40 protein-coding genes, 2 tRNA genes and 1 other RNA gene (1 of these 43 cut by a window edge) are annotated in these 42,648 nt (G+C 27.9%); 8 read left to right on the top strand and 35 right to left on the bottom strand.

Translation table 11 applies throughout. From position 1 onward, the window contains the following. From ACTT9R_RS03685 to ACTT9R_RS03595, 19 genes are all read right to left on the bottom strand, one after another. Positions 1 to 814 (bottom strand): outer membrane protein assembly factor BamD (locus tag ACTT9R_RS03685; protein ID WP_440926704.1); only part of this gene is annotated, 814 nt, incomplete at its 3' end. Between the two features lie 47 nt (positions 815 to 861). Beyond that, positions 862 to 1,782 carry a UDP-3-O-acyl-N-acetylglucosamine deacetylase gene (gene lpxC / locus ACTT9R_RS03680; RefSeq protein ID WP_440926703.1) on the bottom strand — a complete coding sequence of 307 codons (921 nt, stop codon included), beginning with the start codon at positions 1,780 to 1,782 and terminating at the stop codon, positions 862 to 864. Between the two features lie 64 nt (positions 1,783 to 1,846). Further along, positions 1,847 to 2,545, bottom strand: coding sequence for a hypothetical protein (locus ACTT9R_RS03675; protein WP_440926702.1), 699 nt, complete (start codon positions 2,543 to 2,545; stop codon positions 1,847 to 1,849). After that, the gene (locus tag ACTT9R_RS03670; protein WP_440926701.1) at positions 2,538 to 3,158 is read right to left on the bottom strand and encodes a cell division protein FtsQ/DivIB; all 621 of its coding nucleotides are present in this window, start codon (positions 3,156 to 3,158) and stop codon (positions 2,538 to 2,540) included. Before ACTT9R_RS03670 ends, ACTT9R_RS03675 begins: the two co-directional genes overlap by 8 nt. Positions 3,159 to 3,189: 31 nt before the next feature. Next, positions 3,190 to 4,104, bottom strand: a complete 915-nt coding sequence (locus tag ACTT9R_RS03665) for a D-alanine--D-alanine ligase (RefSeq protein WP_440926700.1) — start codon at positions 4,102 to 4,104, stop codon at positions 3,190 to 3,192. A gap of 1 nt (position 4,105) precedes the next feature. Next, positions 4,106 to 5,011, bottom strand: a complete 906-nt coding sequence (gene murB / locus ACTT9R_RS03660) for a UDP-N-acetylmuramate dehydrogenase (protein WP_440926699.1) — start codon at positions 5,009 to 5,011, stop codon at positions 4,106 to 4,108. Then, a complete protein-coding gene (murC, locus tag ACTT9R_RS03655; protein ID WP_440926698.1) occupies positions 5,008 to 6,405 on the bottom strand; it encodes a UDP-N-acetylmuramate--L-alanine ligase in 1,398 nt (465 codons plus the stop codon). The genes murB and murC overlap by 4 nt, the downstream gene beginning before the upstream one ends. Continuing rightward, positions 6,395 to 7,459, bottom strand: a complete 1,065-nt coding sequence (locus ACTT9R_RS03650) for a UDP-N-acetylglucosamine--N-acetylmuramyl-(pentapeptide) pyrophosphoryl-undecaprenol N-acetylglucosamine transferase (RefSeq protein WP_440926697.1) — start codon at positions 7,457 to 7,459, stop codon at positions 6,395 to 6,397. Before ACTT9R_RS03650 ends, murC begins: the two co-directional genes overlap by 11 nt. Positions 7,460 to 7,462: 3 nt before the next feature. Continuing rightward, positions 7,463 to 8,584, bottom strand: a complete 1,122-nt coding sequence (locus ACTT9R_RS03645; RefSeq protein WP_440926696.1) for an FtsW/RodA/SpoVE family cell cycle protein — start codon at positions 8,582 to 8,584, stop codon at positions 7,463 to 7,465. Further along, a complete protein-coding gene (gene murD, locus ACTT9R_RS03640) occupies positions 8,571 to 9,869 on the bottom strand; it encodes a UDP-N-acetylmuramoyl-L-alanine--D-glutamate ligase (protein ID WP_440926695.1) in 1,299 nt (432 codons plus the stop codon). The genes ACTT9R_RS03645 and murD overlap by 14 nt, the downstream gene beginning before the upstream one ends. Then, the gene (gene mraY, locus ACTT9R_RS03635) at positions 9,869 to 10,954 is read right to left on the bottom strand and encodes a phospho-N-acetylmuramoyl-pentapeptide-transferase (RefSeq protein WP_440926694.1); all 1,086 of its coding nucleotides are present in this window, start codon (positions 10,952 to 10,954) and stop codon (positions 9,869 to 9,871) included. Before mraY ends, murD begins: the two co-directional genes overlap by 1 nt. After that, positions 10,955 to 13,798: a UDP-N-acetylmuramoyl-L-alanyl-D-glutamate--2,6-diaminopimelate ligase gene (locus tag ACTT9R_RS03630; RefSeq protein WP_440926693.1), complete on the bottom strand. Its 2,844-nt coding sequence runs from the start codon at positions 13,796 to 13,798 to the stop codon at positions 10,955 to 10,957. A gap of 2 nt (positions 13,799 to 13,800) precedes the next feature. Continuing rightward, positions 13,801 to 15,492, bottom strand: a complete 1,692-nt coding sequence (locus ACTT9R_RS03625; protein ID WP_440926692.1) for a peptidoglycan D,D-transpeptidase FtsI family protein — start codon at positions 15,490 to 15,492, stop codon at positions 13,801 to 13,803. Further along, a complete protein-coding gene (locus ACTT9R_RS03620) occupies positions 15,492 to 15,797 on the bottom strand; it encodes a cell division protein FtsL (protein ID WP_440926691.1) in 306 nt (101 codons plus the stop codon). The genes ACTT9R_RS03625 and ACTT9R_RS03620 overlap by 1 nt, the downstream gene beginning before the upstream one ends. Continuing rightward, the gene (rsmH, locus tag ACTT9R_RS03615) at positions 15,794 to 16,804 is read right to left on the bottom strand and encodes a 16S rRNA (cytosine(1402)-N(4))-methyltransferase RsmH (protein ID WP_440926690.1); all 1,011 of its coding nucleotides are present in this window, start codon (positions 16,802 to 16,804) and stop codon (positions 15,794 to 15,796) included. Before rsmH ends, ACTT9R_RS03620 begins: the two co-directional genes overlap by 4 nt. A gap of 18 nt (positions 16,805 to 16,822) precedes the next feature. Continuing rightward, positions 16,823 to 18,304, bottom strand: coding sequence for a cell division protein FtsZ (gene ftsZ / locus ACTT9R_RS03610; RefSeq protein WP_440926689.1), 1,482 nt, complete (start codon positions 18,302 to 18,304; stop codon positions 16,823 to 16,825). Positions 18,305 to 18,314: 10 nt separating this feature from the next. Next, the gene (mraZ, locus tag ACTT9R_RS03605; RefSeq protein WP_440926688.1) at positions 18,315 to 18,773 is read right to left on the bottom strand and encodes a division/cell wall cluster transcriptional repressor MraZ; all 459 of its coding nucleotides are present in this window, start codon (positions 18,771 to 18,773) and stop codon (positions 18,315 to 18,317) included. A gap of 179 nt (positions 18,774 to 18,952) precedes the next feature. Then, an RNA gene (gene rnpB / locus ACTT9R_RS03600) (RNase P RNA component class A) lies at positions 18,953 to 19,309 on the bottom strand. Positions 19,310 to 19,350: 41 nt separating this feature from the next. After that, the gene (locus ACTT9R_RS03595) at positions 19,351 to 20,094 is read right to left on the bottom strand and encodes an N-acetylmuramoyl-L-alanine amidase (protein WP_440926687.1); all 744 of its coding nucleotides are present in this window, start codon (positions 20,092 to 20,094) and stop codon (positions 19,351 to 19,353) included. Positions 20,095 to 20,196: 102 nt separating this feature from the next. Here ACTT9R_RS03595 and ACTT9R_RS03590 point away from each other — a divergent pair, with 102 nt between their 5' ends. Further along, positions 20,197 to 20,988: an MlaA family lipoprotein gene (locus tag ACTT9R_RS03590; RefSeq protein WP_440926686.1), complete on the top strand. Its 792-nt coding sequence runs from the start codon at positions 20,197 to 20,199 to the stop codon at positions 20,986 to 20,988. Positions 20,989 to 21,000: 12 nt separating this feature from the next. Further along, entirely contained in the window at positions 21,001 to 21,594 is a 594-nt protein-coding gene (locus ACTT9R_RS03585) for an MlaC/ttg2D family ABC transporter substrate-binding protein (RefSeq protein ID WP_440926685.1), read from the top strand. Positions 21,595 to 21,607: 13 nt separating this feature from the next. On the opposite strand, the gene ACTT9R_RS03580 is transcribed toward ACTT9R_RS03585, so the two are convergent. The 7 genes from ACTT9R_RS03580 to ACTT9R_RS03550 all read right to left on the bottom strand — a co-directional run bounded on the left by ACTT9R_RS03580 (position 21,608) and on the right by ACTT9R_RS03550 (position 27,306). Continuing rightward, positions 21,608 to 21,684 (bottom strand) — tRNA-Ile (locus ACTT9R_RS03580). A 182-nt stretch (positions 21,685 to 21,866) separates the two neighbouring features. Continuing rightward, positions 21,867 to 22,010 (bottom strand): hypothetical protein, encoded by a 144-nt coding sequence (locus ACTT9R_RS03575; protein WP_440926684.1) that lies wholly within the window; start codon positions 22,008 to 22,010, stop codon positions 21,867 to 21,869. 118 nt (positions 22,011 to 22,128) lie between these two features. Beyond that, entirely contained in the window at positions 22,129 to 23,319 is a 1,191-nt protein-coding gene (locus ACTT9R_RS03570) for a hypothetical protein (RefSeq protein ID WP_440926683.1), read from the bottom strand. Continuing rightward, positions 23,320 to 24,657, bottom strand: coding sequence for a flavin monoamine oxidase family protein (locus tag ACTT9R_RS03565; RefSeq protein WP_440926682.1), 1,338 nt, complete (start codon positions 24,655 to 24,657; stop codon positions 23,320 to 23,322). Next, positions 24,658 to 26,175 (bottom strand): hypothetical protein, encoded by a 1,518-nt coding sequence (locus ACTT9R_RS03560; RefSeq protein WP_440926681.1) that lies wholly within the window; start codon positions 26,173 to 26,175, stop codon positions 24,658 to 24,660. Then, on the bottom strand, positions 26,159 to 26,845 hold the full coding sequence (locus ACTT9R_RS03555; RefSeq protein WP_440926680.1) for a PrsW family intramembrane metalloprotease: 687 nt from the start codon (positions 26,843 to 26,845) through the stop codon (positions 26,159 to 26,161). Before ACTT9R_RS03555 ends, ACTT9R_RS03560 begins: the two co-directional genes overlap by 17 nt. Further along, on the bottom strand, positions 26,845 to 27,306 hold the full coding sequence (locus tag ACTT9R_RS03550) for a phage regulatory CII family protein (protein WP_440926679.1): 462 nt from the start codon (positions 27,304 to 27,306) through the stop codon (positions 26,845 to 26,847). The genes ACTT9R_RS03555 and ACTT9R_RS03550 overlap by 1 nt, the downstream gene beginning before the upstream one ends. A gap of 142 nt (positions 27,307 to 27,448) precedes the next feature. Here ACTT9R_RS03550 and ACTT9R_RS03545 point away from each other — a divergent pair, with 142 nt between their 5' ends. Next, on the top strand, positions 27,449 to 27,574 hold the full coding sequence (locus ACTT9R_RS03545; protein WP_440925625.1) for a hypothetical protein: 126 nt from the start codon (positions 27,449 to 27,451) through the stop codon (positions 27,572 to 27,574). A 53-nt stretch (positions 27,575 to 27,627) separates the two neighbouring features. Further along, a complete protein-coding gene (locus ACTT9R_RS03540; RefSeq protein ID WP_440926678.1) occupies positions 27,628 to 27,999 on the top strand; it encodes a hypothetical protein in 372 nt (123 codons plus the stop codon). Here the strand turns inward: ACTT9R_RS03540 and ACTT9R_RS03535 are convergent. From ACTT9R_RS03535 to ACTT9R_RS03515, 5 genes are all read right to left on the bottom strand, one after another. Continuing rightward, positions 27,996 to 28,319: a hypothetical protein gene (locus tag ACTT9R_RS03535; protein ID WP_440926677.1), complete on the bottom strand. Its 324-nt coding sequence runs from the start codon at positions 28,317 to 28,319 to the stop codon at positions 27,996 to 27,998. The genes ACTT9R_RS03540 and ACTT9R_RS03535 overlap by 4 nt on opposite strands. Positions 28,320 to 28,556: 237 nt before the next feature. After that, positions 28,557 to 28,631: transfer RNA gene (locus ACTT9R_RS03530), tRNA-Val, on the bottom strand. A gap of 5 nt (positions 28,632 to 28,636) precedes the next feature. After that, positions 28,637 to 30,460: an RNA polymerase sigma factor RpoD gene (rpoD, locus tag ACTT9R_RS03525; protein WP_440926676.1), complete on the bottom strand. Its 1,824-nt coding sequence runs from the start codon at positions 30,458 to 30,460 to the stop codon at positions 28,637 to 28,639. Positions 30,461 to 30,526: 66 nt separating this feature from the next. After that, positions 30,527 to 32,302 carry a DNA primase gene (gene dnaG / locus ACTT9R_RS03520; protein WP_440926675.1) on the bottom strand — a complete coding sequence of 592 codons (1,776 nt, stop codon included), beginning with the start codon at positions 32,300 to 32,302 and terminating at the stop codon, positions 30,527 to 30,529. Continuing rightward, a complete protein-coding gene (locus tag ACTT9R_RS03515; protein WP_440926674.1) occupies positions 32,302 to 32,763 on the bottom strand; it encodes a GatB/YqeY domain-containing protein in 462 nt (153 codons plus the stop codon). Before ACTT9R_RS03515 ends, dnaG begins: the two co-directional genes overlap by 1 nt. A 126-nt stretch (positions 32,764 to 32,889) precedes the next feature. Here ACTT9R_RS03515 and carA point away from each other — a divergent pair, with 126 nt between their 5' ends. Both carA and carB read left to right on the top strand, forming a co-directional pair. Next, positions 32,890 to 34,086, top strand: coding sequence for a glutamine-hydrolyzing carbamoyl-phosphate synthase small subunit (carA, locus tag ACTT9R_RS03510; RefSeq protein ID WP_440926673.1), 1,197 nt, complete (start codon positions 32,890 to 32,892; stop codon positions 34,084 to 34,086). Then, positions 34,064 to 37,288 (top strand): carbamoyl-phosphate synthase large subunit, encoded by a 3,225-nt coding sequence (gene carB / locus ACTT9R_RS03505; RefSeq protein ID WP_440926672.1) that lies wholly within the window; start codon positions 34,064 to 34,066, stop codon positions 37,286 to 37,288. Before carA ends, carB begins: the two co-directional genes overlap by 23 nt. Here the strand turns inward: carB and ACTT9R_RS03500 are convergent. After that, the gene (locus ACTT9R_RS03500) at positions 37,285 to 37,950 is read right to left on the bottom strand and encodes a hypothetical protein (RefSeq protein WP_440926671.1); all 666 of its coding nucleotides are present in this window, start codon (positions 37,948 to 37,950) and stop codon (positions 37,285 to 37,287) included. The two genes, carB and ACTT9R_RS03500, sit on opposite strands and share 4 nt — an antisense overlap. Then, on the bottom strand, positions 37,950 to 38,894 hold the full coding sequence (locus ACTT9R_RS03495) for a mitochondrial fission ELM1 family protein (protein ID WP_440926670.1): 945 nt from the start codon (positions 38,892 to 38,894) through the stop codon (positions 37,950 to 37,952). The genes ACTT9R_RS03500 and ACTT9R_RS03495 overlap by 1 nt, the downstream gene beginning before the upstream one ends. A gap of 21 nt (positions 38,895 to 38,915) precedes the next feature. Between ACTT9R_RS03495 and trxB the strand changes: the two genes are divergently transcribed. Together trxB and ACTT9R_RS03485 are read left to right on the top strand one after the other, a co-directional pair. Continuing rightward, complete coding sequence (gene trxB, locus ACTT9R_RS03490; protein ID WP_440926669.1) at positions 38,916 to 39,863, top strand: thioredoxin-disulfide reductase; 948 nt, start codon at positions 38,916 to 38,918, stop codon at positions 39,861 to 39,863. Beyond that, positions 39,864 to 40,886 (top strand): NAD-dependent epimerase/dehydratase family protein, encoded by a 1,023-nt coding sequence (locus ACTT9R_RS03485; RefSeq protein ID WP_440926668.1) that lies wholly within the window; start codon positions 39,864 to 39,866, stop codon positions 40,884 to 40,886. Here the strand turns inward: ACTT9R_RS03485 and ACTT9R_RS03480 are convergent, their stop codons facing one another. Further along, complete coding sequence (locus ACTT9R_RS03480) at positions 40,887 to 41,534, bottom strand: NAD(P)H-binding protein (protein ID WP_440926667.1); 648 nt, start codon at positions 41,532 to 41,534, stop codon at positions 40,887 to 40,889. It lies immediately after the preceding gene. Further along, positions 41,534 to 42,648 carry the 3' portion of a pyridoxal phosphate-dependent aminotransferase gene (locus ACTT9R_RS03475; protein ID WP_440926666.1) on the bottom strand. Its footprint extends 85 nt past the window's final position, so 1,115 of the gene's 1,200 nt are visible here — the last part of the coding sequence; the start codon falls outside the window, past its right edge — the gene reads right to left on this strand; the stop codon is at positions 41,534 to 41,536. Before ACTT9R_RS03475 ends, ACTT9R_RS03480 begins: the two co-directional genes overlap by 1 nt.

Raw genomic sequence — 42,648 nt, 5'->3', positions numbered from 1 at the left:
CTAATACACCTTTCTTATTTTTATCAATTTTTTTTGATGTAATTTCTTTATAGTCTTTATTAAAAACCTTATAAGATTTTTTATACCACTCACTTGATTTATAATTATAACCTAATACTTTAGCATATTTTTTTGATTCATCTATTAAGCCAATTTGATAGTTAATTTCTACAAGTCGGTGTAATGCTTCTTCTACAAAAATCGTTGTATCATATTTTTCAACAACATTTTTATATCTATTTAAAGCTGCAATCCACTTATTCTTCTTTTGATAATGTCTTGCTAAATACATTTCTTTTGAAGCCAACAAATCTTTTAATAAATCTAATTTAAATTTTGCATCAAGTGCAAAATCTGTGTTTGGATAATCTCTTGTAATTAGTTCAAACTTTTCTTTTGCGTTTATGATGGGTTGAGTGTCTCTTTTTTCATCCTCAATCATTTCATAGTAACAAATTCCAACCAAATAATGTGCATAAGCTATATTCTTGTCTTGTGGATATGTTTTTAAATACCTGTTTAAATTGGTCAATGCTTCTGAATAATAATTTTGCATATAATAAGAATATGAAGCCATAAGAGCTGATTTAGGGGCCCAAATAGATTGTGGAAACAAAAGTTCGGCTTCTAAAAATTTTTGTGCTGCATTATAAGTATCATATTTTCTAAGCTTTTCTAAACCTTCTTCGTATGCAAGGGTCATTTCTAATTCTTGACTTTTCTTTTTAATATTTTGAGTATTTGGTTCTTCTTTTGAACATGAAACTATGAAAATTAGAATGATTAATATTGATGATAATTTTGCGCTAATCATAAAATATATATATAGTTTTCGAAGATAATTTTAAAGTTCTATATAATCTAAGCTATAGATTTTAATAAACTTTTGTTAATTAAAGTATGAGGTAAATTACGTTCTTTAATTTCTATTATTGAAAAATTTTGACTATTCTTAAATACTTTTTTAAGTAATTCATTAGTAAGATAATGTCCACCTTTAGAACAAACAACACTTCCAATTATTCTATAACCTGAAGTAAATAAATCACCAATACAATCCAGGATTTTATGATTTACAAATTCTTTTGAATTTCTTAAACCACCTTCATTTAAAATTTTATTATCTTTAACAACTATAGCGTTATCTAAACTCCCGCCCTTGGCCAAACCAACTTTCTTAATTGCTTCTATATCTTCAAATAAACAAAAAGTTCTTGAATTAAAAATATCCTCTAGATTATCTTCGTAAACATTTATTTTATTATTTTGTTTTCCAATAATTGGATTTTCATAATTTAATTCAAAATTAATATCTAAGCTTAGTTTTGATGGCTCAATAGATATTGATCTATTTTCATGTTTGAATTCAACTTTTTTATTTATTTTAATTATTTTTATAGGAGCTTCTGAAATTTCAAACCCTGCTGGGATAATTTTTTCTATAAACTCCTTCGCTGATCCATCTAAAATCGGTACTTCTTCATTATCTAATTCTATGATCACATTGTCGATTCCAAGTCCAAATAGGGCTCCCATTAAATGTTCTATTGTTGAAACTTTAACACCAAATTCATTTGATATAGTTGTATTCAGCGAGGTGCTAGTCACATTTAAAAAATTTGGATAAACAATATTATTATTATGTAAATCTACTCTTTTAAATATAATTCCAGTATCTGGATTTGCAGGTTTTATTGAAACATTTATATTAACTCCAGTATGCAATCCAATACCGCTAAATGATATTGAGTTTTTAATTGTTTTTTGATTTAGATAAGACACGATAAAAATATAGATGAACTTTAACGTTTAATGAAAACAACAAATGTTACGGTAAAAAACAATACTAACTAAATAGTTGAAAAAATTTCTCAAAAAAACCTTTATTTTTTTGAATTTTTGGAACTAATTGCACTTCATTTAAATTTGAACCTTCCAAAATTTTACAAATCATTAATGGAAATTCAATTGTTTGGCCTTTAAAGAAATTCATAACATATTTCTTATGTAGATATTTATTTATCTTTACTTGATATTTTTCTAATACTTTTTCCAAATGATATGACAAACTATCTGGGATTGAAGTGAAGTTTATAATTAAACTTAATTCCTCTGCTAAAATTTCTTTTTCAAAATGATCAAAATTTCTTCCATCAATTAAATAATTGTTAATAATCATATGAATTATTTTTTGATCTTTATGGCTTTTTTGAAATAATTCTTTTGCTTCCATTAGCAAACTTTTAATAGCTTTATAATTTATATTTTGATTATAACTTTTTTTTTTAATTCCAATTTGTGTTTGGAATATTTTTTCATTTTCTATTATTATGGATATATTTTTAATAAATTTACCATTTAACTTTTCTATTTTAATAATATTTTCGTCAAGAAAACTACCTAAACTTACACGATCTAAAGAATTACAATTTATTGAAATTTCATTACTAAATAACTTTTTTAATTTATCTTTATCAAATAAATAAATTTCATATTTATTTTCTGAAATACATAGATAGGTTTCGGTGATATTTTCTTCACTCATTCAAAATAATTTGATTTTTAATTCTAGCATCGATAATTTTTATATTTGAAAACTTTTTATCGTTTAAAAATTCAAATAGATAGTCTAGTGAAATATCTACAGATCTCTCAGGTAATTTTAGTATTTTATTATTCTTAAATTCTATATCCCATCTTTTTGATGGAAAATAATATAAGTTTTTTACTTGGTCATACTCAAATTTAGATTTATCAAAAATTTTTTTGAATTCCAAAAACTCATCTACATTTGGTTTTCCAAAAATAAATGGCAGTTCATCACTGCCTAGATAGTTATCTAAAAGTTTTCCATTTGATCCAATAATAAAAGTATTTCCATCTATGTTAATTTTTGCAAGAAATTTTGTTTTAACAATATAAATTTTTATAGACGATGGATAATTTTTAAAAACATCATATTTGTCAACCAGAGGATTACTATCCAATATTTTTTTAATTTTTTTGCTATCTAGAAAAAATATATTATCTAATTTTAGATCAGAGATCTTTTCAATAATAATTATATTTTCTTTATTTTCGAAACCATCGACATTAATTGACTTAATTTTATTTATCTCAATATTTCTAAGATTTATATTGTTAATCGATCCAAACATAATAAGTAAAAAAAAATAAAAAATACTTTTTTTACCTTTTCTTAAATGCATCTTTTAAAATCCACTCAATTAATTTTATAAAACTTATTCCTTGATATAATGCTATTTCAGGAACGAGAGATAATTTGGTCATTCCAGGTTGAGTATTTATTTCTAGTAAATAAAATTTTCCATTATAAAATTTAAAATCTGATCTTGTTACTCCACTGCAGCCAATAACTTTATGAGCTTTTAAAGCTATATTGAGAACATCCTTTAATTGTTTTTTTGGTAAATCAACTGGAATTAAATGCTGCGTTTTTGCTTTTGAATTGTATTTTGCTTGATAATCATAAAATTTTCTTTTTGGCTTTAATTCTATTGCACCTAATTTTTTATTTCCCATAATTGCAACTTGAATTTCTCTCCCACCTATAAACTGTTCAATCATTATTTTCTTGTAATTTTTAATTGAATTTAAAGTTTTAATTAAATTGGTTTTATTGCAAATATAAACGTTTACACTTGAGCCTTCGTTAAAAGGTTTTACGACGACTGGAAACTTTAACTTACGATTTATTTTATTTATTAATTCTGAATTTTTTAAGTTATATGAATAAGAAAAAAACTTTGGAGTGTTAATTTTATTTTTAATGAACAGTTTTTTTGAAATTTCTTTGTCCATAGCTATAGCTGATGGAATTACTCCTGAATGAGTATAAGGAATATTAAATTTTTCTAGGATCGTTTGGATATAGCCGTCTTCACCAAATTGACCATGTAATGCATTAAAAATTACATTTGGTTTAAAATTTTTTATATTTATTTCTAGATTTTTATCTGGTTCAGATATTTTCACATTATAATCATTTTTTTTTAATTCTTTAGCTACCTGTAACCCTGTATCAAGACTAATTAATCTCTCTTTTGAAATTCCTCCAGATAATATAAGTATTTTTTTTTTCAATTTATTCTAATATTTTTATTTCTGTTTCTAATTTAATACCTGTTTTTTTAAATACACTATCTGAAACAAAATCAATTAATTTTTTCATATCCTCAAACTTAGCATTACCTTTATTAACAAAAAAATTACAGTGTTTTTCAGAGATACATGCATCTCCAAATGATTTATCTAGTGAAACTGAGTCTTTGATTAATTGCCAAACTTTTTTATCTGACTGTTCTATTGGGTTTTTAAAAGTACTTCCGCTCGTTTTTATTTTAGTTGGTTGAGTTTTTTCTTTTTTCTCTTTAAGTAACTTTATTTCATTTTTTATAATATCTTTTTTTTTTTTAAATCCTTTAAATGATGCACTTAAAAAAATAAGATCATCTGCTAAGTTGCTACCCCTATATTTAAAATTTATATCTTTAGAAGGTATTGTAATCACTTGTCCTGACTTACTAAGAGCCTGAATAGAAATTAAAATATCTTTAAACTCTCTATTAAAACACCCTGCATTCATTTTTATTCCACCACCAACTGAACCAGGAATACAAGATAGAAATTCAAAACCACCTAGGCTATTTTCCATTGCAAATTCTGACAGTAATTTATCTTTAACTGCACTACCTGCTATAATTATTTCATCATTTAGTAATGAAATATTATTAAAATTATTTGTGAGTTTGATGACAACTCCATTGAATTGTTTATCCGAAATTAAAGTATTGGAGCCAGCTCCTAGTACAAATATTTTTTCATCACGCGGAATTTTTTTTAGAAATTTAATTAATTCTTTTAAGTTATTTGCATTATAGTAAGCTTTTGTTTTACCTCCTATATTAAACCAGTTTTTTTTTTTCAAATCATAATCTAGCTTTAAATTATTGCTAAATTCCTGAATTAAATCTTTTACATCAATTTTCATGATAATAATTTAGGCATTTCTCGCATCCAACTCGAAATAGTCCCCGCGCCCATTCCTATAACAATTTTTTTTCCATATATATTTGCTTTAATAAATTTTGCTAGTTGAAATCTGTCATCTACTAAAAATAACTGAACTCTTGAGTTTTTAATTATTTCTTTCGCAAAATTTATATAATTAAATCCAAGTTTTAACTTTTCTCCAGCAGTATAAATTGGAAACAAGATAACTTTATCTGCATTTTTAAAAGCGTAAGTAAATTCTTTTTTTAAGTCTTTTAATCTTGATATTCTATGTGGTTGAAAAATACATATTGTTTCATAATCTTTATAAACATTTTTTACACCATCTAGTACTTCTTTGATTTCTGTAGGATGATGGGCATAATCATCATAAAAATCTACATTATTAAAATTAAAAATTTTATTAAATCTTCTTTGAACCCCTTTAAAATTATTAAGTCCTTTTTTTATATTATTTATTGGGAGACCGACAGTTAAAGCTAATGCAGCTGCAGCTACTGAATTTTTAATATTATGAATTCCTAATAAAGGAATTTTGAATTTTTTAATTAATTGATTTTTTTTATTTGGTAATTTTATATTTAAGTCAAACTCAGAGTACTCTTTTAATTGTTTTATATTTTTAATGCAAAAATTAGATTTGATATCCATGCCATATGTATAGAAATTTTTATTTTTAATTTTTTTAATTAAATTTTTGTTATTTTTGTCATCTAAACAAATAAATGATTTTCCAAACGAGGGGACTTTATTAACAAAATTTTCAAAATATTTATTTAATTTATCCATAGTGCCATAATAATCCATATGTTCTCGATCTATGTTGGTGATGATTGAGTATGTTGGGGGTATGTAAACAAAACTTCCATCAGACTCGTCTGCTTCTAATATGGACCAATCACTTTTTCCAAGCTTTGCGGAATTATTAATCGAATTTATTACTCCACCATTGATGATTGTGGGATCAATTTTTGTCTCTTGAAATATAGAAGCTATCAATGATGTTGTTGTAGTTTTACCGTGCGAACCAACGACTACAATATTTTTTGTTAAAGAGACAATGTTGGCTAACATTTCGCCTCTTTTATATATGGGTAATTGTTTTTTTTTGGCCGCAAGAAGCTCTGGATTATTTTTTTTAATAGCAGAAGACACAACTAGGATTGTCCCCTTTTCTATATTTTGTTTCTTATGTCCAATGAAAACTTTTATTTTTTCTTTTCTTAATCTTTCAATATTTTTATTATTTGCAATATCGCTACCTTGAATTTTAAAACCTTTACCTTTCATTATAAGTGCTAAGCCACTCATACCTATTCCACCTATTCCTACAAAGTGTATAAGTTCTGTTTTTGCTAATTTAATTTTCATTAATAATTTTTAATATTTTTTGATTAACATTATTCCATGTATTTTGATAATTTAATTTCTGTAAATTATTTTTTTTTGTCATGTAATCCTGACTTTTATTTGTCAATTTTAATAAAAATTTCTCAAATTTTTGTTCGTCAAAATTTATTTGATCAATTATCCAACAACAATCCTGATCCTCATAATATTTTGCGTTTTCATACTGATGATTATCTTTTGATGACGGAAGTGGTATTGCTACAAATGGAATATTTAAAAAAGATAGTTCAGCTAAACTTGAGGCACCTGCTCTCGTTATGCATAAATCTCCCTGTTTTAAAACTTCATTAAGATTATGATCAAAACTGAAGACTCTACTTTCAATATTATTTTGAGAATAAAAATTTTTTAAAAAATTTATATTTTTCTCATTTGTTTGATGAATAATTTTTATAGAAACTTGTTTTGATATACTCACAAAAGATTTATTTAAAAGGTTATCAAAAATTTTTGCACCCTGACTACCCCCTATTATTATAATCGTGAATAAATTATCATATTTTTTATACGCACTAGTCTCATAATATTCTTTTCTTATCAAAGGTTTAATAGTAGTTAATTTGTGATTAATTCCAGACGGTAAATTAATTAAATTCTTTGAATAACAAATTAATTTTCTTGAAAAGTTTAAAAAAAATTTATTTGCTCTTCCAAGAACCATATTTGGTTCAATTAAATAAATCTTTATGCCCAATATTTTTGCTGCTAAACATATTGGCAAAGACATATAACCACCTGTAGAAATTAAAATTGAAATATTATTATTTTTTAAAAGAAAAAATGATTTAACAGTTAGAAAAAGTATTTTTAAAAATGAAAATGGAAGTAAAAAATAATTATTTAATTTTGGAGTATTAATTACGAACACTTTGTAATTCCTCTCTAAATATGCAAGACCTCTTATATCAGTAGAAATCAAAGTTTCATGCGTATGCTTTAAATGATTATAAATTGTAATTGCTGGTACCACATGACCCCCAGATCCACCAGTAGAAATTAAAACTTTTTTTTTCATTTATTAAGTTATTTTTCTTTTTGTTAAATTTAAAATTATCCCAGCTAATATTGATGTACTGATTGTCGATGAACCACCATAACTAAGGAAAGGTAATGTCATTCCAGTAGTTGGAAATAATCTTATATTTACTCCGACATGAATAGTTGCCTGCATTAATATTAAACTAATAGATCCGATTAAAATAAGTTTAACTTTATCATTTGTTTCAAAACTTATTTTTTTAAAAACCATATAGATTAAGATCAAAAACAATAATAATATTAACATTATGGCAACAACACCAAACTCTTCGGAAATTACTGAAATAATATAATCAGTATGAGCTTCGGGAACTCTATTTTTGAGAACTCCTTCACCTATGCCTTTTCCAAAAAAACCTCCGCTCGAAATTGACTCTATTGCTTTATCAGATTGAAAATTATGAGTGCCTGTTTCTCTATTAAAAAATGAAAAAATACGTCCTTGAATATAATCAAACTTAGGAACAAAAATAATAAGATAAGCCAGCAAAGATGCACCAGCAATAAATATTGCTAAAAGAATATATATATTAATTCCTGATGTGAAAATTAGAACTGCCCAACAAAATACCACTAATAAAGTTTGGCCGATATCTGGTTGAGCGATTAACAGTAAAGAAATGACAGATATCACAAAAATAGATATCAAATACTTAAAAAAAATATTTGATTTAATATCACATAGAATAGTTGCTAAAATTATTATCAAAAATGGTTTTAGGACTTCTATGGGCTGAAATCTTGGTAAGAAAAATAAGTCTATCCATCTTTTAGAACCTTTAACTTCAACACCAATTAATGGAACTAAAAATAAAGCAATAAGTGAAATAAAAAATAGAATAATAGAGTATTTATATAATTGATCTGAATTTAATAAGGAAAATATATAAATAAGAAATATTCCAATCAACACATAAATCAAATGTTTAAAAAAGAAGAAATAACTGTTGGTATCTAACTTATCAGAAGCTATTAGAGAAGTTGAAACTAAAGAAAAAAATAATCCAATAATAAATAATAAACTTATTAGTAAAAAAATAGATTTATCTATGTTTTTCCACCACAGATAATAAAATTTGTAAACAATACTATCGCTTTGCATTTATATACTTTTTAATTATCTTATTAAAATAATGTCCTCTATCTTCAAAATTTTTGAAACTATCAAATGAAGCTCCAGCTGGACTGAAAAAAATAATATTTTTTTTAGATTGTTGAATATTAATTTCTGAAAAAATAACTTTAAGAGTTTCTTGTAAATTTTTAAAATTTTTAATTTTTAATCTATTCTTTAAAATTCTTATAAATTTTCTATGATGTGATCCAAAAATATAAGCTTTGATATTTTTATTCTTTATTTTTGATAGTTTAAATTTATCTCCTTTTTTTGGAATTCCTCCTAAGATCCAATATGTATCATTTAAATTTTTTAATATATTTTGCGAGGAAGCAAAGCTTGTAGATTTAGAATCGTTAATTATTGTGAGATTTTTTTTATCAAATATAATTTGTTGTCTGAAATCTAGACCTTTAAATTTATTAATAGTTTGAATTAATTTTTTGGAATTAAGTTTAAATTTTGGAGCAATTTTAAATATAAATGATAAATTTTCTTTATTACCATCAGATAAAAAATATTTATTGGTAATTTTATTAAACTTTTTATCTATACTTGAAGTCTGTACTCTGTAGATTTTTGAACTATATTTATTTTTAGTTAATTTTTTAGTTATTAGTTCATCTTCTTTTTTTACGTATGCAAAAGATCCTCTTATTTGAGATTTTAATAATTTAAATTTTGCATTTACATAATTTTTTAAACTTTTATGTCTCTCTATGTGGTCTGCAGTTATGTTTAAAATTACAGCATATTTTGATCTAAATACGCTACTGTAATCTAGTTGATAAGAAGAAGCCTCTATTACAAAGATTGTTTTTTTTGTAATATTCTTTTCTGATAATGCTGGATTGCCAATATTCCCAATAAGTCTTGAGTCTCTTTTTTGATCAATTAAAGAGTCATGTAAAATTTTAGCAGTTGTAGATTTACCGTTAGTTCCAGTAATCGTAATACTTTCATTGTTATAAAATGAAAACAAAACATCAAGATCGGTATGAATTTTTTTAGAATTTTTCTTTAAAAAATTCGATAATTTACATTTTGAAATATCAATTCCGGGACTAATAATAATTCTATCAAAATTTATTTTTTGAATTTGCTCGAACTTAATTATTTTTTTTTTAAGTTTTAATTTAATCTTTTGATTGTCATCAAACAAATATACATCAGACTTATTTTTTAAAAACTTATAAGATGAAATACCACTCTTTCCTAAACCATAAATTAATATTTTTTTTTCTAAAAAAATATTATTAAATAATTTCATTATCTTAATTTTAAGGTAGCTAAACCAATCATTGCCAGGATGATAGAGATAATCCAAAACCTAATTACAACTGTAGACTCTGGCCATCCTTTTTTCTCAAAATGATGGTGAATAGGTGCCATTTTAAAAATTCTTTTTCCTGTAAGTTTAAAAGATATTACTTGAACCATTACTGAAACTGCCTCTAATACAAAAAGTCCGCCGGTAATTGCCAAAACAATTTCATGCTTTGTAATAATTCCTACAGCGCCTAAAGATCCTCCTAAAGATAATGATCCTGTATCACCCATAAAAATTTTAGCAGGTGGAGCATTAAACCATAGGAAACCTAAACAAGAGCCAATAATTGCACCACAAAAAATTGATACTTCACCAGTTCCTTCTATGTAGGGAATTTGTAAATAATTCGAAAATACGATGTTTCCAGTAACATAACTTATAAAAGCAAAACATGCTGCAACTAATATTACAGGCACAGTTGCTAGACCATCTAATCCATCCGTAAGGTTAACAGCATTTGACGAACCGATAATTACGAATATTGCAAATGGTATAAAAAACCATCCAAGGTTTATCATTAAATTTTTAAAGAATGGAAAATATAAATTATTTAAATCTTGATATTCGTTTAAATAAACAAAAAAACTTACACCAATAATTGCTAATATTATTTGTGAAGTTATTTTAAACTTGGAAGATATTCCTGATGAGTTGCTATATTTAATTTTCTTAAAGTCATCATATGCTCCCAATAAACCAAAAGTAATTGCTATATAGATACAAAATAAAATATTAATATTTGATAAATCTGCCCAAAATATTACCGATACCAATAAGCCAAATAAAATTATCAAACCTCCCATTGTTGGTGTACCAATTTTTTTAACTATATGATCTTCAGGTCCATCGTCCCGAATTGGATTTAAAATTTTTTGTTTTGAAAAAAATTTAATAAAAGGACCTCCGATAATCAGTACAATAACTAATGAAGTGAAAAAGGATAAACCTGTTCTAAACGTTAAATATTTAAATACATTTAAAAAACTAAAAGTATCAACAAAATTTAATAAAAATTGATAAAGCATTTAATTGAATCCTTTCAGATCTTTTACTATGTCGTTAAATCCTGTCGCAAGTGAGGCCTTAATCATTAAATAATCATTATTATTTAAGTCTTTTCTAATCAATTCAATAATTTGAGATTTGTTAAATAAAATCCTGCCTTTTTTGGCTTTTGAGATGCCTGCAAATATTATAGATGCCATTTTACCTTTAACAAATACCTTATCTATCTTAGTTTGATTAATTATTGGAGCAATAGATTGATGAAGTTTTTTAGAATGTCTACCGAGCTCCAACATATCACCAATTAGTAGATATTTATTTGATTTTTTTGAGCTTATTTTATCAAAATTTTTTATTGCTGATTTTAATGATAGAGGATTTGAATTATAACTTTGATCAATTAAATTAATTTTTTTATTATCAATTTTTACTAGAGAATGGTCTCCTCTTCCTGCAGGAATTTTAAAATTGAGAAAAATATTTTCATTAAGTTTAAATATATTTTTATAAATACTGATAACTGCTAAAGCAGAAAGTGTGTTGGATATATTGTTTTGAAAATCGTTAGATAATACAAAATACTTTTTTTTATTATTTAATCTAATATTAATTCTAAAATTTTTTCCAAAGCGCTGTATGTTATTTAATTTAATGTCTGATTTCTGACTTTTAATACCAAAAGAAACCACTTTAATTTTATTTTTTTTGGCAATTCTTTTATGTAATTGAAAAAAACTGTCATCAGCATTTAATACAGCATAACCATTAGGCTTTATGTTGTTAATAATTTCAGATTTTGCCAAAGCGATTTGTTTAATATTTTTAAAATTTTTAGCATGTGCATAATTTATATTTGTTATCACACCAACATCTGGTTTTATAATTTTAGACAAATAGTCAATTTCTCCTTTTTTATCCATTCCAATTTCTAAAACTCCAAATTCATCATTTTGTTTTAAATTAAAAAGACTTAAAGGAACCCCAAATTTATTGTTATAAGATTTTGGAGAAATACTTACTTTTGAAATTTTACTTAATACATTACCCAACAATTCTTTAAGTGTAGTTTTGCCACAACTGCCTGTGATAGCTATAATATTTGTATCAATACTTTTTCTAAAATTTTTTGAAATACTTATTAAGAAATTCAGAGTATTTTTTACTTTAATCTGTCGATTTATATTAGATTTTTTTTGAATTTTATTCACTACAGCTAATGATGCTTTTTTTTTGAATGATTGTGAAACAAATTTATTACCGTCATTTTTTTTTCCCTTAATAGCAAAAAAAATATCATTTTTAGTAACTTCTTGAGAATTAATTCTTGCTGTTTTTAAAGGTATGGAAGCAGATAATTTTTTAATTTTAGCTGACTCTTTAACAACATTTAATTTTAAATTATCTGATAAATTATTATTTTTATGCTTAATAGCATTGAGAATTACCTTTCTGTCTGAAAAGAAAATTTTCTTATTTCCAATATCTTGTGTTTTCTCATGGCCTTTCCCAGCAACTAACAAAATATCCCCTGAGTTCAAATTATGAATGGCTTGTGTTATTGCTATTGCTCTATTAGATATTTCAATAATTCTCTTTTTTTTAATTCCCTTTTTTATATCTCTTCTTATTTTTTGAGGATTTTCAAATCTAGGATTATCATTTGTAAGAATGATACTATCTGCAAAATCACTAGCTACTTTCCCCATTTTTGATCTTTTATTTTGATCCCTATTTCCCCCACAACCGAATAACACTTTGATTGTTTTATTAGGAAATTGTTCTCTAAGATTTAAAAGACAAGTTTTTAGAGCATCAGGCGTATGAGCGTAATCAAGAATTACTTTTGATTGATTTTTAATTTTACCAATTTTTTCAAACCTTCCCTCAACAGTTTTTAATTTTGGAATTTTATTTAAAATTTTATTTATACTAATACCGCTATATTTTGCTGCAATTATTGCCATCAAAACATTTTTTAATTGTATTTTTCCAATTAAATTTAAATTTATATTCCTTATTGAGCTATTTAATTTAATTTTAAGAAATTGACCCTCTCCTTTAAAATTATGAGATAAAATCTCTAGATTGTTTTTCCCATCATTAAGTGTATGCAATTTTAATTTCTTATTAATTGCAATTTTTCTTATGTTTTTAAACTCAGGTATTAATTGATCTGTAATTACATTTCCTCTTTTTGAGATTAGGTTTTCAAATAAATAAAGTTTTGCATTTAAATAGTTTTTTAAATTTTTATGATAATCAAGATGATCCTGAGATAGATTAGTAAATATACCTGAATTAAACTTTAAACCATCTAATCTATTTTGCTTTAAACCATGGCTTGAGGCTTCCATAATTACATTCTCTATTTTTTGATTTTTCAACTTGCTTAATATTTTAGCCAATTTGATTGGATCCATTGTTGTATTAGATAAATTCAAATTAATACTTTTTGATTTAACACCTAATGTACCAATTGAAGCACCTTTTTTATTATTTAATTTTAATATTTGATAATAAAAATCTGCAACCGATGATTTTCCGTTAGTACCAGTAACTGCAATTAAATTTTTTGGTTTTTTATTATAAATTTTAAAAGCAGTTTCAGCTAATAATTTTCTTACATTCTTTGTATGAATATACAAAATTCCATTTTGAATTTGATTTGTTTTTCTTTCAGTAACAATAATTTTTGATCCTTTTTTAATTGCTTTAGTAATAAATTTATTACCATCAATAGAATTTCCTTTGATTGCAAAAAAAATATTATTTTTTTTAATACTCTTCGTATTAAATGAAATTCCTGAAAAGGAAAAATTCCTATAATTTTTATTTATGTTATGAAAGTAGTTCCCTAGAAGCATAATTAATTAACCTCTATATATTTTGTGGCTAAAATAGGCCCGATTTTATCTATGACTTTTCCAGCTACCTCTACTGAAGTCCAGCCAGCAGTATTATAAAGTGTACCCTTCCAGCCTCCTTTTCGGTGTCTATACTTATAATAATAATCTTTAGATTTTTTTGGAGTATCTAACATTACGACAAAAACAAATTGTGGATTTGAAGTGGGAAAAATGGAGGCAAAAGTATTTATTTTTGCTTCAGAATATGCTCCTCCCTCAGGTTGATCAGCAGTTCCTGTTTTTCCAGCAACTTCATAATTTTGAACATCTGCAAATTTAGCTGTGCCTTCCTCAGTATTTACAATTTTTCTTAAAGCCTTAACAACTTGTTCCGAAATACCTCTGTTTAATATTCTCTCGTTTTTTTGCTTAAAATTATTTTCTTTAAAAATTAATGTTGGCTTAATTTCATAACCACCATTTGATAAAACTGCATAACCTTTTGCCAATTGAAGAATTGTAGTCGCTATTCCATGTCCAAAAGAAGCTGTAGCTAATCTGCATTTCCCAAATTCATAATTTTTTTGAGGAGCAACTTCTTCAATATCAAAATCAATATCACTTAACACGCCAACTTTTTCTAAAAATAATTTAAATTTTTCTGGGCCAATTTTTTGAGCAATTCTGACAGATCCTATATTTCCAGATCTAACTAAAATTTGCTCTGCAGTTAAATCTGACGGTATTTCATTGTCATACTCACCTATTCTGTATTTGTCACATTTAATTGATTTAGGTAATTCTAAAAATTCAGTCTCTGGTTTAATTACCTTTTCATTTAAGGCGCTAGCAAAAGTAAATGCTTTAAATACAGAACCGAGTTCATATGTTCCTTTAGTTACCCTGTTAATATAATTTACATCTGTAATATTTTGTCTTTCATTTGGATTAAAATCTGGCAAAGAAACTAGTGATAAAATATTACCATTATTAACATCCATTAAAATGGCGGCACTACCTTTGCTTTTAAAAATTTCCTGATATTTAATTAATTCTTTTCTTATTAAAAACTGAATATCTTTATCTAGAGTAAGTCTTATGGGTTTTTTTGATTGTCTAAGTTCGTCATTCAATGATTTTTCCAATCCAGAAATACCGTTATTGTCATCATCTATCTGACCCAAAACATGACTAAAAAGATTTTTTTGTGGGTACATTCTTAAAACTCTTTCTTCTGGGACTAGAGATTTATCCCCTAATTTCATTATTTTTTCATAATTTTCCTCTGAAATTTTCTTCTCTAAATAAAAAAATTTCTTAGTTTTTATTTTTTTTTTAAATTCATTAAAATTTTTATCAGGAAAAATAATATTTAAACTTAGAAGTAATTTTTTTTCATTAATTATATCTGAAGTTTTTAAACCAATATCAATAGATTTAACTGTCTTAGCTAAATAATTTCCATTTATATCTGTAATGTCTGCTCTATAGAGTTTATTTGAAGTCACAGATAAATTGCTTCTTTGTTCTAAATTATCTTTTCGTGACCCTAGATGTATTAAGTGAATTGTGTAAATTAAATAGATAATAAAAAAAATGAAAAAAATAAAAGCTACACGATTAAATTGAATATTTAATCCATTCTCTTTTTTCTTAAATATAAAATCACTTTTGTAGTCTTCTATAGTTAATTTCGATTTATTATCAGCCATTACTCTTTTATAATTTTAAAATTTTGGATCTTATTTATATCGTCTGAAATATTGTAAATTTTAAAGTCATTTATATTTTTTTGAATTAACTCATCCTCAAAATACTGTGATTGATATTCAAGTAATCTTTCTGCAGAACTTAAATAATCATACTCTAAAGATACTTTTTCAAATTCAGACTTTAAAACTCGAATACTCTCTTTTGCTGTAAATATTTCATCTTCAATTTGTTTAGTCGAATTTTTTATTATTGCAGTTGATAAGACTAAAAAAAAAATCACTAATGCTAAAACAAACTTTTTCACAGTTTGTCTCCATATTTTTCGATTTCAATATAATTTCTGAATTTCTCCTCTATATCGGTATCGAAATTATAAAAATCAGTTTTTTTTATTGCATATCTAAATTTAGCAGATCTAGACGGTGGATTTTCACTTAACTCTTCTTCTGAGGGAGTTATTGGTTTTTTTTGTATTAAATTAAATAATGTATCAGCTTGTTTTACAAGAGGGCTATATCGTGAAATACTTTTATCTTCAGAAAGGCTTTTAAAAAAATATTTTACTATTTTATCCTCTAAAGAATGGAAAGTGACTACCCCTAGAATGCCTCCTTTTTTTAAAACTTTAGTGGCATTAATAAGCCCATAAATTAATTCGCTTATTTCTTTATTTACAAAAATTCTAAGTGCTTGAAAAACTTTGGTTGCATTATGAATTTTAAAATTTTTTCTTTTTTTTGATTTGTCAATAATTTCAACTAAAGATTTAGTATCAATTTCATTTTTAGACCTCTCTTTATTGATATTTCGTGCAATGTATTTTGCTTCTTTTTCGTCACCAAAAAATTTAAAAATCTTTTCTAATTCTTTTTCATCAAGTTTATTTATTGCATCCTCTGCAGAATAGTTATTTAAACCTAGCTGCATATTTAATTTACCATTTGCTTCAAATGAAAGTCCTTTTTCTGAATCTTTTATCTGAGTATAAGAATAACCGAGATCAAAAATTACTCCTCTTATATTTTCGTTTTTAAGCTTTAAATTATTTAATTGACTAAATTTAATATTTTTAAAAATAAATCTATCTTTAAAACTTTCTTTTAATTGGTTAGCAATTTTTGCACTCTCTATATCTCTATCTAGAGCTATTACGTTTGTATTTTCAAAGTCTAAAATTTTTTTGGTATAACCACCTTGACCAAACGTGCAATCAATAAATGTGCCACCATGTTGAGGGGAAATAACGCTAATAATTTCTTTTAGCAGTACCGGATAATGCTTTTGCATTTTCGGTACTATGGTGGCGTCCATTTATCTCTTGGAAGACCATTAATTTTTTTGTCTTCTTAAGAATGCTGGTATCTCAAGATCGTCATCTTCCTCTTCATCTGAGGTCAATAAATCTTCAGGGCTTGAATTGTCAGAATCTGAACTAAATAAATCTGGTGCATCTGAGTCAACTCCGAATTCTTTTAAATCATTAGAGTTTTCTTCTTCGTTGTTAATATCTTGATGCTCTTCATGAGTAGTTTCCATAGCCTCTTGAGCAAAAGATTTTTCCATTTCATTGACCGAATTATCCTCAACTATACTTTCACTATCCATGGTAGTATTTTGGACAACTTCTTCACTCATCATGTGATTATGAGACTTTTCAGTTTGTTGTTCTTGAATAATCTCATTTTCAAGCTTTAAAGCATTTGCACCATGTGTAATGGGGTTTGATGCTGTTGTGTTTGAAAAATTGAAAGATTGAGAGGATCCCATATTTGAAAAATCAGAATAACCAGGATTACGATTTTGAATTCTATGAACCATATTTACAACAGATTTTGATTCTGGCTGTTGCCCATCTAAAGAGGTAGCAACAATTGAAACTCTCATTTTTCCATCTAACTCAGTATCAGTGATTGCACCAATAATTAACTCTGCTTCAGGATCAACTTCAGCTCTTACTTTATTTACCGCTTCATCAACTTCAAAAAGTTTAAGATCTTTACCACCAGTAATATTTACCAATAAACCTTTTGCACCTTTTAAAGTATAGTCATCTATTAACGGATTACTAATTGCCATTTCTGCTGCTTTAAGAGCTCTACCTTCTCCTTCAGCTTCTCCAGTTCCCATCATAGCTTTACCCATTGCTGCCATAACCGTTTCAACATCAGCAAAATCTAAGTTTATTAAACCAGGTCTGACCATCAAATCAGTTATACTTTGAACACCATGCATCAAAACATTATTTGAAAGGTTAAATGACTCTTCAAAAGTAGTCTGTTCATTAGCTATTTTAAATAGATTTTGGTTAGGTATAACAATTATTGTATCAACATGTTTTCTTAACTCTTCCAAACCTTGTTGTGCTCTTCTCATTCTAGAGGGGCCTTCATATAAAAATGGAAGAGTCACAACACCTACAGTTAATATATTTAATTCTTTGGCAGCTCTTGCAATAACATGGGCAGCACCAGTACCCGTTCCTCCACCCATACCAGCTGCTATAAAAACCATGTTTGCACCTTGAAGTGTATTTACAATTTCATTTAAAGATTCATCTGCTGCAGCTTGACCAATATCAAGTTTTGCTCCAGCTCCTAAACCTTTTGTTAAATTTAAACCTATTTGAATTCTTGTTTTTGCTTTACTAAGCTTCAAATCTTGAGCATCAGTATTTACTGCAATAAATTCTACTCCTTGTAGATTATTTTCTATCATTTCGTTAATTGCATTTCCGCCAGCTCCACCAACTCCTAAAACTAGTAGTCGTGGCTGTAACTCTTTTATCTCTGGTGCTTTAAAGTTAATTGTCATCTTTTATCCCCTATTGTTTGTTATGTTGAAGCTCCCATTTAAGATTACCACGATTAATATTTGCTTTTTTTCTCGCTGCTATCTTAAATTTTTCAAATGCTGTTGGTTCCCATATTTGAAATGTTTGGCCTTGACCAACAAACAACATGCTATTTTTTATTTTTGCATGTTTTAATAATTTTGATGAAAGTGAAATTCTACCCTCACTATCAAATTGTAAATTTATACTTTCTGCTAATATTGATGTTGCAAAATAATCTCTTTTTTCCTCAAAGGGATTTAAAGAGTCAATTGCTGAAGAAATTTTTTCAATTCTATCTTGGGAACATGCTTCTATAGATGAGTTATTAAAGGACGGATAACAAATAACGCCATTGTAACCTAAGTTGGATAAATGTGACCTAAAACTAGCAGGCACAGATACTCTCCCTTTTTTGTCTAATTTGTTTTCGTATGTTGATAAAAACATAAAACATAAATTCCTTTATTCCCACATAAATGGGAATTTATGGGATAATATGGGTTTTACAACTAGACGTCAATACCTATTATTTTAGTACTGTTATCGTTTTAATAATAAAGAAAATAAACATTGGTACTTATAAAATGAGAACAAACTAAGAAACTTATAGAGATTTTTTTATTTGAAGTGCCAGATAAACTATAAGCCGGGTTCTGTCATTTAAACTTATCATTTGTCTAGGCTCAAGATCACTCTTAAGCTCAAGCAACTAACCCTGATGACTAGCCAAGGACGGCTTTTAGTTTTTCAACAATGTCATCTCTACTTAGTCTTGCTCCCAGTGGGGTTTTCCAGCGTTCATTGTTACCAATAGAACCGGTGTGCTCTTACCACACCTTTTCACCCTTGCCATGTTATGGCGGTTTATTTTCTGTGGCACTATCCCTAGGGTTTCCCCCGCCAGGTATTACCTGGCACTGTGTCCTTGTAGAGCCCGGACTTTCCTCTTTAAAATAAATTAAAGCGATAAGTCATTTATCTGGCGAATCCAATTTAGTGCTAATTTTGAAAAGTTCAAGAAATTTTATGAAAATTTTTTTGCTAAATTATTGCTAATAATCAAACACTCTTTATCAAGCTTACCATTAATCAATTCTTGTCTAAATCTTCTTTGAAAAGCTTTAACAATATAATTTTTAAGTTTTCTATTTTTTGAGTTTTCGGTTTTTTTTATTACATACCCAATTTTTGATAGATTTTTATAAAACATTTTTTTGCTAACTTTATCTAATTCAATTTTTCTATTTTTTTTTAATAATTTAATTGATATTGAATGCCATAAACCAATGCCTTGCTTGGAAAGCTTTTTCCATGGAAATTTTTCTCCTGGATCCTTTTTTCTTTCTGGGGCTACATCTGAATGTCCTAGAATATTTTTTGAATTAATTTTATATTTTTTTGTTAATATTTTGCTTAACTTTATTATTGATTGAAATTGTCTTTTAGAAAATTTCTTATAATTTAAATCATGTCCAGGATTACTGATTTCTACACCAATAGAATATCTATTAAGGGATTTATAATGTTTCCATTGAGATTTTCCAGCATGCCATGCAACATATAAATCGGGTACCATAACTAAAGTTTCACCATTATCTTTTATAAAATAGTGACAGCTGACATCAGATTTAAAATTAGTTAATTTTTTAATTGCATCAGTCTCTTTCTTCATTCCAGTGTAATGAAAAATTAAAAATTTTATTTGGGTTTTGTGTCTTTTTATTGGATTAAAATTCGGGGAGTAATTAGATAAAATTTTTAATCTCATTTAAGTTGTATTATTAGATTATTTTAGGCCATATTTAAGTCATTTTTAGCACTAAATCTTGATTTACTTTAGATGCAGAAACATTATATAATTCTTATTTATATGATCAGATTATTAAAAACTATTTTTTTAGTCATTTTCCTTACGTCAAATGCTTTAGCGGGATCTGATGGTGACTTGCAGTTATCAAATAAAAGCAAATCCACTAAAGATTGTTTTGAGCCATTAAACAGAGCTACTTTCGCATTCAATCAAGGTTTAGATAAAGCTATTTTAAAACCAGTTGCTAAAGGATACAGATCTTTACCAGCACCCATTAAAAAAGGAACCAGCAATGTTTTAAATAATCTATCAACTTTAATAACTATTCCAAACAATGCATTACAGGGTGACTTTAAGTTAGCAGGAATTAATACTGGAAGATTAGTTGTAAACACAACACTTGGAATATTGGGTATATTTGATCCTGCATCTGAAATGGGTTTTCCTAAATATGTTAAAGAAGATTACGGACAAACATTGGGAACTTGGGGTATTGGTCCAGGATGTTATTTAGTTTTACCAGTTTTAGGACCTTCAACAATTAGAGATACGGCAGGAATGTTCGTAAATGTTATGGGTGGGGATCCTTATTATAATGTTTCAGTAAACGGTAATAATGAATATTTAGACGGTGAGTTATTTGCTTTTACAACAATGTTATCAGGTGTAGAATTTAGAGCAAACAACATTGAGTCTATTGATAATCTAGAAGCAAATTCTGTAGATTTTTATGCTTCAGTTAGAAGCTTGTACACTCAAGATAGAGCAAATAAAATTAAAAATATCCAAAGAGGAAATATTGAAGTGATCTACAAAGAAGATAGTGATTGGGAGGAGATAGATACAAAATAAATAAGCAATATAATGAAGAAAATATTTATTTTAAATCTATTTTTTATAACATTTCTTACAAATTTTAATCCTGCTTACTCTATTTCGCCTGATGTATTTATACAATCAACGGTTAATAGAGCTTCTCAAGTATTATCTGAAAATATCTCCAAACAAGAAAAAATAGATAAACTTAAAATAATAGCAAAGGAGACTGTAGACATAACAGGTGTGGGTTTCTACTCTTTAGGTTCTGCAAGAAAAAATCTTAATGAAGAACAAAAGAATACTTACTCTATCTTATTTGAAAATTACTTTTTAAAAAGTTTTTCAAATAGATTGGCTGAATATACAAATCCTGAGATAGAGGTAAAAAACAAACAAATGCTAAACGAAAATTATACTATAGTAAATAGTACTTTAATTGCTACCAAAGATAGGCCGGAAGTAAAAATTGACTGGAGGGTTTACACAAAAAATCCAGATAATCCCTTAATTAGAGATTTAATTATAGAAGGTCTAAGTTTAGCAAGAACACAAAAAGAAGAGTTTTCATCTATTCTAAATTCTAATGATAACAATATAGAGGCACTTTTCAAAATTTTAGAAGAATTTTCCAAAAATTAGTTTCATGTTTTGTTGGTGGGCCCGCCAGGACTCGAACCTGGGACCAATACATTATGAGTGTACTGCTCTAACCAACTGAGCTACAGGCCCTTGATAATTTTGTTGGTTTTACTTCCTTTTTAAATTTCATTCAAGGCAAGAATAAGGTTAATGTTCTAATTATGTTGTTCTTGTGTTCCGTATGTTTAGAAAAGCGTTGGTAATACGTTGGTAAAAAAATATGACCTGGGAGTTGTATTTCTCCCAGATCTATCTCTTTAAATAACACATAGTTACTTTCTAAATCCACCAGCAACTATGTTCCAAACAGCAGTTAATGCAAAAAAGCTAAACCACCATCCAGTAGCTGGTAAAATCACTCCTAGAACGATAGCTTGCTCTATTACACCAGCTATTAAATATTGTTTCAAAGTCATTTTTTATCCTTTCTGTAAGACTTTTTTGCCTTACAGAATAAATATAATTACTGACTGATTAAATTTCCTGTGAAATAGATTATCTACAATTGGACAAAAGTTTATTTTAGAAATTAATTTAATTTGGACCTTTTAAAAAAGTTGCTACTCCCTCTAAATTATAAAAATAAATTAATAAAATAAATAAAAGACCAAAGTAACTTATTGGGCCAACAAATTGAGCGTATTTATCTACTATACTTAAATTTCTACCTGATTTTAATTTTCTAACAAATGAATAAACACATAGAATAGTAGCAATTCCAGTATAGAAATATGAGAGAAGTATAAAACAATCTAAAAAGGTTAAATAAGCTAACTTAGGAAGATCTTCATCTATTATAAAGTTGTATGCAATTAGTGATAATAAACACACTATTGTTACATTAACTTTTGCCTCTAATTGTGAACCTCTAACCCAAAAAACTGACCAAGATATAGCTAGAATAAATATAATTGGTAAAATTATTTTAAATAAATAATAAGAAGATTGTCTTTGTACAGTTAAATACAGCATAAAACCTGTATAAGGGTAACCATCATTCTCAACGTAAGAATAATTTTCGTAATCTACTTTTTTAAGATCCCAACCGGGAATAATTATTCCATCTTCTTGATCGCCAAATGCGTATAATGTTTCTTTATAATCATTCATTGCAGGTTCATCAGGAATTATTTCAACCATAAATGCAGGAAATTCTGACCATAATTCAAATGACAATTCTTGGCTATCAAATGGAAATCTTCTAAAATCAAAATTAGCTTTAAATTTTGTTTTATCTCTTAACCTTGACTGAACTGTTCCATCACTAAACACTTCAATCCAATCTTGCATTCCATATTGAAAATTAGGTTTTCCTTTCCTATTAAAAAACTCAACTACAGGATCAAATATTTTTCTTGTTTCTCCTATTACTTTAGTTGGAGAATAATCACATAAATACAAGGGCTTACCTTCAGAAGTATACACACCCATATTTTTTAATGTGTTTGCCACTCTTTCATCTTTCCAATGAGCCCATAAAGTAAAAGATGACTCAAAATCTAAATCTTTTCCGTTAATTGAATGAATATCTTCAATTAACAAATCTGCTTTAACAGTAATTGGATCTTCACTTGAATACGGAAAATTTGGTTCATTCAAATTTTCATATAATTTTACGCAGAAATCTCCCCCTAAATTTTTTTGAGGATATTTATAAAAATTTAATGAGTAAGATTTACATTGAAAAATAATTAATATTAAAAAGATTTTGAAAATTAATTTCATTTAAATTGTACTTTTAGCAACAATTTTTCCACTATCATAGGCTCCAGCGACAGTACCCCATTCTTTAGCTGTTGCTTCACCCGCAAAATAAATTCTATCTCCAACTGAACTTCTTAAAATTTCTCTATATTTAAAAGCACCAGGTTCAGCAGATGCCCAAGCACCTAGAAATAGAGGGTTTGATGACCAATCAACTACATGATATTTAATCAAATCTTTATCGACCTTATTACCAAAAATTTTCTTTAATTCACTAATTCCAAAATCAATGGACGCTTCTTCACCTGATTTTAACAATTCTTTTCCAAAGTCTCCTCCTGGATCGCAGATACATAATTTTGAATCAGATGGGTTTATTGTAACACCAAAACCCTCGGGTGATTTAGCATTTTGACTATCAACTCTATAATATAAATATGTATCTTTAGCTTTTTTCTTAAATAATTTCTTAAATTTAAAAGTAAGTCGATTGTAATGACCCATAGAAATTTTAGAAAATGACTCTTTTTTTTCAGTAGTTAAATCAGGGGTAAATTTAATTTGATCAGAAGCTAGTACTCCAGTTGAAACAGTTAAAATACATTTATTAGCTTTAATTTCTCCTTTATCAGTTAAAACCTTTACCCCACTTCCACTCCAATCAATTTTACTAACTTTTGTATTTAATTGAACTGGAATGTTTTTAAACATATCAACTAGCAACGAACCAAAACCTTCTTTGCAATGCCAAGGTGCAGACTGAGGTATTTCATAATCATAATTAAAATCTTTACATGAGTAATCAGTAAAATCTTTTCCCATTTCCCATGCTCCAATTATCATGTGCATAGTATCAAACCATCTATGATCTTGATAAGGAACTACTTCTGATGGTGATACATCTTTTCTAGTTTTTGCAATTCCAGCCTCTATACCATCAAAGACTTTCCAAATTTCATCATCTTTAGAGATTTGTTTTTTACCACTATACAAGGCGTACATTTCTTCAGATCTTTCTTTATATAAATTGAAATTAGAATTTTTTTCACCAAATAACTTAAAGGGGTTTGTATCTCCATTATCTAACCACAGTGCACCCATGTCATACGGCTCATCAAAAATCTTATTATCTGTAAATGCTCTTCCCCCAATTCTATTTGAAGCTTCTAAACATATTACTTTCTTACCTGCTTTAATAAGTTCTTCAGTTGCTGCAAGTCCTGCAGCTCCTGCTCCAATAATTACCACATCATAATCCTGATCAGCATTTACTTTAATTATGTTAGGAAAAGATATTGCAGTTAATCCTAACAAAGATGATTTAATAAATTTTCTTCTACCTGTGAGATTTTTTTTCATCTAAAAGCCAGCCATCCAAGAAATAAATGCAGTAGAATTTTCTACATTTAAATTTGCATTTACTAATATTATAACAAAGATAATTAAAAGATATGATAAAGCACCATATCTCGTACTAATTTTTTCGATTTTATCACTCAATAATTTGTTAGTTTTTTGAATTCTAAAAGAAACAACGCTTAAGATATTTGGTATAACAGCATAAATATACGAGGTTAAAATAATCCAATCTAAAACTGTTAGATATTCCAACTTTGGTAATTCTGAATCAATTACAAAATTATAGGCAATTAAAGATAGCAAGCAAACTATTGTTACCGTTAATCTTGCTTCAAGCTCTCTTGGATCAATCCAAACAACTAACCAACAAACAGAAAGAATTAAAATAATAGGAAAAATAACTTTATATAAATAGTAACTATGTTTTCTCTCAATAACTAAAGATAACTCTATACCATCAGCAAAATCGCCTTTCATTGAATACGGGTCTTGATATTGAAAATTTTTAAATTCAAAAGAGTCTATATTCCAACCTGGAATATCATTATTTTGAATAATTTCGTCCAACGCAATATATGTTAAACCAGACTCTAGTATTATCTTGTTTGGTATCCTCTGAAAATCATCAATTATTTTGATACTAACTGTTTGTCTATCAAAAGGAAAAGTTTTTAAATTAAATTTGTTTTTAACTGAATAATATCCACCTACAATTTCCTCTACCATTAAATATTCATCATCATTTCCTAATACTTTTGCATAAGGTGTTAGTTTAAAATATTTATCCGACGCAAGGTTTTTATCACTCTTTGATAAATTTAAAATTTTAAAGCCATGAAAAGGTTTGGGAATATTAATTTCAGAAAATTCTTTTTCAGTATAGTCACATACATAATAAGAATAATCACCATCTTCTTTTTTAAATATTAAACTGCCCTGTAAAGCGTTCCAAAGTTCTTCGTGATATTCGGCTGTATAATTTGAGCTAACATCAAATTCTAAATTAAATTCCACATTTCCATTTTTTGTATCAATTTTATTAAAATTAATACTTTCAATATCTATTATAGGAGTATGAGTATAATAATCGTATCTACTCAGGTTTTTAGTAATAATTTCTCCTTGATTTGATTGGAATTGAAACTCAGCAGTTTCTGCTTCTAAGATTATATTTTTTTGATCTTCATTTAATTCAAATTTTTTACCATTTAATGTTATAATTTTATCTCCAGATTTTATTTCATCTGCCAAACTGGGTTCAAGGATTTTTCCAACAAAATAGTAATTATCAATTTTTTTATAATTCCATTGATTTTTTGAAACATCAAATTTTTCCTCTAACATAAAACCAAAATTGTCATATAAATCTTGAGGTACAAGTTCATATTTAATCTGTTTTAATCTCTTTGCTACCAATTCACACCCTGGCTGATCATTTGCAATAGAATTGGTAACTAGTATAAAATAAAAAAGAATATTTAATGCTATTCTTATAATTAAATTAAATTTTTTTTTCATATTCTCTTCTTTTTTTCTTTTGAGTTTTTTTAAGTCTTGCAAACATTCTGAGTGCAATTACCCAAGAGATCATGATTAAAGCTAGAGAAATTATAAAATTAGAACCTGCAAACAAATTATAACATCCGTGTAAAACAAATGGCACAATGAAGGCAAAAAATAAATTATCTCCTTTTTTGATAAAGGCATATTTCATAAAAAAGTATCCCATAAAAACGCCAAATATAGCGTGAGCAGGTACAGCAGAAAATGATCTTAAAATTGCTAAAGACATTGAGGTTGTCTCAAAATAATCGGCCAAAAGATAAACGTAATAAAAATTTTCTAAAGTTGCAAAACCTAGCGAAACTGTTACGCCGTAAACAATTCCATCCATTGGTTCATTGAAGTCTTTCATTTTGTAAACAAAATAATAAAGAACACTTAATTTTAGCCCCTCTTCTACAGGTGCTGCTGTTAAAAATGACGAAATTAAGTTTTCACTTACTCTAGTACTTGTATAAAAAAAATCACCGATGTATGTGTTTAAAAAATAAGCTGGAATAGTAATTAAAATTCCATAGAAAAATACTTTAATTATTTCTCCTCTAGGTTCCTTAAATTTATCAGAATAAACAAAGAATAAGATTATTAAGATAGATGGAAGTATAGTTGCTAAAAGTAATGCCATTAGTTTTTCTCAATTGTAGTTTTTATTTTCAATATTTTATTCTCAAGAGCGTGAAAAGCATCAAAAATTTCTTTTTTCTCAGCAGCTGAAATATTCTCTCCCTTGTCTCCTCCCTCGCTTCTTGCTTTATTTATTGCACTCATTAATTCTCCACAAAGAATTGAAAACTTAACTAATAATTCGTTGATATCGTGATTTTGAGCTTTTGAATTCTCAAGTTCTTTTAGAATTATATATTCATGAGCTCTTAAAAGAAAAGGAGTAAGCCCATTCTCTATACAAGCTTTGTCAATTTTTACAGCATCTCTATGATCTAACTGTTGATCTAAATCTGGATCACTACATTTTCTAATAAACGATTCACTTTTTCCCGTAGCTTTTTCTATTAATTCCGCTTTGAGATTTTTTATAGCTTCAGATAAGCCGTGCTCTATTGATGATATTTCTCTTATCTTAGCCATAAGTTAATATATAAAATTCTATTACAAATATTGGACAAATAAAATCTAATTAAATCTCGATTTGTCCAGAATTCACAGGCTTATTTCACATACTATTATTTCAAATCATCATTATCTTTTTCTTATAACGAAAGGAGAAAAAATGAAAAAAATAGGAATAATTTTAGCAGTATTAGCTCTACTTGGAGGTACTGCTAATGCAGGTACAACAAGTTGTTATTCATCTTGTTATGGTAACAGTTGTTATGTGACTTGTTACGATTACTAAATAAAAAAGCCTCCCAGTTATCTGGGAGGCTAATACTCAACAATAAGGAAAAAATGAAAAGATTAATTTGTAAAAAATGTGGACACAAAGAGACTATAGAAGACATCAATTTGAGTATTAATACGAAGATTTTAATTGCTCAAATTCCAAGAGTTAGAGAAAAAGATGGATTGCATATTTATCCTCTGTACTGTTTAAAATGTAATTACATTACAGAATGGGCAGCAGATCCAAATAACAATTCTGGAAAAGCAATTGGTGGTGTTGAATATTTTAAAACGTTTAAAATAAATAAAAAATTCAAACAATATTTTGAATTTATTGAGAATGATTTAGTAAATAGAGGTTATACAAAATCTGAAACCATTAAATATTCAATAGGTTGGATTGCTATAATTGTTGGATTAATTGCTGTTTTTAATTAAACACCAGCAATCATTGAAAATAAATTTGATACTATTCCAAATACTACAGCAACTTTTGCAAGTATCGCCCAAAATTTAGCACCTTTATATTTATCCGCAGATCTCCAAATTCCAACCACAGTATAAATTTGAAAAGGTATAAAAAATCCCCACATAGCGTCTTCACTCATTCCTACAGAAATAGTAAAGGCTCCAACTAAGAAACCAAAAATTATACCTATACCAACGCCAACACCCCAATAAGACATTGGAAGAGACAAATCTCCATTCCAAAATCTTACAAAAAAGTTTTCATTTTGAGATTTTTTTCTTTTAGCCATACATTAGCTTAACAACTTTCTTTTCGTTGGTAAATGGTTGGTAAAAATTTCTTAAATTTTTTAAAAAAAAACTTCGTGAATTAAGGTTGATTATGATAGTTTATTTTAAGTCTGAAATCGGTTTTTAGAGATAATTAAATTATGAGTGTACTGCTCTAACCAACTGAGCTACAGGCCCAAAACATATGCTTAATTATATCATATTTATAAAGTTATCAATTAGAGATAATTGTTAAATGGTGGGCCGTGTTGGTTACGCTCCAACTACCCCTGCAATGTCAATGCAGTACTCTACTATTGAGCTAACGGCCCAGGAACTAACTCTCTAAAAAACTTTTTAATTGTTTCGATCTACTAGGATGTTTTAATTTTCTAAGTGCTTTAGCCTCAATCTGTCTAATTCTTTCTCTAGTTACTGAAAACTGTAATCCTACCTCCTCTAAAGTATGATCTGTGTTCATCCCAACTCCAAATCTCATTCTTAAAACTCTTTCCTCTCTTGGAGTAAGTGTTGATAAAATTTTTGTTGTAGCCTCACCAAGATTTGATTTAATTGCTTGTTCTAACGGAGCCAAAGCTTTAGTATCTTCTATAAAATCTCCCAAACTGCTATCCTCTTCATCTCCTACTGGTTTTTCTAAAGAAACAGGTTCTTTAGAAATTTTTAAAACTTTTCTAACTTTATCTAGAGGCATTCTTAATTTTTGAGCAAGTTCCTCTGGAGTTGCCTCTCTTCCAAATTCACTTAAAATCAATCTTTGAGTCCTAACTATCTTGTTTATTGTTTCTATCATGTGAACTGGTATCCTAATTGTTCTTGCCTGGTCTGCTATAGATCTTGTTATAGCTTGTCTAATCCACCAAGTAGCATAAGTGGAAAATTTATAACCTCTTCTATATTCAAATTTATCAACTGCTTTCATCAAACCTATGTTACCTTCTTGAATTAAATCAAGAAACTGGAGGCCTCTATTGGTATATTTTTTTGCAATTGATATAACTAATCTTAAGTTTGCTTCTACCATTTCTTTTTTAGCAATTCTCGATTCTTTTTCACCTTTTTGAATTCTACTTACTAATTTTTTAAAGTCTGTTACTGAAATTCCCAGTTTATTGCTAATATCGATCAACCTCTCTCTAATGTTTTTAAATTCATCTTTATTTTTATTAAAAAAATTTTTCCAAATATTATTTGTATCTAAGAATTTTTTTAGATTTGGGTTAATCTCATTGCCTACATAAAATTTTATAAACTCATTTCTTTGAATTTTATGATCCATTGCAAGCCTCAAAAGGTTACCCTCAAGAGAAATTATTTTTTTATTTTCAATATAATGCTTTTGGACTAACTCCTCTAAAACCGAAGGAGATAGTTGTAATGATTTAATATTTTCTAAAATATCGTTAACTATTTTTTCATATCCTTTTTCTTTAGCTGAAGAGAAACTTGAAGAATTTAAAACACACTCTAACTTTTCTTTTTGATATTTAATTAATTTTGTATAATCTTTAGTTAAAATATTAATAGTTTTTAAAACTTTAGGTTTGATTTCAGTTTCCATAGCTGCAAGTGTTGGATTAAAATCATCCTCTTCATCATCTGTTGAGCCATCTTCTTTATCAGTTTCTCCAGCATTTTTTTGTTTAGCACTTGGTCCTGTTGTTTCGTCTTCCATATAGTTTGTATCTATGTCTATAATTTCTCTTACCAAAATTTCATCTTTCTGTAGTTGCTCATTCCATTGGAAAAATTGCTGAGCAGTAATTGGACTTTGTGATAGAGCAATTAACATTACATCCTTTCCAGCTTCAATTCTCTTTGCAATAGCAATTTCACCTTCTCTTGATAGTAATTCTACTCCACCCATTTCTCGAAGATACATTCGTATTGGGTCATCACTTTTATCAATTGTTTTAACTTCTTTGTTAGAATTTTCTTTTTTTCTTAATATTTTAAAATCAGATTTTTTTTCTACTAGGGAAATATTTTCATCTAAAATATGAATAAAAGCTTTGCCTAAATTTTCATCAGATAAATTTCTCTTTCCCAAAGATTTACTTAATTCTTCATAAGTAATAAAACCTCTATGGGTTCCTCGACCCATAAGTCTGGCAAACGATTTTGTAATAATTCTTTCCACGATAATTTGAGTTTAAGGTCTTATATAATGTCAATTATATAAAAATCTATTACTAATTTAGTCAGTTTAGTTAAGATTCTGCTTTTTTTTGAGCTCTTTTAACTCATTAAATGTGGTCTCGCTCATATCTACAGAAAACTTCGATTCTAATTCCCGGATTCTAAACTCAAGATCGTAATTCATCAAATCTCTAGAGATATCCTCTAATAATTCAATTATTTTTTGATCATCATCAAATTGATTTTTTAGTATATGTTTGATTGTAGCAAATTTGTTTATTTTTTCTATTAATTGAACATCCAAGTTAAGATCTTCAATTGTAATTTGTGAATCAGATTTTAATTTTTCAACAATTATTTTAAATATTTTTTTATTAAACTCTGTGAATAATTTAATATTTTCGATTAAATGAACATTTGCTTGCAACAAATCTAATTTATTTATCACCAAATATAATAAAGAAAACTCTTTTAATTCAACTCCAGTCAAGGACTGACTTTGTTGATAATATTTTTTTGTACTCTCTAAAGATTTTGTTTTTTTTGTAGAAACTCTTTTATTATTTTGATTTGAATGTGGTGTTAGTTCAGAAATTTTTTCTAAGAAGTATTCTAAAACATATTTTTTTATAAAATCATCTTTAATTGTATTTGCAACAGCTCTAAGTTTCTTCTCAAAAATAGCCATCGATGAGGGGTTATTTTTAGTTTGTTTTTTATAATGACTAAAAATAAATTGATGAATTGATAATTTACTCTGCTTTGTAAATTCTATAAAATTATCTTTACCATTTTTATTCACATAGCTATCAGGATCTTCTTTATCCGGTAAAAATAAAAAAGAAATTTGTTTCTCTGGTTTTAGTTCCTTTATTGAGTTTTCTGCTGCTCTTACAGCAGCCTTATATCCACTTTCGTCACCATCAAAACATATTATGATATCATCAAAAAATTGATTTAAAGTTAAAATCTGTTTATCAGTTAGAGACGTACCAAGATTTGCAACTACGTTATCAATTCCATTTTTGCTCAGACCTAAAACATCCATGTATCCTTCAACAAGATAAATGTGATCTGTTTTATTAGAAAGTTTTCTTGCTAAATCTAAATTATATAAATTTGATCCTTTTTTAAAAAAATTTGTTTCAGGTGAATTTATATATTTAGCTAAATAATCTAAATTTTCAATTATTCTTCCACCTAGAGCAATTGGTTGACCTGAAATGTTGTTGATTGGAAAAATTAATCGACCTCTAAATCTTTCAACATAAATTTTTTTTTTCTCGTCTAAATAGAATAAACCAGTTTCTACTAAAGTTTGTTCACTATAATCCTTTTTTAATTTTTCGAAAAAAAATGGATTTTTTTCTATATATCCTATTTTAAATTTTTTTACTTCATCTTTGGTTAGTGATCTATTTTTTAAATAATCTCTAGCAATTGAATAATTTTCATTTTTTAAAAGTTCATTATGGTAATAGTTTACGTAATCACTAAAAATAGATTTATACTCATTCCACTTTTTTTCTCTTTCTTCATCTTGTTTTGAAAACATATATGGCTGCATCCCCGCTAGTTGAGCTAGGTATTTAACTGCCTCTCCAAACTTTAAATTTTGAGTTTTCATTACAAAATCAAAAATATTTCCATGTTCAGAGGTAGCAAAACAATGATAAAATTCTTTTTCATCATTAACAGTAAATGAGGGAGTTTTTTCATTTTTAAAAGGTGATAAACCCACAAATTCTTTACCTCGTTTTTTTAAGGAAACAGTTTTTGATACTACCGTTGAAACTTTTAACCTATTTTTAATTTCATCAAGGTACTCTTTTGGATATTTCATTATTTATTCAACAATTCTTTAATCAATGATCCTGCTTTGGAAAAATCAAGTGCATCTGAGTTAGTTTTTTTAAGTTCACTCATAACTTTTCCCATATCTTTTAATGAATTTGCTCCAATTTTCGAAATAACATCTGCACAAATTTTCTTAGTTTCTTCCTCACTGAGTTGCTTTGGTAAGAAACTTGTTAAAATATCATATTCATTTTGCTCAATCTCTAAAAGATCTGTTCTATTATTTTTTTTATAAATATCGATCGATTCGGCTCGTTGTTTAACCATTTTTTTTAAAAGTTTCTTAATATCCTCATCATCAGTTTCCTTTTTGTTAGGGCCTGATCTGTTAACAATGTCCAAATCCTTAATAGAAGATAATATTAACCTATAGGTTGATATTTTATTTTTATCTTTAGATTTTAATGCATTTTTATATTCGTTTTCGATGGTCTGTTTTAATGACATAATTTTTTAATCTACTTTAAAGAAAAAATTCTTCAAAAGAAAAATTGTTTTTTTACAATTTTATATTACATCTCTGTTGCGATAATAAAGCAATTATTGTATTAACCTTTAACTCATGAGTTGTAATTGATCAAAAAAGCAAAAAAAACTAACTCAAAAATAAAATTTCAAATTAACACAGGCGTTTTAGTTCTTGAAAATAAAAAGGTATTTAAAGGAATTGGAATTGGATACCAAGGAGAAGCTACTGGCGAAGTGTGCTTTAATACATCCTTAACAGGCTACCAAGAAATCATTTCGGATCCTTCATATGCGGGACAAATTATTAACTTTACCTTTCCACATATAGGAAATGTTGGAACCAATAAAGAAGATCATGAATCTGATAAAATATGGGCAAGAGGAGTGATAATTAATTCTGAAATAACTTCACCCTCAAATTACAGATCTTTCCTACATTTAGATACTTGGCTAAAGAAAAATAAAATTGTTGGAATTACTGGCTTAGACACCAGAAGCCTAACAAACTTTATAAGAGACAAAGGCGCCCCCAAAGGTACTATTAGTTATTCAAAAAAAGGAAAGTTTAATATTAATAAATTGACCAACTCTACAATAAAATGGAGTGGATTAAAAAATCTTGATCTTGCAGAAGTAGTTTCAACCCAGAAAAATTATATTTGGAAAGGTCTTAAAACATGGAAAAAGGAACTTGGATATAAAAAAAATAATAAGAACACATTCCATGTTGTTGCAATTGATTATGGAATTAAAAAAAATATCTTAAGATATTTCTCTGACTTTAATTGTAAAGTTACTGTCGTTTCTTGTAAAACTAACGCGCAAAAAATATTAAGTTTGAAACCAAATGGAATATTTTTATCAAATGGTCCCGGTGACCCAGCTGCAACAGGGAGATATGCTATAGACATTATTAAAGATCTTATTAAAAAAAATTTACCAATATTTGGTATTTGTTTGGGTCATCAAATATTAGCATTAGCATTAGGTGGCAAAACAAAAAAAATGAAGCTTGGTCATAGAGGGGCAAATCACCCCGTTAAAAATTTAATTCATGATAATGTAGAAATAACAAGTCAAAACCATGGATTTGAAGTAGTTAAAGAAACATTACCAAAAAATATTGAGGTCACACATAAGTCTTTATTTGATAATAGTATTGAAGGTATCAGACTAAAAAATAAACCAGTCTTTTCAGTTCAATATCATCCAGAATCTAATCCGGGACCTCAAGATAGTGTTTATTTATTTCAAGAATTTATTAACAACATGAAAAAAAATGCCAAAAAGGAAAGATATTAAAAAAATACTAGTTGTGGGAGCTGGTCCAATAATTATAGGACAAGCATGTGAATTTGATTATTCAGGGACACAAGCATGTAAGGCTCTAAAAGATGAGGGTTATAAAGTAGTCCTAATAAATTCAAATCCAGCAACAATTATGACTGATCCAGATGTTGCAGATAAAACTTATATTGAACCAATTACACCAGATGTATTAGAAAAAATTCTAAAGAAAGAAAAACCCGATGCAATTCTTCCAACAATGGGAGGGCAAACTGCGCTTAACCTTGCAATGGAAGCAGAGAAAAAAGGAATTCTAAAAAAATACAAAATTGAGTTGATAGGAGCAAATTCTAAAGCAATTTCTAATGCCGAGGATAGAAAGAAATTTAGAAAAAATATGATAGATATTGGTTTAGATTTACCAAAATCAGAAATCGTAAATAATAATAATCAAGCATCAAAAGTATTAAAAAAAATTGGTTTACCTGCAATTATAAGACCTGCTTTTACACTTGGTGGACTTGGTGGAGGAATAGCCAAAACTAAAAAAGATTATTTTAAGATTGTTAGAAATGGGTTGCACGAGTCTCCTGTAAGTCAAGTTCTTGTGGAGGAATGTTTAGAGGGCTGGAAAGAATTTGAGATGGAGGTTGTAAGAGATAAGAAAGATAACTGTATCATCATTTGCTCGATTGAAAATATAGATCCAATGGGAATTCATACAGGTGACTCAGTAACAATTGCACCAGCTCTTACACTTACAGATAAAGAATATCAAGTAATGAGAAATGCATCTATTGCATGTTTGAGAAAAATTGGAGTTGAAACTGGAGGATCAAATGTTCAGTTTGCTATCAATCCTAAAAATGGTCGAATGGTTGTTATTGAAATGAATCCACGTGTATCAAGATCATCAGCACTTGCATCAAAAGCAACTGGATTTCCAATTGCGAAAGTGGCTGCGAAATTAGCGATTGGTTATACTCTTGATGAATTAAAAAATGAAATAACTAAAGTTACTCCTGCATCATTTGAACCAAGTATAGATTATGTGGTGACTAAAATTCCAAGATTTACATTTGAAAAATTTTCTACCTCCCCTGCAACTTTAGGGACATCTATGAAATCTGTTGGTGAAGCAATGGCTATTGGAAGAAACTTTAAAGAATCTTTACAAAAAGCGCTGGTATCTCTTGAAACTGGTTTTTCAGGTTTAGACAGAATTTTTGATTTAAATAAAAAGCAAATTGAAAAGAAGCTTAAAGAAACTATTCCAAATAAGATATTACTAGTTGCTGAAGCAATTAGAAAAAAAATAAACTTAAAGAAAATATATAATTTATCCAAAATTGATCCTTGGTTTTTAGAACAAATTAAAGAGATAGTTGATTGTGAAACACAAATAAAAACTAAAGGACTTCCTAGGAATTTTGCAGAATTTAATAGAATAAAATCAATAGGATTTTCAGATAAAAAACTTTCGGAATTAACTAAAACTTCTGAAGACGTTGTTAGAAGAAAAAGATCAGCGCTTAAAATACTTCCAGTTTATAAAAAAGTAGATACTTGTGCGGCTGAATTCAAATCTTTTACTCCATATATGTACTCAACTTATCAAAGAAATTTTTCAATTAACTCTGAATGTGAAGCTGATCCATCCAATAAGAAAAAAATAATTATTCTTGGAGGTGGACCAAATAGAATTGGTCAAGGAATTGAGTTTGATTATTGCTGTTGTCAGGCAAGTTTTTCATTAAAAGACGTAGGTTTTGAAACTATCATGGTTAATTGTAACCCCGAAACAGTATCAACAGACTATGATACGAGTGATCGATTATACTTTGAACCTTTAAAAGAAGAATACGTTTTTAATATAATTAAAAAAGAGCAAGAAAAAGGAAATCTGATAGGTGTAATAGCCCAATTTGGTGGCCAAACTCCGATTAAGCTTGCTAAATTTTTACACGAAAATAAGCTTCCGATTTTAGGAACGCAATATACATCGATCGATTTAGCAGAAGATAGAGACCGATTTAGAAATTTATTAAATAAATTAAAACTAAAACAGGCAGAGAGTGGAATTGCAAAGACATTTAATCAGGCAATTAAAATTGCAGATAAAATAGGGTTGCCATTAATGGTAAGACCTTCATATGTTTTGGGTGGAAGAGCAATGGAAATTGTTCATGAAAAAAATCAGCTTAAAAAATTTGTTGAGGAAGCCTTTAAAGTTGCAGAAGATAATCCAATTTTAATTGATAAATTTATCGATCATGCAATGGAAGTAGATGTGGATGCCATATCAGATGGAAAACAGGTTCACGTAGCAGGTATTATGCAACATATCGAAGAAGCAGGAATTCATTCAGGAGACTCTGCATGTAGCCTACCCCCTGTATCAATTAAACCATATCTTCTTAAAGAAATTGAAAATCAAACAAAAAAATTAGCGATAGCTTTGAACGTAAAAGGTTTCATGAACATACAGTTTGCAATAAAAAAAGATGAAATTTATGTGATTGAAGTTAATCCAAGAGCTAGTCGAACAGTTCCTTTTGTATCAAAAGCAAAAGGTCTTCCTTTGGCTAAAATTGCATCAAGAGTAATGGCTGGTGAAAAATTATCTAAGTTTAATTTAAAAGATAAATCTAAAGGTATGTACGCAGTTAAAGAAGCTGTATTCCCATTTAATAAATTTCCAAACAGTGACTTATTATTAGGACCTGAAATGAAATCGACAGGGGAAGTGATGGGATTTGATAAAAATTTTGGAATGGCTTTTGCCAAAAGTCAAATCGCAGCTGCTAACTCATTACCAAAACAAGGATTAGCTTTTATATCTCTCAAAGATAGTCACAAAGATGAAGGAATAGATTTAGCAAAGGAACTTATTAAACTAAAGTTTACATTATGTGCAACAAAAGGAACTGCGGAATATATTCGAAAACATAAAATGAAATGTAGAATTATAAACAAAGTAAGCACAGGTTCACCTCATATAGTAGATGTTTTAGATTCTAAAAAAATTGCATTAGTAATAAATACTGGAGGTGGAAATAGTGAACACCGATTAAGTGATGCTATAGCATTAAGAAGAGCAACGCTTAAGAATAAAGTACCTTATTGTACTAACATGTCTACTGCTCAAGCCTGTTTAGAAGCAATTAGATCACTAAAAACAAAAAAACTAGAAGTGACTTCTCTTCAGGAAGTTTAAGAATTTACTTTCCAATCAGTTTCAAAGGTAACGTAATTTACTTGAATACATCGTCTTTCTTTAACAATTTTTTTCTTTTCCATACCATGCCAGGTATTTGGTCCACTTGTAAAAAGATAACCATAATTATGTTTGTAAGGAAGTGTTTTAACTTTCTCTAATTTTTCATTGTAAAAATCAGTTCCTAAATCTTCAGATTCATTTGTATTATTAACAAATATTAAGCCTGACATAAGTTTTTCTTTTATATCGCAATGAGGTTTTAACCAAAAACCCTCTCGGTCACAAATAACCTCAACCCTAACAAAGGAATTTGATAAATCTTTATTAATCATTTTTGAAATTGTTTCATATGTTTCTTTAGACTGAAGTTCATTTATAAATTTTACTAAATTTGGAAATTTAGATGCGTTTTCTTTATTTATGAAACATCTAAACTTTATTGCTTGTCCACCTGAAGCTATTCCTTCCCTAAATTCTGCAGCCCCACCATCTATTGCTCTAGTCCCATCGTAATTGAGATTATATTTACTGACATCAGGAATGTCAGCTTTAACTATTTCATCAATTGCTCCTTCTGACAAAGCATCACTATACTCCCAGTGATTAAAAGGGAAATTATGTTCTTTTGAATTATTTTTAATTGAATTTAAAAATGACATTATAATCGAATTTTTTCTTTAATAATTTTTGCTACTCTATTAGTTTCGTTTAATTTTTGATAGTTCCAATTTTCAATTTCTTCACCTAAGTTTCTCGTAATATTTAGTTCTCTGAATAAATTTCTAAAATTTTGAAATCTCAAGTCTTTTCTTTTCGGTAAAATATTAGCAACATAAATTGGTTTTCCAGTTAAAGCAGCTTCAGATATCATTGAGCTAGAGTCACATGTAACAACTATATTTTCTGAGATAGCTAAAGCTGAAAGATAAGCTTTTTTATCAACATTCATAATAACAGTATGATTTTCTCCAAAAAACTCTTTTGCATAATGTATAGTATTTAATGGTGTTCTCATTGAAGGTATCACCACAAGTTGAAAATCATGTTTTTTCAATAGTTTGTAAAAAATTGAAAATATATGCTTCATATTTTTTGTTGAGTAGTCATAATATTTTGTAGGACCACCCATTATCAAACACCAAACTTTTCTATTATCCTTTTTGATATATGAATTTAAATAACTTCTATTTTCATCAATTTCATTTTCAGTTAAATAGTGAATTGCGCCTTTTGTTTTAATTACATTTGTGCCGCTTATCCCATCATGCTCAGGAGCAACAATAAAATCAAAATGATTAAAATCCACCTTTGGATCTTGAATATGAATATTTAAAACTTTTTTTTTTGAAATACTTTTTAAGTGGATTGAAGGAATCACGCTTTTTCTTCCACATGAAATAATTACATCAAAATCAGACTCGTTGATTTTTTTATAAACATTTTGTGATACTGGTGTTAATTTTGGTGGAACAATTTTCCAAAAATTATTTAGTTCAACCTTATGGTGTGTAAAATGAATATCTAAGGCTTTTGCTAAACCTTCTACCTGGCTTATCATGCCATGCATACCTTGAGTTAATAAAATACCTTTTAATTTAGTCATTAATCACTATATAGCTTTCATATGAGTCAAAATCCAACTAAACACACAAAAGTGTTAATAATTGGATCAGGTCCAGCTGGATACACTGCAGCAGTTTATGCTGCTCGTGCAATGTTAAATCCTATTTTAGTTTATGGATCTGAGCCAGGAGGACAATTAACAACGACAACTGATGTTGAAAATTATCCAGGATTTTCTGAAGTTATTCAGGGGCCATGGTTAATGGATCAAATGAAAGAACAAGCTAAAGCTGTTGGTACAGAGATGATAGAGGATCACATAAGTAATGTTAATTTAAAAACTTCTCCTTTTGAGGCAACTGGAGATAGTGGTCAGAAATATACTGCTGATAGTATAATTATTTCTACTGGCGCTCAGGCAAGATGGTTAAATTTAGACTCAGAACAAGAGTTTAGAGGATTTGGAGTATCTGCTTGTGCAACATGTGATGGTTTCTTTTTTAAAAATAAAGAAGTTGCAGTAGTTGGAGGTGGCAATGCAGCTGTTGAAGAGGCAATGTTTCTCACAAAATTTGCATCTAAAGTAAAATTGATTCACAGGCGAGATAGTTTAAGAGCTGAAAAAATGCTTCAAAAAAAATTAATGGAAAATAAAAAAATTGAAATTATTTGGGACTCTGTAGTTGAAGATGTATTGGGTGATAAAGATCCTAAAAATGTTAAGGGAATTAAAATAAAAAATGTTAAAACAAATGAAACACAAGAATTAAAACTTGATGGTGTGTTTATTGCTATTGGTCATGATCCAGCAACCCAGCTGTTTAAAGATCAATTGGAAATGGATAAAGAAGGATACTTAATCACAAAATCAGACTCAACTGAAACTAATGTACCTGGAGTTTTTGCAGCTGGAGATGTCAAAGACAAAATTTTTAGACAGGCGGTCACAGCTGCGGGTATGGGATGCATGGCAGCTCTTGAAGCGGAAAAACATCTCTCTCACAATTAAATGTCAGAAAAAGTTTTGCTAACTGGAATAAGTGGTTGGATAGCAAAACATACAGCAATAGAATTATTAAATTCTGGTTACGAAGTTCTAGGAACAGTACGGAATGAAACTTTAATTGAACAAACCAAAGATACTATTAATAAATACGCTCCTATAGATAAATTATCTTTTATTAAATTAGATCTAGTTAAAGATGATGGATGGAATGATGCAGCTAAAGGATGTAAATATATATTTCATATTGCATCTCCTTTTCCAATAAAAGTTTCAAATAATCGAGAAAGCTTATTACCTCCTGCAGTAGATGGTACTTTAAGGGTATTAAATGCAGGGATAAATGCTGGAGTGGATCAAATAGTCAAAACTTCTTCTATTGTTGCTATGTTTAGAAAACCTAACAGAACTAATCCCTATACATTTGGAGAAAAAGATTGGACTGATGAAAATTGGGTAGAAGGGGTAAATGATTATTTTTTATCAAAAACTAAAGCTGAGAGAGTTGCTTGGGAATTAATGGAAAGCAAAGGGTTAAAAAATAAATTAACAACAATTTGTCCTGGTGGAGTCTTCGGTGATGCTCTAGATAAAAAAGGAGGTACTTCAATTGAGTATGTTAGACAATTCATGGCTGGTAAATTTCCTGGAGCACCTAAATTTGCTGTTTTAATTTCTGATGTAAAAGACATTGCAAAAGCACATGTTGCTTGTATTGGAAATGATAAAGTTGGAGGTAGAAGATTAATTGTTGGAAAAGAGGTAAAAAAATTAGTTGAATTATCACAATTGATGGCTGAAGCAATGCCTGCTTATGCAAAAAAGCTTCCAAAAAAGGAGCTTCCAAATTTCATGGTTAAGTTGATAAGTTATATAGACTCAAGTGCTAAAATGATGATACCTGACCTTGGAATTTTAATGCAAACCGATCCCTCTTATGCTGAAGAGTTATTAGGTTTTACATTTAAAGCTGCAAAAGATTGTATGGTAGAGAATGCAAAATCTGTTGTGAGATTAGGTTTGGTTTAATTATAATTTTAAAATTTCATCAGATTCAAACGTAATTTTTTGCAAATTTTCTTTAGCAATTTTGATCATTGCTTTTGCAACATTTTCTGAATTGATTGGTCTCATTTTTTTAATTGGCCCAAATAACAAAGGTGATAAAATCCTAAAAGTCAAAATACCTATTTTTTCACCTACTCTGTTCTCTTTTCTTTTACCCATTAAAAAAGAAGGTCTTAATATTCCTAATTTAGGGAAGTTTAATATTTTTAATTCTTCCTCAACTAAACCTTTAAATTTAACATAATTCCCTGAACTATTTGGATTAGCATATATGGAAGAAACAAAAATAAATGACTTAACTGAATTAGCTTTTGCAATTTTTGCAATTTCTTTTGGAATATCTAACTCTACTTTTTGGTAATCATTTTGATCAGGAGAATTTTGCTTTGTGGTACCAATACAAAAAAAACAATCATCCCCTGTAATTTCAGTTTTATGATTTCCTAAATTATTAAAATCAATATTTATAACCTCAACTTTTTCATTATTAATTGAGGTTTGTGAACGAACAAAAATCTTAATTTTATTGTAATAATTATCTTGAATTAATTGATTAACTAAATGGCCGCCAATTAATCCGGTAGAACCAAATACTATGGCTGTTTTCATTAACTTAAGCTTTTACAAAAAAAGGAAATTTTTTCTAAAGCTTTTTTTAGATTTTCCATTGAAGTTGCATATGAAATTCTGAAAAATCCCTCTAAACCAAATGCAGAACCCTGAACAACAGCAACACCACTATTTTCTAAAAGAGATTGAACAAAATCAGTATCTGATTTTATTTCTTTTCCATTGGGATCTTTTTTTCCCATTAACTCTTTACAGCTCGGAAAAACATAAAACGCACCATCAGGATTTAAACAATTGATGCCATCAATATCATTTAATGCTTTTACTACAAAATCTCTTCTTTCTTGAAAAGAGTTAGCTCTTTTTTTTATAAAATCTTGTGTCCCACTTAGTGCTTCAACTGATGCTGCTTGACTAATTGACGAAGGATTAGTTGTTGATTGTGATTGAATTTTAGCAATAGCTTTAACAATATCTTTTGGACCAGCTGCATACCCTATCCTCCAACCTGTCATTGAGTACGCTTTACTAACACCATTCATTGTAAGAACTCTGTCTTTTAAACTTTCTATTTGAGCAATAGTGAAAAATTTAAACCCTTCGTAGGTCACGTGTTCATATATATCATCACTTAAAATGTAAATATGCTTGTGTTTTTCTAAAACAGCAGCAATAGCTTTTATATCTTTTTCAGAATAACAAGCTCCAGTTGGATTAGATGGAGAATTTAAAATTATCCATTTTGTTTTTAGAGTGATAAATTTTTCTAAGTCTGATGGATTTATTTTAAAGCCTTGTTTTTCATCACATTTCATTACAACTGGTTTTCCACCAGCCAATAAAACTATATCTGGATAAGACACCCAATAAGGAGCTGGAATTATTACCTCATCTCCATCGTTTAGTGTTGCCATCATAGCATTATAGATAACGTGTTTTCCTCCTGCACCAACAGTAATTTGATCAGTGGTATAATCTAAATTATTTTCTTTTTTAAATTTTTCTACAATTGCCTTTTTTAATGCTGGTGTTCCATCAACTGCTGTATATTTGGTATCACCTTCATTAATTGCTTTTATTGCAGCTTCTTTAATATTATCTGGAGTATCAAAATCTGGTTCTCCTGCACCAAGACCAATAACATCTTTTCCAG

This window comes from Candidatus Pelagibacter sp. (genome assembly GCF_052049835.1).
In the GTDB taxonomy this organism is placed as follows: domain Bacteria; phylum Pseudomonadota; class Alphaproteobacteria; order Pelagibacterales; family Pelagibacteraceae; genus Pelagibacter.
Note: the sequence above shows the minus strand (reverse complement) of the source record. Positions and strands in the feature narration are given on the sequence as shown.

Excerpts from the sequence above, each read along its gene's own strand:
- ACTT9R_RS03645 (WP_440926696.1), bottom strand. The coding sequence starts at position 8,584 with ATGCAAAGCGATAGTATTGTTTACAAATTTTATTATCTGTGGTGGAAA.
- ACTT9R_RS03480 (WP_440926667.1), bottom strand. The coding sequence starts at position 41,534 with ATGAAAACAGCCATAGTATTTGGTTCTACCGGATTAATTGGCGGCCAT.
- dnaG (WP_440926675.1), bottom strand. The coding sequence starts at position 32,302 with ATGAAATATCCAAAAGAGTACCTTGATGAAATTAAAAATAGGTTAAAA.
- ACTT9R_RS03495 (WP_440926670.1), bottom strand. The coding sequence starts at position 38,894 with ATGACTAAATTAAAAGGTATTTTATTAACTCAAGGTATGCATGGCATG.
- ACTT9R_RS03590 (WP_440926686.1), top strand. The coding sequence starts at position 20,197 with ATGATCAGATTATTAAAAACTATTTTTTTAGTCATTTTCCTTACGTCA.
- ACTT9R_RS03545 (WP_440925625.1), top strand. The coding sequence starts at position 27,449 with ATGAAAAAAATAGGAATAATTTTAGCAGTATTAGCTCTACTTGGAGGT.
- ACTT9R_RS03485 (WP_440926668.1), top strand. The coding sequence starts at position 39,864 with ATGTCAGAAAAAGTTTTGCTAACTGGAATAAGTGGTTGGATAGCAAAA.
- ftsZ (WP_440926689.1), bottom strand. The coding sequence starts at position 18,304 with ATGACAATTAACTTTAAAGCACCAGAGATAAAAGAGTTACAGCCACGA.
- mraZ (WP_440926688.1), bottom strand. The coding sequence starts at position 18,773 with ATGTTTTTATCAACATACGAAAACAAATTAGACAAAAAAGGGAGAGTA.
- ACTT9R_RS03575 (WP_440926684.1), bottom strand. The coding sequence starts at position 22,010 with ATGACTTTGAAACAATATTTAATAGCTGGTGTAATAGAGCAAGCTATC.
- carB (WP_440926672.1), top strand. The coding sequence starts at position 34,064 with ATGCCAAAAAGGAAAGATATTAAAAAAATACTAGTTGTGGGAGCTGGT.
- ACTT9R_RS03630 (WP_440926693.1), bottom strand. The coding sequence starts at position 13,798 with ATGCTTCTAGGGAACTACTTTCATAACATAAATAAAAATTATAGGAAT.
- mraY (WP_440926694.1), bottom strand. The coding sequence starts at position 10,954 with ATGCTTTATCAATTTTTATTAAATTTTGTTGATACTTTTAGTTTTTTA.
- ACTT9R_RS03650 (WP_440926697.1), bottom strand. The coding sequence starts at position 7,459 with ATGAAAAAAAAAGTTTTAATTTCTACTGGTGGATCTGGGGGTCATGTG.
- murB (WP_440926699.1), bottom strand. The coding sequence starts at position 5,011 with ATGAAAATTGATGTAAAAGATTTAATTCAGGAATTTAGCAATAATTTA.
- ACTT9R_RS03625 (WP_440926692.1), bottom strand. The coding sequence starts at position 15,492 with ATGGCTGATAATAAATCGAAATTAACTATAGAAGACTACAAAAGTGAT.
- ACTT9R_RS03570 (WP_440926683.1), bottom strand. The coding sequence starts at position 23,319 with ATGAAATTAATTTTCAAAATCTTTTTAATATTAATTATTTTTCAATGT.
- ACTT9R_RS03565 (WP_440926682.1), bottom strand. The coding sequence starts at position 24,657 with ATGAAAAAAAATCTCACAGGTAGAAGAAAATTTATTAAATCATCTTTG.
- ACTT9R_RS03540 (WP_440926678.1), top strand. The coding sequence starts at position 27,628 with ATGAAAAGATTAATTTGTAAAAAATGTGGACACAAAGAGACTATAGAA.
- ACTT9R_RS03670 (WP_440926701.1), bottom strand. The coding sequence starts at position 3,158 with ATGTTTGGATCGATTAACAATATAAATCTTAGAAATATTGAGATAAAT.
- rsmH (WP_440926690.1), bottom strand. The coding sequence starts at position 16,804 with ATGGACGCCACCATAGTACCGAAAATGCAAAAGCATTATCCGGTACTG.
- ACTT9R_RS03555 (WP_440926680.1), bottom strand. The coding sequence starts at position 26,845 with ATGGCATTACTTTTAGCAACTATACTTCCATCTATCTTAATAATCTTA.
- ACTT9R_RS03585 (WP_440926685.1), top strand. The coding sequence starts at position 21,001 with ATGAAGAAAATATTTATTTTAAATCTATTTTTTATAACATTTCTTACA.
- ACTT9R_RS03515 (WP_440926674.1), bottom strand. The coding sequence starts at position 32,763 with ATGTCATTAAAACAGACCATCGAAAACGAATATAAAAATGCATTAAAA.
- ACTT9R_RS03550 (WP_440926679.1), bottom strand. The coding sequence starts at position 27,306 with ATGGCTAAGATAAGAGAAATATCATCAATAGAGCACGGCTTATCTGAA.
- ACTT9R_RS03500 (WP_440926671.1), bottom strand. The coding sequence starts at position 37,950 with ATGTCATTTTTAAATTCAATTAAAAATAATTCAAAAGAACATAATTTC.
- trxB (WP_440926669.1), top strand. The coding sequence starts at position 38,916 with ATGAGTCAAAATCCAACTAAACACACAAAAGTGTTAATAATTGGATCA.
- murD (WP_440926695.1), bottom strand. The coding sequence starts at position 9,869 with ATGAAATTATTTAATAATATTTTTTTAGAAAAAAAAATATTAATTTAT.
- ACTT9R_RS03535 (WP_440926677.1), bottom strand. The coding sequence starts at position 28,319 with ATGGCTAAAAGAAAAAAATCTCAAAATGAAAACTTTTTTGTAAGATTT.
- ACTT9R_RS03560 (WP_440926681.1), bottom strand. The coding sequence starts at position 26,175 with ATGAAAAAAAAATTTAATTTAATTATAAGAATAGCATTAAATATTCTT.
- murC (WP_440926698.1), bottom strand. The coding sequence starts at position 6,405 with ATGAAAATTAAATTAGCAAAAACAGAACTTATACACTTTGTAGGAATA.
- ACTT9R_RS03675 (WP_440926702.1), bottom strand. The coding sequence starts at position 2,545 with ATGAGTGAAGAAAATATCACCGAAACCTATCTATGTATTTCAGAAAAT.
- ACTT9R_RS03595 (WP_440926687.1), bottom strand. The coding sequence starts at position 20,094 with ATGAGATTAAAAATTTTATCTAATTACTCCCCGAATTTTAATCCAATA.